Raw genomic sequence first — 57,495 nt, 5'->3', positions numbered from 1 at the left:
GGGAGAACGCCGACACGGTGGTCAGCCGCGCCGAACTCATCGGCGCCGCCCCGCTGGGCAAGGCCGGCAACGTCATCACCTACCGTTACCAAGGCTTACTGCACCACGTGCTCAAGCGCACGCCGGACGGCGCCTGGCGGGTGCAAGTGCAACGCTGGCGCAGCGAGGAGAGCCGTTAAACGATGCCGCCGTCCGCCGCCGGCATCCTGCTGCGCTGCACCGTGCAACACGGCCGCGTCGCCGCGGTGGAGTTGACGCCCCACCGGCCCTACCCGGTGGCCAAGCTGTTGCCCGGCCGCACGCCGGCGGAAGCGTTGCGGCTGTTCGCCCACCTATTCGCCCTGTGCCCGGAGGCGCACGGCTGCGCCGCCTCGGCAGCCATCGCGGACGCCCTGGGCATAGAGCCGCCGCCGGCCCTGCGGGCTTGGCAGGAATGCCGGCGCAGGCTGGAGATCGTCAAGGAAAACGGCCTGTATCTGCTGCGCCAGCAACCGCCGGCCGATCCCGCGCCGGCCCAGCGCCTGCTGGCCACCCACCATAAACTGGCGCAAGCGATGGGCGGCACGGCGCTGTACTGGCCGACGGACGGGGCGCCGGTCATCGACCGCGCCGCCATCGGCGCAGGGCTGGCGGAACTGGAACAGGGGCTGGCGGAGCTGTGCGGCGAATTCTGGCGCACGCCGAACGCCGACCTGGGGAGCATCCACCGCTGGCAAGCGGGCGGCGATTCGCCCGCCGCCCGCTTGCTGCACCGTTACGCCCAAGCCGGCTGGGCGGATTTCGGCCGCTGCGCGGTGCAGCGGCTGCCGGAATTGCCGAGCGACGCACTGCCCCGTCACCTGGCGTCGGCCGACGCCGAGGCATCGCCGCCGATTTGGCAGGGCCAACCCCGCGAAACCGGCAGTTACGCCCGCTGGGCGGATACGGCGCTGATCCGCGCCGCCCGCGACCGCCACAGCAACGGCCTCTACACCCGCGCCCTGGCCCGGCTGGCGGAGCTCAAGGCGCTGTTTCGCGGCTTGGCCGCCGCGCTGCCCAGCGAGCTTCCGGCGCTCCTGCCCCCGCCGCCGCGCGACGGCGGCGTCGGCGCGGCGCAAACCGAGGCCCCTCGCGGCCGCTTGATCCACCGGGTGGCGCTGGCCGAAGGCCGTATCCGCGACTATCGCATCCTGGCGCCGACGGAATGGAACTTCCATCCGCAAGGCCTGCTGCCCCAGGCGTTGCTGAACGCGCCGGCGGACGAACGGCTGGCGGCCCGCATCGACGCCCTGCTGCGCGCCGTCGATCCCTGCGTTGACTTTCGCCTGCGGCTGGAACACGCTTAGCTGCATGCACGAACTATCCCTCTGCCAAGGCATCCTCGACACCCTGGAAACCGAATCCCGCAAACAAAACTTCCATCGCGTACGCAGCGTGCAACTGGAAATCGGCGCTTTGAGCGGGGTGGATGAAGAAGCCCTGCGCTTCGGCTGGGAGGCGGTCAGTCCCGCCACGCTGGCGGCCGGATCGGTGCTGGACATTGTGCGGATTCCCGGCAGCGCCTGGTGTTTCGATTGCCAGGACACGGTGCAGGTGGAGCAATACTACGATCCCTGCCCCCGCTGCCAAGGCCACAAGCTGCAAGTGAACGGCGGCGAGCAACTGAAGATCAAGCAACTCGAGGTGGAATGACATGTGTACCGTATGCGGCTGCGGCGATTCCCAGGTTCACGGCGGCCATGGCCACGACAACCGTCTGGCGCCCCCCCAACGCAACGGCAAGGCCGTCGCGGGCCCGCTCCGGTTTACCCCCCTTGCGGAAGACCGGCACCCGCCTCACCACCACTACGGCCAAGGCCCGGCCGGCCTGCACGTGACCGGCATGAGCCAGGAGCGCATCGTGCAGCTGGAGCACGACATCCTAGCGCGCAACGACCAGGACGCCGCCCACAACCGCCGCCATTTCCAGCAACGAGGCATCCTCGCCCTCAATCTGGTGTCCAGCCCCGGCTCCGGCAAAACCACCCTGCTGGAGCGCAGCCTGCGCGACCTGCAGGGCCGCTACCCCCTGGCGGTGGTGGAAGGCGACCAGCAGACCCAGAACGACGCCGACCGCATCCGCGCCACCGGCGTGGCGGCGGTGCAGATCAACACCGGCAAGGGCTGCCACCTGGACGCCCACATGGTCGGCCGCGCCCTGCAAAGCCTGCCGGACATGCAGCGGGGCGTGCTGTTCATCGAAAACGTCGGCAACTTGGTGTGTCCGGCCCTGTTCGACCTGGGCGAAGCGGCCAAAGTGGCGATCCTCTCCGTCACCGAGGGCGAGGACAAGCCCATCAAATACCCCGACATGTTCCACCGCGCCGAGCTGGTGCTGATCAACAAAATCGACCTGCTGCCCTATCTGCGCTTCGATTTGCCGCGCTGCCTGGACTACGTCAAGCAAGTGAATCCCCGGGCGGAAATCCTGCAAGTCTCCGCCACCGGCGGCGAGGGCATGGAACAGTGGTACGGTTGGCTGGACGGCCGCCGCAAAGCCTTGCTGACCGAACAGGTCGCCAAACTGCAAGCGGAAATGGCCGCCTTGCAGGAAGCTTTGGCCAGCTGACCCGACCGCCCCTCAGTTCCAACCGATCCGCATCACCCATATGAACGAACAACCCGCTGGCGCATGCCGCTACTTCGTCACTTACACCGGCGTGAAACTGCCTTTCAAGCTGGTCAACCCGCTGGAACCGGGCGAGGTGGAAAACCGCAATACCTACTTCCGCGGCTATTTCGACGGGGACGGCCGGCTCACCGCCTTGCAGAGCGTCATCTACGGCGAAGTGGAGTTGGAGCACCGCTACCAGTACCACGGCGACGGTACGCTCCGGCAGGCGGAAATCACCGACGCCGACGGTGAAACCAATCTGCTGCGCTTCGACGACACCGGCACGCCGCTGGGCGCCTGATCCCATGGCGAAAACGGCGTTGTGCCTCGCCCTTGGCCTTTGGATGGCGGCTTCCGCCGCCCTGTCGGCCCCGTTGCCGCCCCTGCGGGACAACGGACACGGCACCCGCCGCATCATGTTGTTCGACGTGTACGAAATCACCCTGCGCACCACCCGCCCCTTGCACGACGCGGCGGACGTGCTGGCCGACAGCGCGCCCCAGGAAGTGCGGTTGCACATGCTGCGGGACGCGCCGGCCGAACGCTTTATCGCTGCCATCGCCCATGGCGTCAAAGAAAACCACGGCGACACGGCGGAAGCGCTTGCAGCGCTGGAGCGCTTCTACGCTGCCCTGCGTGCGGCCGGCGGCCCCCCTCAGGGCAGCACCGCGCGCATCCTCTGGGACGGCGCCGCCACCTCGGTGCTGCTCGACGAGCAGCCGCTGATTTCCGCTCCCGGCCCGGCCCTGCGCAACGCCCTGCTGCTGGTGTGGCTGGGCGACAATCCGGTGGACGCCGAACTCAAACACCAACTGTTGGGCCAACCGTAAACCTGTTGCCGGTGTCCACGTCCCCCATCCAACGCCAACGCCTGTCGCTGCGCGGCCAAGTGCAAGGCGTGGGCATGCGGCCTTTTGTGTGCCGCTTGGCGCAGGAGCTGGACCTTGCGGGCTGGGTGAGCAACACCCCGGAAGGCGTGGTGATCGAAGCCGAAGGCAACGAAGCTGCCCTCGCCCGCTTCGCCCGGCGGCTGACCGACGAAGCGCCGCCACCGGCGCGCATCGACGAATGTTCCGCCATGCCACTGGCTGCCACCGGCCAGGAGTCGGATTTCCGCGTTGTGCCCAGCCGCAACGACGGCGCGCCGGAACCCTGCGTACCGCCGGACCTGGCCCCCTGTGCCGATTGCCTGCGGGAACTGTCCGACCCCGCCGACCGCCGCTACCGCTACCCCTTTCTCAGCTGCACCGCCTGCGGGCCGCGCTACAGCATCGTCCGCAGCCTGCCGTTCGACCGGGAACGCACCGCCATGGCGGGCTTCGCCCTCTGCCCGGATTGCCGCCGGGAATACGAAAACCCGGCCGACCGCCGCTTCCACGCCCAAACCACCTGCTGCCCGGCCTGCGGACCGCAGCTCGCGCTGTGGGATAGCCAAGGGATTAGCTTGGCCGAAGGCGATGGGGCCTTGCGCTTGGCGGTGGAGCGGCTGCGGCAGGGCGCCATCGTCGCGTTGAAAGGGGTGGGCGGCTTCCAGCTATTGGCGGACGCCGGCAATTCGGCGGCGGTGGAGCAGCTGCGGACACGCAAGCACCGCCCCGCCAAGCCTTTCGCCCTGCTGGCGGATAGGACGATGGCCGAGCGGCTGTGCCGGGTCTCCGAAGAAGAGATAGCGCTGCTGCTGGAGCCGGCGGCGCCCATCGTGCTGCTGCGGCGGCGAAAAGAGGAAATTGTCGGCACAACCCATTCCGGTCCCCTCTCCCTGCGGGAGAGGGCTAGGGTGAGGGGTGCTCAACGCGGCACATTTATTTCGGCTCAGACCCATGATTTGGACCTCCCTCACCCCAACCCTCTCCCAGAGGGAGAGGGAGCCCGAAGGGAGATTGCGCCGCAAGTCGCCCCCGACCTCCCCTGGCTGGGCCTCATGCTGCCCGCCTCGCCCCTGCACCATTTGCTGCTGGCCGATTTCGGCGGCCCACTGGTCGCCACCAGCGGCAACCGCGGCGGCGAGCCCATTTGCGTGGACGAGAACGAAGCCTTGGCGCGGCTGGCCGGCATCGCCGACCTGTTCCTGGTGCACGACAGGTCGGTGCTGCGCCCCCTGGACGATTCCGTGCTGCGCATCGCGGCGGACCGGCCACTGACCTTGCGCCGGGCGCGCGGCTACGTCCCGGCGCCGGTGCCGCTGGCCGAGCCGCTGCCGCCGCTGCTGGCGGTCGGCGGCCATCTGAAAAACACCGTGGCCTTGGGGCTGGGGCGGCGGGCGTTGCTCAGCCAGCACTTGGGCGATCTGGACGACGTTCTCACCGAACAGCAGTGCGGCGCCGCACTGCAAGAGCTGCCCCGCTTGTTCGGCGGGAACCCCCGCCGCCTGGCGGTGGACGCCCACCCCGATTACGCCAGCCGCCGTTTGGCGGAAGCCATGGGCCTGCCGCTGCTGGCGGTGCCCCACCACCTCGCCCATGCCATGGCCTGCGCCGCCGAACACGGCCTTGAGCCGCCTTTTCTGGCGCTGGCCTGGGACGGCATCGGCCTGGGCGAAGACGGCGGCCTTTGGGGCGGCGAGTTCCTGCGCATCGACGAACAAGGCCACCGGCGCATCGCCAGCTTCGTGCCCCTGCGCCTGCCCGGCGGCGAAAAAGCCGTTAAGGAGCCGCGCCGAACGGCATTGGCGGCGGTGTACGATAGCGCGCGCTTACCGGGCGCGAATGCCGCCGAGGAAGGCCATCCCGGATTGCACGGCGTTCCAGCCGGGCTACGGGCGGCGTTTAGCGACACGGAGTTGGCGGCGCTGCTGGCCATGTTGGAGAAAAACCTCAATACACCGCCCTGCTCCAGCGTCGGCCGGCTGTTCGACGCCGTGTCCGCGCTACTGGGCTTGTGCCCGGTGAACCAATTCGAAGGCCAGGCCGCCATGCGGCTGGAAGCCGCGGCCGGCGCGTTCGTATGGAACACTGCGGCGGACTATCCGGCACCGTCCGCAACCATCCCCCTGGTCCGAGACGACACCGGCCTGCCCCGCTGCGACTGGCGGCCCTGGCTGCGCAATCTGCTGCGACACCCGGCGGTAGACGATGCCGACCGCGCCGCCTTGGCCTATTCTTTCCACGCCGCCCTGGCCGACGCTGCGCCGGCGGCGGCGCGCCTGGCGGCGCTTCCCACCGTGGTGCTGTGCGGCGGCTGTTTCCAGAACCGCCTGCTGCTGGAATTATGCGTGGAACGCTTGCGGCACGCCGGTTTCGACGTATATTGGCCGCAACGGATACCGCCCAACGACGGCGGCCTGGCCTTGGGCCAGCTATGGGCCGCCCGCCGGCAAGCGCCGGCCTGAACCTATCCCCCAGAGGAATTCGCTTTATGTGCCTAGCCTTACCCGGACAAATCCTCAGCATCGACTCGGCCGACGACCCTTTGCAGCGCAAAGGCCGCATCAGCTTCGACGGGGTGGTGAAGGAAGCCAACCTGGCCTATGTGCCGGAAGCCCAAGTCAACGACTATGTCATCGTCCACGCCGGTTTCGCCATCAGCCGTTTGGACGAAGACGAAGCGGCGGCCAGTTTGCGGGAATTCGCCGCGTTGGCGGCGATGCAGGCAAGCGCAGAACAGACATGAAATACGTCAGCGAATACCGCGACGCCGCCACCGTCCAAACCCTGGCGCAGCGCATCGCCGCCGCCGTCACCCGGCCCTGGGTGCTGATGGAAGTGTGCGGCGGCCAGACCCACGCCATCGTCAAGCACGGCCTGGATCGGCTGCTGCCGGCCAGCCTGGAGCTGATCCACGGCCCCGGCTGCCCGGTGTGCGTCACGCCCCAGGGCGTCATCGACCAGGCGTTGGAAATCGCCGCCGAAAAGGACGTGATTTTCTGCTCCTTCGGCGACATGCTGCGGGTGCCCGGCAGCCGCACCGACCTGTTGGCGGTGAAAGCCCAAGGCGGCGACGTGCGCATGGTGTACTCGCCCCTGGACGCCCTGGAACTGGCGCGAATCCACCCCCACCAGCAGGTGGTGTTTTTCTCGGTGGGCTTCGAAACCACCGCGCCCACCACCGCCATGGCGGTGCGCCAGGCGGAAGCGGAAGGCATCGACAACTTTTCCCTGCTGGTGTCCCACGTGCGGGTGCCGCCGGCCTTGGAAGCGCTGCTGGCGGCGCCCGACAACCGGGTGCAGGGCTTCCTCGCCGCCGGCCACGTCTGCGCCGTCATGGGTTATTGGGAATACGAGCCCATCACCGCCGCCCATAACGTCCCCATCGTCGTCACCGGCTTCGAGCCGGTGGACGTGCTGCGCGGCGTGCTGGGCTGCGTGGAGCAACTGGAACAGGGACGCGGCGAAGTGGAAAACTGCTACGGCCGCGCCGTGAAGCGCGACGGCAACGCCGTGGCCCAACAGCTGTTGGGGCAAATCTTCGAACCGGTGGACATGGCCTGGCGCGGCATGGGCGTGATTCCCGCCGGCGGCATGGCCCTGCGCGGCGACTACCGCCGTTTCGACGCCGCCGAGCGCTTCCGTCTGGGCGCAGCACCGGCGGACGAGGCCGGACAATGCCGCAGCGGCGACGTGCTGACCGGCCGCATCAAGCCCCACCAGTGCCCGGCTTTCGGCAAGGACTGCACGCCGGAGCATCCCCTGGGCGCCACCATGGTGTCCTCCGAAGGCGCTTGCGCCGCTTATTTCCGTTATCGCCGAGACGCCGCCTGACCATGAGCCAATCCGACAAAACCTTCTCCGCTGCCTGCCCGCTGCCCATCGGCCAATACCCCCACGCCGTAATGGCCCACGGCGGCGGCGGGCGCTTGATGCAGCAATTGCTGGAACTACTGGTGCGGCCGGCCCTGGACAACCCCTGGCTGGAACAGCGCCACGACAGCGCCGTGCTGGACTGCGGCGGCACCCGGCTGGCTTTCACCACCGACGCCTACGTGGTGAAGCCCTTGCAGTTTCCCGGCGGCGACATCGGCAAGCTGGCCGCCTGCGGCACGTTGAACGACCTGGCCATGAGCGGCGCCAAGCCCCTGTTCCTCAGCGCCGCCCTGGTGATCGAAGAAGGTTTTCCCTTCGACACCTTGCGCACGGTGCTGGACAGCCTCAACGCCGCCGTCAAGGCGGCCGGCGCCGCCGTGGTTACCGGCGACACCAAGGTGGTGGAAAACGGCAAGGGCGACGGCCTGTACATCACCACCAGCGGCATCGGCCTGGTCGAACACGGCTTGAGCATCGGCCCCGCCGCCATCCGTCCCGGCGATGCGGTGCTGGTGAGCGGCGACATCGGCCGCCACGGCGTCGCCATCCTGTCGGCGCGGGAGAGCTTGGGATTCGCCACCACCGTGGAAAGCGACTGCGCCGACTTGTCGGGCCTGGTGGGCGAGCTGATCGCCGCCGGCATCGAGATCCGCTGCCTGCGGGATCTTACCCGCGGCGGCCTGGCTTCCGCCGTGCTGGAGCTGGCCCGCGACGCCAAGCTGGACATGGAACTGATAGAGGGCGCGGTGCCGGTATGCGAGGAAGTGCGCGCCGCCTGCGAAATCCTCGGCTACGACCCCCTCTACGTCGCCAACGAAGGCCGCATGGTGCTGTTCGTGCCGCAGGAACAAGCCGAAGCGACCCTCGGCCTGCTGCGCGGCCATCCTTTGGGTAGGGACGCCGCCCGCATCGGCAGCGTGATCCAGGCCGGCGCCGGCCGGGTTTCCCTGCGCAACGCCTACGGCGGCCAGCGCATCCTCGACCTGCTCAGCGGCGAACAGCTGCCGCGCATTTGCTGACGCTCGCGGCCCCTGGCCAGGGGCCGGCATCAAGCAAGACCGACAGGGAGAAAAGCCGGGCCGGATGACGCCGTCCCCGGGCCTATGAGAAAATTCGCGCCATCATCGGCGTCGTCCGGAACGGTACCGACCTCGCCCCGCACCCACCCCAACGGAATCCATCCCCATGAAAATCAGCTATCCCATCGCCGCCGCCTTGGCCCTCGCCGGCTGCGCCGGCGCGCCGGGTTATACCAACCCTTACGCCAATCCCTACGGCGCCGCCGCCGGTTACGGCACCCAGGCGGCCACCGGCGCCATGGGGACGACCGCCCAGGGCACGATGAACGCCGTGCTGGGCGTGGCCGCCACCATGATCCTGCAAAGCATCGCGCAGAACGTGTGGAACGGCGCCATCGGCTCGCAGCTGGCCCCGCTGGATCAAACGTTCCGCCAACAGGCCCTGGTCAACCTGCTGCAAAGCGGCAACCTGCTGCAAGCCCAACAGTGGAGCAACCCGGCCACCGGCAACTCCATCGCCATGACGCCGCTGCGCCAGGTGGTCGATCAACAAACCCAGCAGAACTGCCAGGAACTGGAAGAAACCTATTACGTCGCCGGCCAGCCGATCAAAGAAACCCGCTTGGCCTGCCCCGATCCGGCCACCGGCAAGTGGACCCTGGTGCGCTAAAGCCATGAACAAGCTCCCCTACCTCCGTCCTACCCCCCTGTGGTTTTATCCGGTCGGCCTGGTGGCCGCCGGCGGCGTTGCCGGCGCCCTGCTGGTGGTGTGGTCCGTATTGCCGGTGCTGCTGCTGGCCTTCGCCGTCGGCTGGTTGAACGGCGCCTACCTGGCGTCCACCCGCAAAAATATCGCGGAAATGTTCGAGCGCCTGGCGAAAAAGCCGCCGACGGCCTGAACCTTTAGCGCCAGCCGGCCCGAACGTTCGCCATGCGACAGCCGGAGCGTTTCGTCTGCGTCGGCAGCCTCAACGTGGACATCACGTTCCCCGTCGAGCGGCTGCCCGAAGAACACGAAAAACTGCGTTGCGATGGTGCCCTCATCTCCCAGGGCGGTTCGGCCGCCAATACCGCCCATTGGCTGGCCCGGCTGGGCCACGCCACCGTGATGCTGGGCTGTGTGGGTGACGACGCTTTCGGTAGTGTAGCCGTCGCCGCCCTGGCGGCGGTGGGCGTGGACACCCGCCACATCCAGCGCACGACGCAAGCGGCTACCGGCCTTGCCGCCGTGTTCGCCGGGCCGGCCGGCAAGCGCATGGTCACCTCCGGCGGGGCAAACGCCTGCTTCGACCCCGGCCAGGCGCCGGCCGAGCTGTTCTCGCCCGGCACGCATCTTCACGTCGCCACGCCGTTGGCCGGCATCGCCCACCCGCTGCTGCGCCTCGCCAAAAGCCGCGGCGCCACCACCTCCTGCGACCTGGACCTCGGTCCGCCGACAGACTGGCTGCCCTGGCTGGACATCGGCTTCGTCAACCACACGGAACTGGCCCGCTGGCTGGGCACGGACGATCCGGAGCAGGCCTGGAATCGGCTACAAGCCCCGGCGAACTTCAGCCTGGTCGTCACCCTGGGAGCCCACGGCGCCGCCGCTTGGAACCGCGACGGCGGCACCGCAGTGCCGGCCGCCGCCGTGGACGTGGTCGACCGCACCGGCGGCGGCGACGCCTTCGACGCCGGCTATCTCCATGCCCTGGGCCGCAGCGAAGCCGAACGGCTGCGCTGCGGACTCGACCTTGCCGCCCAGGTCATCGCCCGGCGCGGCGCACGGCCCGAGGCGGTGGAGCCGGCCTGCCTCTGTCCCAGCGCACAACCCCACCGCCACGCGATGCCGGCGCCTTAGCGAAACGGCGCCGCCAACTGTCGGCGCCATCGGCTTTCTGCCACAATTGCCCCATCCATTTGCCCCGAGTCCCGACCATGACCGATCCCACCCAACTCAACGACGCCCACTGGCGCGAAAAACTCACCCCCGAGCAATACGCCATCTGCCGCAAGAAGGCCACCGAACGCCCCTTCACCGGCGAGTACTACCAGGAGACCAGGCCAGGCACCTACCGCTGCGTGTGCTGCGGCCAACCCTTGTTCCGCTCGGAAGCCAAATACCATTCCGGCTCCGGCTGGCCCAGCTTCTGGCAGCCCGTGGCGGACGATGCCATCGCCGAGCACCCCGACACCAGTCACGGCATGACGCGGGTGGAAATCACCTGCGCCGCCTGCGACGCCCATTTGGGCCATGTGTTTCCGGACGGGCCGCAGCCCACCGGATTGCGTTATTGCGTCAACTCCGCCTCCCTGACCCTGGAGGCGGACACGCCATGAGCGCCATCAGCGAACACGTGCGCCGCAACGCGCAAAACCTGCTGGATTTCATCGACGCCAGCCCCAGCCCCTGGCACGCCGCCGCCGCCGTCGAAGCGGCGTTGACGGCGGAGGGCTTCCAGCGCCTGGAGGAAGGCCGCCGCTGGGACTTGCAGCCGGGCGGGCGCTATTACGTGCTGCGCGACGACTCCACCGTGGCCGCTTTCGTGGTGGGCATGGAAGACCCGGCCGAGCACGGCTATCTCATGGTGGGCGCCCACACCGACTCCCCCGGTCTGCGGCTCAAGCCCCGCGCCGCCCACGCCGCCGAACCGCTCATGCGGCTGGGGGTGGAAGTGTACGGCGGGCCGATCCTTGCCACGTTCGCCGACCGCGACTTGAGCCTGGCCGGCCGCGTGGTGCTGAAGGACGGCGCGGCGCGGCGGGTGCGCTTCGAGCGATCCGTCGCGCGGCTACCCAACCTGGCCATCCACATGAATCGCCAGGTGAACGAGGAAGGCCTGAAATTCAACAAACAGAGCGAACTTCCTTTGCTGCTGGCCACGCTGGAGGGCGCCTTGCCGCCCCAGGAGCATTTCCTGCGAATGCTGGCCGACCGGTTGGACTGTGCGCCCAAGGACATCGCCGCCTGGGAGATGAACGTCTACGACACCCAGCCGGGCGCGTTCTGGGGCCTCGACGGGGAATTCATCGCCGACAGCCAGCTGGACAATCTGGCCTCTTGCCATGCCGCCCTGTCAGCCCTGCTGGCCACCTGCGGCAACGAGGTGGCGGCTACCCGCCTGTGCATTTTCTTCGACCACGAAGAAATCGGCAGCGAGAGCGCCAAGGGCGCCGACGGCAGCTTCCTAGCCGACGTGCTGGAGCGCATCGCCCTTGCCTTGGGTACCGACCGGCAAGGCTATTTGCAGGCACTGGCGAACAGCTTCTGCATCTCCAGCGACATGGCCCACGCCTACCAGCCCAACTTTCCGGCCGCCTACGAGCCGCAGCATCCCATCAAGGTGAACGGCGGACCGGTGATCAAGCTCAACGCCAACCAACGCTATGCCACGGAAAGCCTGTCGGAAGCGCGTTTCGCCGGCCTGTGCGAAGCGGCCGGCGTGCCCTGCCAGCGTTATGCCCACCGTACCGACCTGGCCTGCGGCAGCACCATCGGACCGATCACCGCCGCCGGCTTGGGAGTCCGCACCGTGGACGTGGGCAATCCCATGTGGGCCATGCACAGCATCCGCGAAAGCGCCGGGGTGCTGGACCATAGCTACATGATCCGGGTTTTGGAGCGATATTTCGGTTGAAGCGCCGCGCCGTCATTCGGCCATGGGCAAGACGCTGAGAGCGAACAAGACAATGCCGCCGATCAGCAGCCATCCCGCCACGACCATGCCCAGTACATAGCCGAACGCCGCGGCGGCGTGGGGCTTGGCGAAAATGATCGCGTGCTCGGCGTCCCGCGTTTGGGGCAGCCCCAATCCCCCGATGCGCAGCACATAGCGGCCCGGCCGGGGAATGAGGTACGTGAGCAACTGCAGGCGCGCCTTGGAAAACCCCGACGAGCGGAGGCGAAACCAGTTGGCGCGGCCGGCAACGGCGCCGCCGTCGCTGGACTCCAAGGCAAAATCGAGGCGGACGAAACGCCGGCTCAATGGCGGCCCTTCGATGCACAAGACGACGGGGCCCGCATCGGCGAAGACGACTTCCTGCCGTTCCACCAACGCCGCGCGCGACAGTTCGGAAGCCTTCAGCAGGCGAACCACTTTGACGATGCAGGTGGCGAGCAACAGCGCCCCCAGGGCGAACGCCAATCCGCCCAGCCAGGGACCCAGTCGCGTGATGTCGGAAAATTGGAACGCGGCGCGCCCTCCGCGGCTTCGGTTACGTCCTGCCGTAGCGCCTGCGCGTGGTCACAGCCAATCCATCCAGGCGGTATTGGCGCGCCGCAGCTGCTTGGCAAACAACACAAATTCCAGCCCCCACCGTTGCTGCAGCGCGAACGCTTTTTCGCGCAGCCCTTTCATGACGGCGTTGCTTGGCGTCCTATTGAACGCCAAGCCGATGACATTGCCCTTGCCCTGTACGTGCAATTGCAACACCGGCCTGGCGTAATGCTCTTCCAGCATGCGCAGGCTGCGGGCCAAGATGGGCGCGTCGTTGCCCCACAGATTGGTCGCCAGCACGCCGCCCGTCGTCAACAACAGCGAGCAGCGCTGATAGAAGGCGTGCTGGGCGATTTCCGCCGCCATGCCGTAACCGTGGTAGGCATCCACCAGGATCAAGTCGTAACTGTCCGGCGCGGCTTTGTCGACAAACGCCATGCCGTCGCCGACGTGGATGTCGAGACGCGGGTCTTCCGGCAGGCCGAACCAGCCGTGGGCGATTTTGACGACGTTGGCGCGCTTTTCCGCCACGTCGATCCGCGCCTCCGGTAGCTGTCGCAACAAATATTTCGCCAACGAACCGCCGCCCAAGCCCACCATCAAAATCCGCCGGGGACTGTCGTGAAACAGCAGGGCCGATAACATGGCACGGGTGTAGGACAACTCCAATTGTTCGGGATCGGCCAAGTTCATGGCGCTTTGCCGCGAGGAAGTGCCGAAATGCATGGCACGCACACCGTCCTCGTCCACCACCTCGATGGGGCCGTCTTCATCGCGGCTAACGTGCATCAACGTGCCGCCGTATCTTAGTAAAGCCATGGTTTGGCATAATACCCGTTGCACGGCGCTGCGCGAAAGGGCGCCGTCATCGCCGCCGATGCGGGGCCCCCGCCCCACCCCTCATTCAGCGGCGACGCGGCTAACGACCTGACCGCTTAGAACAACAATAAATTCCAGAGCCCCGCGCCGGGGCGAGAACCATATCTATGCAAGCTTTGACCAACGTCCGTTCGTTCATCATCGACATGGATGGTGTCCTTTGGCATGGCGACCGGCCGCTGCCGGGCCTGGTGGAATTTTTTCAAACGTTGAGGGATTTGCGTTTTCCCTTCGTCCTGGCGACCAACAACGCCAGCCAGACGGCTGACCAGTACGTCGCCAAATTGGCGCGCATGGGCGTCGCCGTGAAACGCGAGGAAGTCCTGACTTCGGCCATGGCGACGGCGTTGTATCTGGCCCAGCGGACCGACCCAAGGCAAACCCGCGTGTTCGTCATCGGCGAAGAAGGCCTGCGCAAGCCCTTGCTGGATCTGGGCTTTACCCTGACCGGGCCGTATGAGGGCGGCGATAGCCGCGCCGATTATGTGGTATGCGGCCTGGACCGCGGCATTACCTGGGACAAGCTGGCTAGCGCCACCCTGAACATCAGTGCCGGGGCGAAATTCATCGGCACCAACCCCGACACCACCCTGCCGACCGAACGCGGCGTTACCCAAGGCAACGGCGCCATCCTGGCGGCCATCGAAGCCGCTACCCAGGTTAAGCCGGTCATTATCGGCAAGCCGGAGCCCATCATGTACCAACAAGCCATGGCCCTGCTGGGCGTCGAAGCGAGCGAGACGGTGGCCATCGGCGATCGGCTGGGTACCGACATCTTGGGCGCGGTGCGCGCCGGCATACGCAGTCTGATGGTGCTGACGGGGATTTCCACGGAAGAGGAATTGAAAACGCTGGACTACGCGCCCGACTGGGTGATGGCGGATATACGCGAAGTGGCGCAAGCGCTACGTAAAGCCTGATCCCCCTGAAAAGCAAAAAGCCCCGGCCCTGCGCTTTCGCGTAGGGCCGGGGCCTCAAGCCGCCGCGGCTACAGAGAGCCGAGGACCTTAGCCTTCCAGGCCTGCCAAGCGGGCTGCCAGCAGCTCTTCCAAGGTAACCAGCGCCTTGGTGAAGCCGTCGATGCCTTCGGCCAGCTTTTCGGTAGCCATGCGGTCTTCGGCGTGCATGCGGTCGAAGGTGGCCTTGTCCATCGTGATCTTTTCGATGGAAGCGCTGGCAGCCTTGGCCGGATCCAGCTTGCGCGGCAATTCGCCTTCGGTGGCCTGCAATTCGCCCAACAAGGAAGGAGCGATGGTCAACAGGTCGCTGCCGGCCAACTCGGTGATTTCGCCCACGTTACGGAAGCTGGCGCCCATGACTTCCGTCTTGTAGCCGAACTTCTTGTAGTAGTTGTAGATCTTCGTCACCGACAGTACGCCCGGATCTTCCGCCGGCGGATAGGAATCGCGGCCGGTGTCTTTCTTGTACCAGTCCAGGATGCGGCCGACAAACGGCGAAATCAGGGTGATGCCGTTTTCTGCGCAGGCGATAGCCTGGTGCAAACCGAACAGCAGCGTCAGGTTGGTGTGGATGCCTTCTTTTTCCAGCACGGCAGCGGCCTGAATGCCTTCCCAGGTAGCGGCGATCTTGATCAGCACGCGCTCGCGGGACACGCCGGCGGCTTCGTATTGGGCGATCAAATCGCGCCCTTTGGCAACCGTAGCATCGGCATCGTAGGACAATCTGGCGTCCACCTCGGTGGAAACGCGGCCCGGAATGATTTCCAGAATTTTCAGGCCGAAGGACACGGCCAAACGATCAAACGCCAGAGACACCACTTGTGCGGCGGCAGCGCCGGCGCCCAGGTCGGCGCGCGCTTTCTTCAGGGTTTCATCGACGATGCCCTGGTACTGCGGCATTTGCGCGGCTGCGGTGATCAGCGACGGGTTGGTGGTGGCGTCGCGCGGCTTGTAGGTTTCGATGGCCTGGATGTCACCGGTATCGGCCACAACCACGGTCATTTCCCGGAGTTGTTCAAGTAAGTTCTTAGCCATAGTTTTGACCCTTTTAGGATTTCACAAAAAAACAATCCGCCCTGCCCGCTTCATGAAGATCTTGATACGAGGGACGGAACATAACCACGCTCGAAGGCATGGGCGACACGGCTATTTTAAAGCGTCTGCCCCAGCCGAAACGGAAAACAACCTGGGCCTCGGAACGCTATAGCGACGTCCGAGAGCGCCAGGTTGTTCTCGCCGCCGCTTAGCGCGCGGACGAGTCCCGGTTCTGGATGTATCTTGCGACGCCGGTCAGCGCAGCGGCGGCCTTCTGGGCGGAAGCGCCTTCGGCGGCGCGCAGATACTTGGCAACGCCGGTTTCAGCCGGAGCCTCGCCTGCTTGCTGGACCGGCTCAACCCGGACCACCGGAGCAGCATTGGAAGCAGACTTGCTGCCGCCGCTGCGGAAGATAATCACCAGCAACACGAGCACCACGATGCCCAGCCAGTAATTCTGCTCCAACAGGCTTCCCGCCTGGGCTTCCTCCGCCATCGCCGAGAAGCTGGCGAACAGCAGGCCGGAGAACAAACCTTTCATCGCATGATTATGTTTCATTGCGTATATCCTTCTATTTATTTGAGTTAAAGGATTTCCGAGACGGTTTTGACGACGTTGTCGACGGTGAAACCGAATTCCTTGAAGAGCACGCCAGCCGGTGCGGATTCGCCGAAGCGGTCCATGCCGACGATCTTGCCGTTGAGGCCGACGTACTTGTACCAGGCGTCGCTCACACCCGCCTCGACGACCACGCGCTTGGTGACGGCGCTCGGCAGTACCGATTCGCGGTAAGCGGCATCCTGAGCGTCGAACACGTTGGTGGACGGCATGGAAACCACGCGAATCTTCTTGCCCTTGCCGTTCAGTTCTTCGGCGGCCTTCATCGCCAGTTCCACTTCGGAACCGGTGGCGATGATGATGGCGTCCGGCGTACCGGCGCAGTCGCGCAGCACGTAGCCGCCGCGGCGGATGGCTTCGATCTGAGCCGGCGTACGCTCCACGTGGGGCAAGTTCTGGCGGGAGAACACCAGGGTGCTCGGACCGTCTTGACGTTCGATGGCGGCCTGCCAGCACACGGCGGATTCCACCGCGTCGCACGGGCGCCACACCTGCATGTTCGGAATCATGCGCAGGGTAGCGGTCTGCTCGATGGGCTGGTGGGTCGGGCCGTCTTCACCCAGACCGATGGAGTCGTGGGTGTAGACCTGGATAACCGGAATCTTCATCAGCGCCGACATACGCAGGGCGTTGCGGGCGTATTCGGAGAACATCAGGAAGGTAGCGCCGTACGGACGGAAACCACCGTGGACGGCAACGCCGTTCATGATGGCGGACATGCCGAACTCGCGCACGCCGTAGTACACGTAGTTGCCGTCATGGCCGGGGGCGTTGACGTCTTTGCAGCCGGACCACAGGGTCAGGTTGGAACCGGCCAAGTCGGCGGAACCGCCCAGGATTTCCGGCAGCAGCGGACCGAAGCCGTTGAGGGCGTTCTGCGAAGCCTTGCGGCTGGCGATGGTTTCAGCCTTTTCGTTGACCTTGGCAACGAAAGCGGCGGATTTTTCTTTCCAGTCGCTCGGCAGTTCGCCGGCCATGCGGCGCTTGAACTCTTTCGCCAGATCCGGGTGGGCCTTGGCATAGGCGTCGAAACGGGCGTTCCAGTCGGATTCAGCCTTGGCGCCCGACTCTTTCGCGCTCCAGCCCTTGTAGATTTCGTCCGGAACCACGAACGGAGCGTGCGGCCAGCCGATGGTTTCGCGCACCAGGGCCACTTCGTCGTTGCCCAGGGCGGCGCCGTGGCATTCTTCCTTGCCCTGCTTGTTGGGGGAACCCCAGCCGATGATGGTCTTGCAGCAGATCAAGCTCGGCTTGTCGGTTACCGCACGAGCCTGTTCAATGGCTTTCTTCACAGCGTCGGCGTCGTGGCCGTCCACGCCGCGGATCACGTGCCAGTGGTAGGCTTCGAAGCGAGCCGGGGTATCGTCCATGAACCAGCCCGGGGTGTCGCCGTGGCCGCGCACTTCGCCGTCGATGGAGATGTTGTTGTCGTCGTAGAAAGCGATCAGCTTGCCCAGCTTCATGGAGCCGGCCAGGGAGCAGGCTTCATGGGAGATGCCTTCCATCATGCAGCCGTCGCCCAGGAACACATAGGTGTAGTGGTCGACGATGTCGTGGCCGGGACGGTTGAACTGGCCGGCCAGGGTGCGTTCCGCCAGGGCCATGCCCACGGCGTTGGTGATGCCTTGGCCCAGGGGACCCGTGGTGGTTTCCACGCCCGGCGTGTAGCCGTATTCGGGGTGGCCCGGGGTCTTGGAGTGCAGTTGGCGGAACTTGGCCAGCTCTTCCACCGGCAGGTCGTAGCCGGTCAGGTGCAGCAGGGAATAAATCAGCATGGAGCCGTGGCCGTTGGACAACACGAAACGGTCGCGGTCCGGCCATTTCGGGTTAGCCGGGTTGTGGCGCATGTAGTCGTTCCACAGCACCTCGGCGATGTCCGCCATTCCCATCGGCGCACCGGGATGTCCTGAATTGGCTTTTTGCACGGCATCCATGCTCAAAGCACGTACGGCGTTCGCTAATTCGCGGCGCGAAGGCATATTACTCTCCTTACTAATGGTTAATGACTTAAATGACGAATTTAACAGCCCGATCGACTCAGCCGTTATCGGCCAAAACCAATAACAGGCCCAGTCAAAATAAGCTGTGCTCAGCTTTCATGTTGCGCCAACCCAACCCGCATCGGGCAGCACCGTCCCGTAACAACACGAAAGCTGAACACAGCCAGCAAAACACCGACCATTCCCACGAGCGCGCAGGCTCAGGGAGAAAGGAACGAGTGGATCGCTCCACTCGTTCCAGCCACGCTTACTCGAGGTTAGCGTGCCTCGTTCTCATTTCCTCTTCGGGAATGCCCTTTTCATGGATCATGTGGGATACCACGGACTCCAGGAAAATCAAGGTGGACAACTCGAAGGTCGTGCCCATGGGCATGCCGACCACCTTGCCGTACTGCTCCGGCGTACCGATCTGGAATACCAAATCGGACATGTCGCCGAGGGTGGAGCTGCTTTTAGTGGAGATCAAAGCCACTTCGGCGCCCAACTCTTTGGCACGCTTGGTGAACGCGATCATCGTCTCCGTCTCTCCGGAGCCGGAAATCACGATGAACAGGTCGCCTTTGCGGATACTCGGGGTGACGATTTCGCCGACGACGAAGACCTCGTAACCCCCGTGCATCAGTCTCATTGCAAAAAATCTTGCAATCAGACCGGAACGGCCGGCGCCAGTGATGAAGATGCGGGACGCTTTATCCAGCATCGCAGTCAACTTGGCGTCATAGCCTTCGTTGGTAGCGCCGAGAACGCCCGAAATCTTGTCGATGATCAGTTTCTGGTGCATGTGCGCCTCTTATGCCGCATCAACCAGCTGGCGAATTTCAGAAGCAGCGGCCGCAGGAGACGGAGCGCCGTAGATGGCTGCGCCAACCACAACGATGGTTGCGCCAGCGCGAACCACGTCTTGCACCGTGGACTGCTTGATGCCACCGGCAACGGACAGGCGCATCGGCAGGCCCAAACGGGCAACGGTCTGCATGTCGGCGAAGGGGGACTGGCCGGCTGCCTGAGCATCCAAGCCGGTGTGAACGCCGATGATCTGCGCGCCAGCCTGGGCGGATGCGCGTGCACAAGCGATCTTGTCGGGCACGTTGATCAGGTCAACCTGCACTTCGGCATTGTATTTCTTAGCCGCTTTGATCACGCCGCCGATGGTGGCCAGGCCGGACACGCCCAACACGGTGCAGATATCTGCGCCGGCCGCATAGAAAGGGGTAGCCTCATATTCACCGGCGTCCATGGTTTTCAGATCCACCAACAGGAGTTTGTTGGGGAATCTTCTTTTCATTTCTTTAACCAGGGCAATACCATTATGCTTGATGCAAGGCGTGCCGATTTCGAAAATATCGACATAAGGAGCCGCGGCGGCGGCAAGGCTCAGGGACGCGTTAACATCCAAGGAGTCAATTGCCAATTGAATTAGTGCTTTTGCCATGATACGTCCTCCGAGTGATTACAGACTAAATGATGCGGTCCTTAACTGTAAATGAGAAGAGGGACACATGTCAACGCTTGTCTAGCGGGGCCGCCCGGGGCTCGGGCGAACAGCTGAAACGGGGCGTCGCAAGCTTTTTTCAACGTGATCGAGACGCCATCGGAGCCGCACCGAAAAGCCATCAAGACGATACAGTCTTGCACCGAACAGACCGGACGGAAACCCGTAAACACCGCAATGAAAGGACAAAATTTCGGGACATCCGGCCGCTGGCGGCGCCGCTCCCGGCAAGTACGCGCCTCCATGACCGATCCGCGATAAAGCGGAAAGAGGAGGTAGTGGATTGGTGGGCGGTACTGGGATTGAACCAGTGACCCCTGCCGTGTGAAGGCAGTGCTCTCCCGCTGAGCTAACCGCCCGAAAGAGGAGCATCATGATGACAGCCGGCCGCCGTCCTGTCAATGGCGCATATTATCGACGCGATACCATAAAACCCGCTATCAGATACCTATCGCTATCGCCCACCCACGCGCAGGCGATACTTAAAATAATATTAAATAGCCACATCAAACAATACGGCACGGTTTAATTGCTCGGTATCCCGCTCGAGGTTCGTCGCGGACGCCAGAAAATTACGGCAATAAAAAAGCCGCCAGGCCAAAACCGGGCGGCTTTTTGCTTAAAACCTAAAGGTTGTTATTCCAACCCCTTCAGTTCCTTTTGCAGCACTTCCGCCGGCAGCGGAATATAGCCGTCCTTCACCACCACTTCCTGGCCCTGCTTGGACAGCACCAGCTTGACGAACTCCGCTTCCAGCGGCGCCAGCGGCTTGTTGGGGTGCTTGTTGACGTACACATACAGGTAACGCGCCAGGGGGTACTTGCCGCTGACGGCATTGGCTTCGGTGGCTTCCACGAATTCGCCGCCTTCCTTCGCCGCCAACGGCACGGTCTTGACGTTGGAGGTTTTGTAACCGATACCGCTATAGCCCAGAGCATTCAGCGAGGTACTCACGGATTGCACGACGGAGGCGGAGCCGGGCTGTTCGTTGACATTGGTCTTGAAGTCGCCCTTGCACAAGGCGTGCTCCTTGAAATAGCCGTAGGTGCCGGACACGGAATTGCGGCCGAACAGCTGGATGGGGCGCTCAGCCCATTCCCCCGTCAAACCCAACTGGCCCCACTTGGTCACGTCTTCCGGATGGTTGCATTTGCGGGTGCTGGAGAACACCGCGTCCACCTGAGCCATGGTCATGCCCTTGATGGGATTGTCCTTGTGGGCAAATACCGCCAGCGCGTCGATCGCCACCTTCACCGGCGTCGGCTTGTAGCCGTGTTTTTTCTCGAAAGCCTCGATTTCTTCGTCTTTCATCTTGCGGCTCATGGGCCCCAGGTTGGAAGTCCCTTCGGTCAACGCGGGCGGCGCGGTGGAAGAGCCAGCGGCCTGAATCTGGATATTAACGTTCGGATAAGCGCGCTTGAACTCTTCCGCCCAGAGGGTCATCAAGTTGGCCAACGTGTCAGAACCCACGCTGGACAGGTTGCCGGAAACACCGCTAGCTTTTTTGTAATCAGGCAGCTTAGACGCCGTAGCGGCCTGCGCGTCGACGACCAAAAGGCCGGCGGCCAACGCCAGCGCGGTTGCTAATTTGTTTTGTTTCATGAATACGCTCCCTAGCGGTTGTTCAATCTGGTTTTACCGGGCCTTATAACCCGGCCATGGCATTGCGCACTATATAAGGCGTTTGTGACAACTTGATGACCAAGCCCCTCGCGAGGGCGCCGAACCTGGCAGCGCAGCTGCGGGCCGGCTTTGCGCCGCTACGAATCGACGCCGCCGCGCCCCGCAGGGGCCGCCGTCCTTACCACCCGACGCGCGGGAAAGCAGCAGCTAAAGCAGCTGCCCTGCCCCACTTGGCTGACGATTTTGAGCTCGGCGTCGTGACGCAACAACACATGCTTAACGATCGCCAGCCCCAGCCCCACGCCAACCTTGCCCCGTGTGCCGGATTCGACGCGATAGAAACGCTCGGTAAGGCGCGGGATATGCTGTTCGGCGATGCCTTCGCCGGTATCGCGCACGTCCAACCGAACGCCCTCGCCGTCGTCGCGCCAAGTCACGTCCACCCGCCCCGTCACCGGCGTGTATTTAACGGCATTAACCACCAAATTGGAAAATGCGCTACGCAACTCCTGCTCGTCCCCCAGCACCTCGGCCGCCGACTCCAAATGCAAGGCGATGGGCGCGTGCTCGCTGCCCAAACGCTGGGCGTCGTCACAAATACCATGCAGCAGCGCGGCGACATCCACCGGCTTTTGCCGCTGGGAGTTTTGGACGGCGGACTCCAAGCGGGTCAGGGACAACAAATCGTCGATCAATCGTTGCATGCGCCCAGCCTGGTCTTCCATGCTATGAAAGGCCTTGCCGTAACGCTTCAAGGCTGGATCCTGGGCGTCCTCCAACGTTTCCAAATAGCCCTTGAGCACCGTCAGCGGGGTGCGCAACTCGTGGGACACGTTCGCGACGAAATCGCTACGCACCCGCTCCATGAACCGCAACTGGGTCACGTCCTGGGCCAATACCAAACGCATGTCCTTGGCATAGGGCACGAGCCGGATTTCCAACATCACGTTGGCGTCGCAGGGGGAAGTGATGGTGATAGTGCCGGAGCAATCTTTTTTATGCAGAAAATCGACGAATTTGGGACTGCGGACCAGGTTGCCGATGAACAACCCCATGTCGGTTTTTTTCAAGCCCAACAAATGCTCGGCGGCGGCGTTGAACCATTGAATTTCGTCGTGTTCGCTCAGGAACACGATGGCGTCGGGCAAAGCGGAAAAGGCGTTGCGGAATCGTTCCACCATTCGCACCAAGCGCTTTTTCCGGCGCTTGCCGCGTCGCCGCAGCTGGTAGAACTGGTAGTAGATTTCCTCCCATACGCCGCTGCCGTTGGAAGGATAATCGTTGCCGCCGCCGGATAACTGCTTTTGCAGCCGGTGCAAAGACACCAGGTGGCGCACCCAATACCCCGCCACGAACACGCCCAGCGCCGCCGTCACATGGCCGAGCAGCCACCCCAACGCCAAGGTGATCGTCAAATACGAGCCGACCCAAGCCAACTCCTGCCGCCAACCGTGCCACATGGCTAGGCCGACGCCGAAAAGCGGTAGCCGAATCCACGCACGGTCTGCACAAACTCCTCCCGGCCGTATTCCGCCAGCACGCGACGCAAGCGGCGGATATGCACGTCCACCGTGCGCTCCTCGATATAGGTGCTGCGGCCCCAAACCTGATCCAGCAGCTGGCTGCGGCTGAACACCTTATCCGGATGGGTCATAAAAAACTCCAGCAGCCGATATTCGGTGGGGCTGAGCACCAAGGGTTGATCGTCGATGCTGACGCGATGCTGCTCCATGTCCAGCAGTATGCCGCCCTGCGCCACCCGCGCCTCGCCGCCGGGCCGGCCGGCCCGGCGCAGCACGGCCTTGACCCGCGCGGCCAGCTCGCGCGGCGAAAACGGCTTGGTGATGTAATCGTCAGCCCCCGTTTCCAAACCGCGGATCTTGTCTTCTTCCTCGCCTCGCGCGGTCACCAAAATGATCGGGATTTCCCGATAACGTTCGTCCCGCCGCAAACGCTTCGCCCACTCCACCCCGCTCAATCCCGGCATCATCCAATCCAGGACGATCAAATCCGGCGGCAGCTCGTCCAACAAGGCCTGCGCCTGCTGAGCGTCCTCCGCGCCGCGCACGCAAAAGCCCGCCTGTTCCAAAGCCATGGCGAGCATATCGCGTATGGCTTCCTCGTCATCCACGACTAAAAGTTGAGCAATAGACATAGTGGTTCTGCGTGATATGCGGTATAGCGGCCCAGAAGGATAGAAGAGCCACATGACGGAATTGTGACAAATGCGCCACGCTTCCGTCCAATGGGATGGACGGAAGCGTCATCGCCGCCGCGACCGGGCCGCATCCCGAACGCGCGTGCGTTCGCCTCGTTATCCCTTGGCGAAGCCGAGCTCCTTCTCGCCCATATCCACCCGAATCGTGTCGCCCGGCGCGAACCGGCCCGACAGGATCTGCTGCGCCAGGGGGTTTTCCACCTGCTGCTGGATAGCCCGCTTCAGCGGCCTTGCGCCGTAGACCGGATCGAAACCGGCCTCTCCCAGCTTGTCCAGGGCGGCGTCGCTCACTTCCAAATGCATGTCGCGATCCGCCAAGCGCTGCTGCAAATGGCGCATCTGGATACGGGCAATGGCGCGGATTTGCTCCTTGAGCAACGGATGGAACACCACGGCTTCGTCGATGCGGTTGATGAACTCCGGGCGGAAATACTGCCCGACGATATCCATCACCTCCGCCTTCATGGCGGCATAATTTTCCTCGCCGGCCAGTTCCTGGATGCGGTCGGAGCCCAGGTTGGACGTCATCACCACCACCGCGTTGCGGAAGTCCACCGTGCGGCCGTGGCCGTCGGTGAGGCGGCCGTCGTCCAGCACCTGCAACAGCACGTTGAACACGTCCGGATGCGCTTTTTCCACCTCGTCCAGCAGGATCACCGAATAAGGCCGGCGCCGCACGGCTTCGGTCAAATAACCGCCTTCCTCGTAGCCCACATAGCCCGGCGGCGCACCGATGAGGCGCGCCACGGAATGCTTCTCCATGAATTCGGACATGTCGATGCGCACCATGGCCTCTTCCGTGTCGAACATGAATTCCGCCAGGGCCTTGCACAGCTCGGTCTTGCCCACGCCGGTGGGGCCGAGGAACAGGAAGGAGCCGATGGGGCGGTTGGGATCGGACAGGCCGGCGCGGGAGCGGCGAATGGCGTCGGAAACGGCCTTGATCGCCTCGGACTGGCCCACCACGCGCTGGCCCAGGTTTTCCTCCATGCGCAGCAGCTTGTCGCGCTCTCCCTCCAGCATTTTCGCCACCGGGATGCCGGTCCACTTGGACACCACCTCGGCGATTTCCTCGTCGGACACTTTGTTGCGCAGCAACTGCATCTCGTGCATTTCCGCCTGGGCGGCCAAGTCCAGTTCTTTTTCCAGCTTGGGAATCTCGCCGTATTGCAGCTCGGACATGCGCGTCAGGTCGCCGGCCCGGCGCGCGGTTTCCATGTCCAGCCGGGCGCGTTCCAGCTTTTCCTTGATGGTGGCCGTGCCTTGCAGGGCGGCTTTTTCCGCTTTCCAGATTTCCTCCAGATCGGCGTATTCGCGCTCCAGGTCGTCAATGGTGTCTTCCAGGGCGTCCAGGCGCTTGCGGGAAGCCTCGTCGGTTTCCTTTTTCAGCGCCTCGCGCTCGATCTTCAGCTGGATCAAGCGCCGCTCCAGCCGGTCCATGCTCTCCGGCTTGGAGTCGATTTCCATGCGGATGCGGCTGGCGGCTTCGTCCACCAGGTCGATGGCCTTGTCCGGCAACTGGCGGTCGGTGATGTAGCGGTGCGACAGCGTCGCCGCCGCGACGATGGCCGGATCGGTGATGGTAACGCCGTGGTGCACCTCGTATTTCTCTTTCAAGCCGCGCAGGATGGCGATGGTGTCCTCCACGGCGGGTTCTTCCACCAGCACTTTCTGGAAACGGCGCTCCAGGGCGGCGTCCTTTTCGATGTACTGGCGGTACTCGTTGAGGGTGGTGGCGCCGATGCAGTGCAGCGCGCCGCGGGCCAGGGCCGGCTTGAGCATATTGCCGGCGTCCATGGCGCCTTCCGCCTTGCCGGCGCCGACCATGGTGTGCAGTTCGTCGATGAACAGGATGATCTTGCCTTCCTGCTTGGCGATGTCGTTGAGCACCGCTTTCAGGCGCTCCTCGAAATCGCCGCGGAACTTGGCGCCGGCGATGAGGGCGGCCATGTCCAGGGCCAACAAGCGCTTTTCCTTCATGCCTTCCGGCACTTCGCCGTTGACGATGCGCTGGGCCAAGCCTTCGGCGATGGCGGTCTTGCCCACGCCCGGCTCGCCGATGAGCACCGGGTTGTTCTTGGTGCGGCGCTGCAAAATCTGCACGACGCGGCGAATTTCGTCGTCGCGGCCGATGACCGGATCGAGCTTGCCCTGCTCGGCGCGCTCGGTGAGATCCACCGTGTATTTGTCCAAGGCCTGGCGCTGTTCTTCCGCGTTGGGATCGTCCACCTTGGAACCGCCGCGCAGGTTTTCGATGGCTTTTTCCAGCACGCTGCGGGTAAGCCCGGCCTTGCGCAAGACTTCGCTCAGCGGGCCTTTGTCCTCCAACGCCGCCAACACGAACAGCTCGCTGGTGATGTACTGGTCGCCGCGTTTTTGCGCCAGCTTGTCGGACAGGTTGAGCAAGCGGCCTAGGTCGTTGGAAATTTGCACGTCGCCGCCGGTGCCTTCCACCCGCGGCAGGCGGTCCAGCATTTCCCCGACGGTGGAGCGCAACTGCGTGACGTTGACGCCGGCCTGGGTCAACAGGTGGCGCGTGGTGCCGCCCTGCTGATCCATGAGAGCCACCATGACGTGCACCGGCTCGATGAATTGATGGTCCCGTCCCAAAGCCAGGCTGGAGGCGTCCGACAAGGCGACCTGGAACTTGCTGGTGAGTTTGTCTAAGCGCATGGAGGTTCCCGATTGAGGATTGCTATGGCTTTGAAGATGGGTGCGTAAGCGGCGAAATTCAAGCCGACGGCGACGGACGGCGGCCTTGACACCCGAAGCGGGCTGGCGGGACTATCGCGCTACGACATCCGCACAAGGTAACCCGAATGAGAAGGATCGCTCTCGTTATTTTCGTCCTCGTCTGCGCATGGCAGGGAACACGCCCCAAGACCCTCGCCAAACTGCAAAACACGGTGGACATCACCCGGGAACTGGGCAGCGAACTGCGCTCCGCCCTGGTGGACGAACCCATCGCGCAAGCCAAAGCCGATTTCGTCAAAGGGGTGGAAAAACGCGCCCGCGAAGAAGCCGAAGCGCGCGCCAAGGCAATCGACGCGGCTCTCGAAAAAATGGAACGCGGCGAAACGCCCCCCAACTAACCCGCTGGCGCCCCGGGCCGCTCCCCGCGTTCGCCGCCCGCGCGAATTGTCTCCATTTAAGAAATAGTGACAACACCGATAAGCGGATTGTAAATATCCGCAACGCCTATATCATAGAATCCAAGATTGCAACAAACGATGCGGACACCTCCTCCATGACGATTTTGGAACTTGTACTGGCCAGCGTAATGATCGGCACCGTTGGCGGCACCGTCGCCTACTGCCGGGCGCATTACAAGCAAGCCAGACACACGCTTTCCTCCTCCTCTGTTTAGCGCGCACGACGGCTTAAACAGCTTCGCTTGCCAGGGACGGCGGGTTATTTCTTCCTCGGCAACTGGTCAACGGGAGCTTTCCTCCTCCCTGACTCATCTTGACGGCCTGCCTCCCGGCAGGCCTTTTTTTTGGCTAAATCGCCGCCGCCGACGGATCGGCCAGCAAACCGGCGGCGTGAATGCCGGCGATGGCGCAGGCTTCGTCCCGATCGGACAGGTCGCCGCTAACCCCCACCGCCCCCAGCAAACGCCCGCCATGAGCGCGGATCAATACCCCGCCGGGCACGGGCGCCATCTTGCCGTCGGCCAAGGCCACCAGGGAATTCATGAAAGCCGGCCGCTCGGCGGCGATAACGCCCAGGGCGCGGGACGGCATGCCCATGGCCACCGCTCCCCAAGCCTTGGCCTGGGCGATTTGCGGGCGCAGCAGGGTGGAGCCGTCTTCCCGCTGCATGGCGACCGGGCAACCCGCCGCATCCACCACCACCGCCAAGGGCGCCAGATCCAGTTGCCGCGCGTAAGACAAAGCGCTGTTGACGATGGTGTTGGCGGAAGCGAGCGTAAGTTGTTCCATGGTGCGATCCAGGTTGTAGGTATTGTGCCGCGCAACTTATACGGCGTCGGGCCGTCACGTCAACCGGAAGCCAAGCGGTGGGCGTGGCGGGTGGTTTCCGGTAAGCGGTAACGGCCGGTGCAACGCAGCACCCAGTCCAAAGCCGTGGACAAGCCGACGCGGTGACCGATCGAAACATAGAGAGGACTCACCCCGGCGCGGGAACGCAGCACCGCGCCGATGATTTCGCCCTTGTCCTCCAGCGGCACCCAAGCGCCCTTCTCCGCCGCCAACTCACCGTGACGCCCCACCAGCCGGCTCTTGCCCACACCGATGGTGGCGATGCCGGTCAACACCCCCAAATGGCAAGCGATGCCGAAACGGCGCGGATGGGCATAACCCTGGCCGTCGCACAGGATCAAATCGGGCAAGGTATCCAGTTGTTCCAGCGCCGCCAGCACGGCGGGAATTTCGCGGAAGGACAACAGCCCCGGCACGTAGGGAAAGGCCGTCGGCAACCGAGCGATGGCCTGGTCGATCAAAGCCAACCCCGGATAATCCAGCACCGCCACGGCGGCGCGGGTAATTTTGCCGCCGTCCTCGAACCCCACGTCCACGCCGGCTACGGTGGAAATATCGGGCGGCAGCTGGTCCTCGGCCAGCACATGGCCGCGTAACGCCTGCTGGATGGCGATAGCTTCGGCTGGCGTTACGTTCCAGGGATGGGGATGATGCAGAAGGATCGGCGGCACGGGTCAATAGCTCTGTTCGCGGCGTATTCTCGCTCCCTCCCGCTGAAACGAAACCGTCGGGGCGGGACTAAGAACGCTCCCGCGCCTTGGCCTGGTCCCACAGGGCGTCCAGTTCTTCCAGCGGCGTGCCCTCCAGCGCCTTGCCCTGTTCGGCCAGGCATTGCTCGATGTGCTGGAAGCGGCGGGAGAATTTGGCGTTGGCGGCGCGCAGGGCGGCTTCCGGGGAAACGCCCAGGTGGCGGGCCAGGTTGACGACGACGAACAGCAGGTCGCCGACTTCCTCTTCGATGTGGGCCTGATCGCCCTCGGCGTGGGCCTCGCGCAGTTCGTCCAACTCCTCGTGCACTTTGGCGAAGACCGGCTCCGCTTCCGGCCAGTCGAAACCGAAGCGGGCGGCGCGTCTTTGCAGTTTTTCCGCCCGCACCAGGGCCGGCAGGGCGGCGCCGATGCCGTCCAGCACGCTGGCGGCGGCCTTGCCGGCTTTGGCGTGGCGCTCGTCCAGCTTGGCCTGCTCCCAGGCACGCTTGAAGGCGGCTTCGTCATCAAATACGACGTCGCCGAACACGTGGGGATGGCGGCGGGTGAGCTTGTCGGCGATGCCTTGCGCCACCTGTTCGAAATCGAACAGGCCTTGCTCCTCGGCCACGCGGGACTGGAATACCACCTGGAACAACAGGTCGCCCAGCTCGTCGCGCAGGTCGTCGGTGTCGCCGCGCTCGATGGCGTCGGCCACTTCGAAGGCTTCTTCCAGGGTGTAGGGCAGCAGGCTACGAAAATCCTGCTTCAAGTCCCAGAGGCAGCCCGTTTGCGGGTCGCGCAAACGGGCCATGATTTCCAGCAGGCGGCGGGTGTGATCCATGGCACTATAATTCGCTTTCCTGAATGCCGGCCAGGTTCATGAAATGCTTGAGCAGTCCGATTTTCAAATCTTGTCCGCCGTGGATCGGCACCGAAATGCGCACCGTCATTCCGGCTTTCATGTAGACGTGATGGCTGCCGTTGACGCGCACGAGAACCCAGCCGCGCCGCTCCAGCAATTGAGCGAAGCGGCGGCCGGAAACGGATTTCAAACGGCGATCTCCATGATGTGGTCGTGCTCGGACAAAGCCGCCGCATCCACATCGACGGACATGCAGGCATCCACCGCCTGGTAGAGGTTTTGCAGCAGATCCTCGAACGTTTCGCCTTGCGTGGCGCAGCCGGGGATGGCGGGAACTTCCGCCCAATAGCCGCCTTCCTCGGCGGTATGGATGACGACTTTCAATTTCATGCCTTCGCTCCCCGCCGTGAAACGGCTTCCGGATCAGAAGTGGTAGCCGAAGTGTTCCTGGAACCTGGCCTTGAAGGCTTCCATGGTGAAAGAGTGGTTCTGCGTGCCGTGGTGTTCGATTTTGATGGCGCCCAGCAGCGAGGCGATGCGGCCGGTGGTTTTCCAGTCCAGCTCTTCCAGCAGGCCGTAGAGCAAGCCGGCGCGGTAGGCGTCACCGCAGCCGGTGGGGTCCAGCACCTGCTTGGCCTGGGCCACGGGGATGTGGTGGCATTCGCCGTCGGCGTAAATGTCGGAGCCTTCGCCGCCGCGGGTGACGATCAGCGCGTCCACCCGCTCGGCCAGCTGTTCCAGGCTCAGGCCGGTGCGTTCCTGCATCAGCTGGGCCTCGTAGTCGTTGAGGGATACCCAGGTCGCCAGTTCCACGCATTGCAGCAGCTCTTCGCCGTTGAACATGGGCATGCCCTGGCCGGGGTCGAAGATAAAGGGAATACCGGCTTCGCGGAATTCGCGGCAGTGCTGCGTCATGCCGTCCTTGCCGTCCGGGGCGACGATGCCGACGCGCACGCCGCCGTCCTTGGGGATGTGGTTCTCGTGGGAGAACGACATGGAGCCGGGGTGGAAGGCGGTGATCTGGTTGTCGTCCATGTCGGTGGTGATGTAGGCCTGGGCGGTGTAGCTGTCGGCCACCACGCGGATGTATTCCCGGCTGATGCCGCACTGATCCATCCACTTCGCATAGCTGTCGAAGTCCTTGCCGACGGTGGCCATGGTCAGTGGCTCTTGGCCCAGCAGCTTGAGGTTGTAGGCGATGTTGCCGGCACAACCGCCGTATTCGCGGCGCAGCTCCGGCACCAGGAAGGACACGTTGAGGATGTGGACCTTGTCCGGCAGGATGTGGTTCTTGAATTGATCCTGGAACACCATGATGGTGTCGTACGCCATGGAACCGCAGATGAGCGCGCTCATGAGAGTCTGTGTGCCTTTAAATTTACAGTTTTAAGAATCGGGTTCAGCCTTCGGACTCGGTCCGATAGGCGGCGGCGTCCAGCAGATTGTCCAGTTCGGCGATATCGTCCGCCTTAACCTGGAACAGCCAGCAGCCGTAAGGGTCTTCGTTGATTTTTTCCGGGGAGGCGGCGGCCTCGCTATTCACCGCAACGATTTCGCCCGAAACCGGGCTATTCAGGCCGGAAGCGGATTTGACCGATTCGATGGTGGCGCATTCCTCGCCCTGCTTGACCTTGCGGCCCAGCGCGGGCAGCTCCAGGAAAACCACGTCGCCCAATTGCTCCTGGGCGAAATCGGTAATGCCCACCTTGACCGCGGAACCTTCCAACAAGGCCCACTCATGGGTTTTGGCGTATTTCAGATGTTCCGGTAACAGGCTCATACAAACCCCCATGGCGTTGAATAGCACGTTGATAATGGCCGGAATATTATCACAAGCCAGCCCCCTCTCCGCCCGCATTTGACGGATGCCGACATCGCGTTCTAAAGTTAAGCTGCATACCAGTTATATGTTCATGCAACCGGCCGGCGGCATCGGCACGCGCCGTCCGTGGAAATCGAGATCCAACGATAAGGACAGCCATGTCAGCCGTAACCACCCTGGAGCGGGAACACGCCCTCATCCAACAGGCGTTGGATTTGCTCGCCGGCATCGCCGCCGGCCTGGAGCAAGACCACGCCGTGGAGCGTGAAAACATCGCGGCTTTATTGGCTTTCTTTCGCGATTTCGCCGACCGGCGCCATCACGCGAAGGAGGAAGAAACGCTGTTCCCGCTGTTGGAACAGCGCGGCATCGCCCGGGTCGGCGGCCCCATCGGCGTCATGCTGCACGAACACGAACAAGGCCGCACCATGGTCCGTATCATGGAAGGCCTGCTGCCGGAGTTGGCCGTGCCCGGCGACGGACGCCAGCAATTCACCCGCGTCGCCAACGCCTACGGCAACCTGCTGCGCAACCACATCGCCAAGGAAAACGACTGCCTGTTTCCCATGGCGCAAACGGTGCTGACGAACGAAGACCGGCAAACATTGGAAGCGGCTTTCGCGCAGCAGGACAGGAACGCGGATGACGACAACGGTTTCGCCCGCTACCAATCCATAATCGCCGCGCTGTCCGCCCAACTGGGGGCCACCGCGCCCACCCCGACGCCAGGGTGACCCTTTTGCTGGAACCCGCCGCACTGCCCGATTTTTTCACCGCGTTTTTCTCCGCCGCCATGGTCATATTGGCCGGCGCCGGCTATGCGCTGCTGTATGCCTGGGGCGAAATCAAAAGCGATCGCCGCTTCCGGATCGGGGCGGCACTCAGCTACGCCGTGCTGGCGGCCGCGACGGCGGCCCTGTCCAAGGCGCTGCACCTGCAAGGCCATTGGCTCTGGCTGGCGGCCCTGATGCTGGGCGGCTACTTGCTGGCCCCACTCGCCGTCTGGCGATTGTGCGTCGGCACCCACGCCCTGGAACACGTTACCCAGTCCAACCCAGAAGAAGAAGGAGAATCCCCATGAACAACACGCCCCCTTGGGCTACGGAAGCGCTATGGAAGAAGGTGGCCGTGTGGGTCACCGCCTTGTCATTCGTGCTGCTGGTGGTCCTGACCTTCGATTCCATGGCGAAAACCGCCGCCGGCGGCAGCCGGGTACCGGCCTACAGCGTCGTCAACAAGCAAATCGATTACCGCTACGACCAGGCCGCCCAACGCTACAAACCGGTGATCGGCGGCGAGCAGCCCCTGTTCGGCAAGGCGCTGGACGAAGCGACGGCGGAACAACAGGTCTCCCTGGGCAAAAAGACCGTGCAGGGCAAGAACTGCATCAATTGCCATACCATACTCGGCAACGGCGCCTATTACGCCCCGGACCTCACCAAAAGCTGGCTCGACCCCGCCTGGATCAGCGAAACCGAGCGGGAAAAACGCATGCTGGCCTTTTTGCTCGACCCGGAGAAAAACCATGTCGGCTACGGCAGCACCCGGCGCATGCCCAACCAGCACTTGACGGAAGCCGAGGCGCGCGGAGTCATCGCCTTCCTCAAATGGATGTCCTCCATCGACACCAACGGCTTCCCCCATAACTTCAAAACCATCACGGCGGAGCAATAAGCATGGCTAACGGAGCAATCGATACCGCCGCCCTCAACGGCGGCCAGAAGCTGGCGCTGCACTACTTCGCCGTAGCGCTGATCCTGTTCGCCGCGCAAATCCTCTTCGGCCTGCTGGCGGGCATCCAGTTCGTCAAACCGGACTTCCTGTTCGGCGTGCTGGATTTCAACGTCAACCGCATGGTGCACATCAACGCCATGGTGGTATGGCTGCTGTACGGTTTCATCGGCGCCATTTACTGGCTGCTGGAAGAAGAAAGCGGCATTGCCGTGGTCGGTCTGCAACTGGGCCGCATCGCCTTCTGGGTGCTGACGGCGGCGGTGACGGTGGTGGTGCTGGTCTACCTGCTGGTGCAATCGGGCGCCGGCAACGACACCACCATCTGGCTCATCAACGAAGGCCGCGAGTACATCGAAGCGCCGCGCTGGGCCGACATCGGGATCGTCGTTGTGATGCTGGTATTCTTCTACAACGTCGCCGGCACTTTCAGCAAAGGCCGCTGGTCGGGCATCGCCGGCGTGTTGACCCTGGACCTGGTGGCGCTGGCCGGCCTCTACCTCGCCGGCATGTTCTACGTCACCAACATCACCGTGGACCAGTACTGGTGGTGGTGGGTGATCCACCTGTGGGTGGAAGCCACCTGGGAAGTGCTGGTGGGCTGCATCATGGCCTGGAGCCTGATGAAGCTGCTGGGCGTGCGTCGCCAGATCGTGCAGACCTGGCTGTACATCGAAGTGGCCATGATGTTCGGTTCCGGCATCCTCGGCCTGGGCCACCACTACTTCTGGATCGGCACGCCGGAATACTGGCTGACCATCGGCGGCTTCTTCTCCGCCCTGGAGCCGGTGCCCCTGGTGGCCATGGTGGTGCACGCCGTCTACGACGCCGGGGTGCACAAGTTCAAGTCCGGCAACCACCCGGCCCTGGGCTGGGTCATCGCCCACGCTTTCGGCAACTTCCTCGGCGCCGGCGTATGGGGCTTCATGCACACCCTGCCGCAGATCAACCTGTACACCCACGGCACGCAATGGTCCGCCTCCCACGGCCACCTGGCGTTCTTCGGCGCCTACGCCACCCTCAACATCGCCGTGTTCTACATGGCGGCGCAAAAACTGCGCGGCAACGTATGGATGGGCGGCGGACTGGCCGGCAACGGCTGGAAGTGGAAATGGTCCATGGCCCTGCTGAACTTCGGGGTGCTGGGCATGACCGTGGCCCTGCTCATTGCCGGCTACGAACAGTCCTTCGTGGAACGCGCCGTGGAGGGCTCCACCTGGGGCGGCTATTTCGCCGCGCAAAACCATCCCTGGTTCCAGCAAGCCATGGTCTGGCGCTTGGCGCTGGGCGTGGTAACCGCCGGCGGCCTGGTGTTGCTGCTATGGGACTTGCTCACCATCGGCAAGGGCGAAAGCCGCTCCGCGCCGGAGCTGAGCCCGGAAGCCGACGCCGCTTGAGCGGCTAGCCGCTATAATGGCCGCACCGTGCAACCGTCACGGTGCGGCGCCGGGCGCCGCGCCGCCGCGCCTGGACCGACATGACACTAGCCCCGCTCCGCATCCTTCTCGCGCTCATCGCGCTCGTACCGCCGCCGTCATTCGGCCAAAACGACGACGATGACGACGACCGCCCCCGCACCTCGGCCCGGCCGGCTTCTCCCACCCCGGCGGCCGCCGCGGACCACCCGCATTCCCCAACGGCCACCAACGCGACGGCCGCCGCCCCATCCGCCGGCCATGTGCGCCTCAGCCCGGAACAGCAACGCGCCGCCGGCATCGCCGTGCAGGTGCTGACGGAAACCCGCCAACGGCCGGAGTTCTCCGCCTATGCCCGCGTGGCCGACATCCAGCCCCTGCTGAACCTCGCCACCCGCTTGCGCGCCTTGCAGGCCGAACGCACCGTGTCGCGCACCACGCTGGGAGCCTCGCAAAAAGCCCTGGAACGCACCGCCAAACTGCATAAGGAAGACGCCGCCTCGGCCCGCAGCCTGCAACAAGCCCAAGCCCAACAAGCCGGCGACGCCGCCCGCGCCGCCGCCGCCGAACAGCAACTGGCCATCCTGCGCACCGAGGCTTTGCAGCAATGGGGAGCGACCCTGGCCGGCTGGGCGTTCAGCCCGTCCCACCCGACCTTGGAACGACTGCTGCTGCGCCAGGACGTGCTGGTGGAGCTGGCCCTGCCGCCGGAGCGCACGATGCCGGCCGGCACGGAGCAAATCCGCTTGGCCCGCCAAGGCGACAAGCGCCACACCGTAGAAGGCCGCCTGGTATCCGCCGCGCCCCGCACCGGCGACATCACCCAAGGCGAAACCTGGTTCGCCGTCGCCCCCGCCGACGCCTTGCGCACCGGCATGCGGCTGGATGCCTGGGTGCCCACGGAAGCGGACGCCGTGGCCGGCGTCGAGTTTCCGGTGGAAGCGGTGTTGTGGCGCTCCGGCAAACCCTGGGTCTACCTGCAAATCGACGACGACCGCTTCGAACGCCGCCTGATCCCCGCCTATACCGATCACGGCGCGCGCTGGTTCGTCGGAACCGGCGTCGCCCCCGGCGACAGACTGGTGATAAACGGCGCGCAACTGCTGTTATCCGAGGAATTCCGCGGGCAAATTCCCGCGGAGGACGACGATTGAGTGGGGAGCCAGCGTCATAATGTGTTCTTATGATATAACCGGCACTTCAGCACAAACAGCACTAAGAAAGCTTGGATGCCCCCATAGAGTCTGATAGATTTAGCGGTTGTGGACCGCATAGTCATAACCGAACATAACCAAGAAGCGGCCGGAGAGAATACGCCATGTCACAAGCCGAAACCGAGGCCACAGAATCCACCCCGCTGGGCGCGGACGACGACATCGAGAAGCTGCTGGCCGAGCGCCAACGCCTGGAAGCCGCTTTCGAGGAGAAGTTCAAGCGCGCCATCTCGGTGATGTTCACCGACCTGAAAGGCTCCACGGCCATTACGGAAAAAGTCGGCGATTTGGCGGCCCGGGATTTGATGAAGCGCCATAACGACATTTTCTTCCCCATCGTGGAGAAGAACGGCGGCGTTGTGGTGAAAACCATGGGCGACGGCACCATGTCGTACTTCAACACCGCCCAGGAAGCGGCCCGCACCGCCGTGGCATTCCAGAAAGCCTTGGCCGAATACAACCTGGGCAAGCCGCAAATTCCCATCGAAGTCACCATCGGCATCCACACCGGCATCGGCATCGTGGAAAAAAACGACATTTACGGCGACGTGGTAAACGTGGCGGCCCGCTTCGAATCCCAGGCGCCGGCGGGAGGCATCGCGGTGTCGGAGGACACCTACAACGCGCTGGAGGACCGCACGGAAATCTATTGCCGCTTCGTCCGCATGGCGAGACTGAAAGGCAAATCCGACGAATTCAAGGTTTTCAAGATTTTTTGGGATCCCAAGGAAATCGAAGAAGACCGCCAAAACCCGACAGCCACCCTACCGTCGTCCGGCGCGCCGGCCGCCCAGCAAAAAAAGAGCAACATGCGGCTGTTCATCGCTTTGGGCGTCATGCTCGCCGCCGTTTTCGCCATCATGGCGGCCACCCAATGGATGGCTTCGGGCGACATGAAGTCCGAAAAACGCTCCGTGCACAATAAGGCTTAAAGCCCGCAATCAGATATCGAAGACAATAACCAATAAAAATAAACAATAGGTAAGCGCTAATCCTTCTCACTAGTATAAGGACGTAACCCACCATCCCTCCCAGGGAACCAAAAGCAGTGACAGCCTTAAGCCAAAGCCTTCGGGGAATGCCCGCGGTATCTTCCATCCTCCTCGCGCTTTCGCTGGGCGTTCTCACCATCGGTTTCGTCTACCTCGGCCAGGTTCGGCTGTCCCTGGACGAGCAACTCTTGCTAGGCTGGGGCTTGATCGGCGTCATGATGCTGCTCAACGCCATCAAGAGCATGAAAACCCCGCTGGGGCGCATCATCTTCCTCAGCCTCACGCTGTTCGTCTATTTGCGCTACATGAGCTGGCGCACCACCGATACGCTGTTTTTCCTCGGCCCCCTGGATTTCGCCGGAATGGCGTTGGTGTATGTGGCGGAACTGCAGGTGGGCGGCGTGTCCCTGCTCAACATGTTCGTCAACCTGTGGCCCCTCAACCGCCCCATCGCGCCGCTGCCGCCGGACGAATCGCTGTATCCCAGCATCGATATATTCATACCGACCTATAACGAACCGGAAGACATCGTCCGCGTCACGGCCACCGCCGCCACACAGATCGACTATCCCAAGGACAAGCTGAAAATCTACATCCTTGACGACGGCGGCACCGAACAACGCCGTTCCCACTTGGTGCACGGGGCCGCCGCCTGGCAACGATTCCGCAACCTGAACGCCCTGGCCGACAGCCTCGGCATCGGCTACCTGACGCGGGCGCGCAACGAGCACGCCAAGGCCGGCAACATCAACTCGGCGATGCGCCATACGAACAGCGAGCTGATCCTGATCCTCGATTGCGACCACGTCCCCACCGTGGACATCCTGCGCAACACCGTCGGGCTGTTCCTCAAAGACCCCAACCTGTTCCTGGTGCAAACCCCGCACTTCTTCGTCAACCCCGACCCCATCGAACGCAACCTCGGCAGCTTCGGCCGGGCGCCCAGCGAAAACGAAATGTTCTACCGGGGCGCCCACCCGGCCATGGACCTCTGGAACGCCAGCTTTTTCTGCGGCTCCGCCGCCCTCCTGAAGCGCAGCGCTTTGGAGGAAGTGGGCGGCGTGTGCGGCGAAACCATTACCGAAGACGCCGAGACCGCCCTGACGCTGCACAGCAAAGGCTACAACAGCGCCTTCATCGACCGGCCCATGGTCTGCGGCTTGTCGCCGGACACATTCGGCGACTTCATCGTGCAACGCAGCCGCTGGTGCCAAGGCATGCTGCAAATCTGTTTCCTGAAGAATCCGGTCAAAAACCGCGGGCTCAGCCTGCCGCAAAAGATTTGCTACACCAGCGTTTATTTCTTTTGGTTTTTCGGCTTTTCCCGCTTCATATTCTTCGTCGCGCCCACCATGTTCATCTTGTTCGGACTCCAGGTCTACAACGCCTCGTCCGACCAAGTGCTGGCCTACGCAGCGCCCAACCTCGTCGCCAGTTTTATCGCCAGCGACTACCTGTTCGGCCGTTTTCGCTGGCCCCTCTACTCGGAACTCTACGAAAGCGTCCAGGCCATTTTCCTGGTGCCGGCCATCGCCGGGGTGGTCAACGCGCCAAGACGCCCCACTTTCCTCGTCACCCCCAAGGGGCAGACCATGGACGAAGACTTCCTCAGCCCCATGGCCGGGCCGTTCTACGTCATGTTCGGCATCATGCTGGCCGCCTTGCCGGTATTCGTCTTCAAGTGGTTCGAATATCCCGCGTTTCGCGACGCCTTGACGGTCTGCCTATTCTGGCTGCTGCTCAACCTCTCCATCGCCCTGGCCTCCCTGGGGGCCTTTTGGGAAAAGCGCCAAATTCGCCGCCATTACCGGGCCTGGGCCAGGGGAACGATCAAACTTATCGACGAAACCCGCGGCATAGAGCTCTCCGCCGAATTGACCGATCTGTCCCTGTCGGGACTGGGCGCCAAGCTGCCCTGGAGCGACCGCCTCGCCAAAGGCGAGTGCATCACCGTCGAAGTCACCAACAGCCTGGGCAAGCGCTTCGTCCTCCCGACAAAGATCCTGCGCTATTTCAAGCAAGGCAACACCGCCTTGCTGGGGGTCTCGTTCCTGGAAGAAGAGGAGCGCTTCGCCGAGTTGGTGCAACTGGTTTACGGCGACAGCCAGCGCTGGGAGGATTTCTGGCAAATGCACGAAAAGCCGCCCTCCTCCCTCAAAATCGCCCTGCACTTCGTGCGCATGGGCATGACCGGCGCCAAGTTCGGTTTCCGCGGCTTTATCGACGCCCTCATCCGCTGGATGAAGCAGTTGCTGCAGTTCTTCTACTGGCTCCTCTCCAACGTCACTCTCGCCCTGGCCGCAATCGGCGCATTCTGGAGAAAAAACCAGGGACGCCGGCACTATCGCGCCTGGGCTCAGGGCAAGGTCAACCTGGTCGTGGACGAAATTCGCGGCATCACCCTGACCGCGGAGCTGACCGACCTTTCTCCTTCCGGCCTCGGCGTCAAAGTGCCGTGGACGCCCCACATCGGCAGAGGGGACACCATCGCCATCGAATTAACGGATCGATACGGCAAAAAGTCGGTGCTGCCCATCGAGATCCTGCGCTATTCCAGACAAGGCGATTTCGCCATAGTGGGCGCACGATTCGTGGAAAAAGAACTGCGACTCACCGAAATCGCCCGTTTGGTTTACGGCAGCAACTAACCGTCGATAGCGTATTAACGGCTTCCGCTCCCCATTAACAAAACCCCATTGAAACCTGTCCGGAAACGGATATGCGCGAAGCCGGAGAAACTTGTACCATGATGCACAAACCGGCGGAAAGCTTATCGCAAAAGCCATCGGCCCACCGACCCGCATTATCGATACGGCACGCCGGCGCGGGCCGCCCGCGCCAGAGAATCCATGGCGCCTACTTGCGGTTTCTCCATGCCATCGCGCCCGCCCTGTCGTTGATCGCCACCGGAACCCACTGTTTGTTAAAGAAAAATTAACTGAATTTAAACAACCCGAACGGACGCTATCTCATAAATAAAACTGAATGGAGGTTCGCGCAAGGAGGCGTATACTCCGAGAGAGACGTGATATAGATCACAAACCAACAAAAAACAAAAACAATGACCATCCGTATCCTGCTCGCATTGCTGGGGCTGCTCATCGGCCAAGCCGTCCACGCCGAAACCCTAAGCCTACCGCTTCACAAATTCACGGCGGCGAAGAACGTCGACTTCCGTTGTTACAGCACAACGCACGAATTGCAGCTGCCCATCCCCAAGCGCTGGAAAGTACGCAAGGCCACGCTGCGATTCAGCTACGTCAATTCTTCCGCCCTGATAAAAGCCAATTCGCAACTGTCGGTGCACGTGAACGGCTCGGCCATAACCCAGCTACCGCTGGACCCCCTGGCACCGGAAAGCGCGGTCAAAGTCGACCTGCCGCTGGAGCTCCTGCAAGCCGGCTACAACCGCCTGGGCTTCAGCATCGCCCAGCACTACACCCTGGGTTGCGAATTCCCCTGCGCCCCCGAATTGTGGACGCAAGTGAAACTGGGCGAGGCCATGCTCGACCTGGAATACGACTGGCAGCCCCTGCCGCTGGCCGTGTCCACCATCGCCGATCTGCTGTTCGACCCGGCCATCATTCCCAAAGGCCAAGTCCACATGATCACCGAGGGCGTCTCGGGCGCCGCCATGACGCCCGCCGGCATCGTCGCCTCCGGCGTAGGCTTGCGTTTTGAATACCGGCCGGTGGATTTTTCCGTATCCGACCAATTGCGCGCCGGCCGAGACAACATCCTCATCGGCGAAAAGCCTTTCGTGGAAGCCTTCCTGCGCCAACAGGGAATTACGCTGGACGTATCCGGCCCCGTATTGAAGATTTACCACATGCCGATATCGGCCGGCGCCCAGGGCCAGAACGCGGGCGGCCCCGACAAGACCCACGCGCTGGTCGTCGTCAGCGGCTTGAACAGCGAGCAATTGAAGCTGGCGGCGGAGTCCTTCGACGTACTGTCCACCCCCCTGCCCAACTCCGACGAGATGCAGGTCAGCGAATTCTCCATGCCTGAAATCCAGCAGTACACAGGCAAGGACACCCTGGTGCCCGGGGAAAAATACCCGTTCCATAAGCTGGGCTTCGACGACGTGACCATCGTCGGACTGAGTCCCCAGGAAAAAGGCTTCAGCTTCCGCCTGCCGTCGGACTTCGCCATTTCGCCCAACCAGCACGTGGACCTGGACCTCGACTTCGCCTATGCCGCCGGCATGGCGACCAATTCGACCTTGAATTTGTACCTCAACGGGGTCTTCATCAGCTCCCTGCTGCTGGACAATGTCCACGGCGCGCTCATCACGGGCTACAAAGTCAGCGTCCCCACCTACCTGTTCCGCGCCGGCACCAACAACTTGTCGTTCAAGACGGTGCTGACGCCGGTACACAACGACTTCTGCAGTTTCATACAGTCGGAAGGCTTGCTCGTCACGCTGTATAAATCCTCCTCGCTGCTGTTCCCGCAAATGCCGCACCGCATCGAGCTGCCCAGGATGGACCTGTTCTTCGTCAACGCCTTCCCCTTCACCCGCTGGCCGGACGGCTTCGAGACCACCTTCCTGCTCACCCAGCCGGAGTATGGCGTGGCGTCGACCATGATGAATCTGATCTCGCTCATGAGCCAGAAGAACGGCTACCCGCTGTTCGGCATCAAGGTCAGCACCGAGCCGGACGAACAAATCAGCGACGAACTGATCGTCATCGGACGCACCGACACCCTGCCCCCCGCGGTGCAGGAACACGCGCCCATTACCCTGGGTGAAAAGCTGAAAATACCCTACCCCGTGTTCAAAAGCGCCGACGAAGCCTCCGCACTCGCCTTCAGCACGCAGAAAAGCGGCATCGGCCAAGACAAGGGCCTCATCATGCAAATGCAGTCCCCCTACAAGGAAGGGCGGACGGCCATGGTGCTCACGTCGCCGTCCTACGCCGGCCTGGCGAGGCTTGGCGAAACCCTGTGGGACGGCGGCCTGCAAAGCGCCACGCGCGGCGACCTGCTGCTGGTCGACTTCGACTACGACGAACGCCGGCAACAGCGCTACGGCGACGGCTGGGAAGTCAAAGCCCACTCGATGGACACCGGCAACCACTTCACCACCGGCAAGAGCGGTGCCATTTCCACCGTCGACTTCTACCTGACTTCCTATCCCTGGCTTTATATCATCGCCTTGACGACGGTCACCCTGCTCTTGTCGCTGGTCATTTACCTGATGCTCAAGCGGCATCGCGCAAAACGGCTCGGCACCACGGAATAAGGAAACTAGCATGGCAAAGTCAAAAATCCTGCTCGGCCTCGGCTTGTGTCTCGCCATGCATAGCGCAACCGCCGACGACTCCGCCCCGGCCAAGGCGTGGGAACACTATAAGCAGCACTTCATCAGCCAGGACGGGCGGGTGATCGACATATACCAAAGCCGCGTCAGCCACTCGGAAGGCCAAGGCTACGGCATGTTGCTGGCCGAACGTTTCAACGACCGCCGTCTGTTCGACACGCTGTGGAACTGGACGCGCAATAATCTCCAGGCACGCAGGGACGGCCTGCTGGCCTGGAACTGGGGACAGCGCCCCAACGGCCAGTGGAACGTCATCGACTACAACACCGCCAGCGACGGCGACCTCCTGGTGGCCTTCGCCCTGGCCCGCGCCGGCCAACGCTGGCAAGCCCCCGCCTACACCGACGAAGCGCGGCGGCTCGCCAAGGCGCTCCGGGAAAACGTCGCGGCGGAGCAACAAGGGATCAGCTATTTGCTGACCGGCTACTACGGCTACGCCGACGAAAAAGGCGGCCTGGTGCTCAATCCCGCCTACCAGATACCCAGCGCCTACCGCGCCATGGGCGAGCTGGACGACAAAGCCTTCTGGGAAAAAGTCGAACAAGGCGGCGCGACGTTATGGCAAGCGGCCTGCGACAACCCGTCCGGCCTGCCGGCCGACTGGCTGGCGGTGCGCAAGGGCAAGGCCGGCACCGACGAAGGCCACCCGGCGCACTTCGGCTACGAAGCCATACGGGTATACCTGTATGCCGATTGGCTGGAGCCCTATCAATCCCCGTGCGGCGGCGAACAATTGCTGGAACGCTACCGCAAGGACAAGCGCTTGGCCCCCTGGTACGGCCTGGACGGCAAAACCGCCTCCAAGGACGAAGCGTCCGCCGGCTATTACGCTATCGCCAGCCGCTTAGCCGAACGCCTCGGCCGCGGGGAAGAGGCGAAAAAGCTGCGGGAAACCGCCGACAAGCAAATAGCCTGGGATCCGGACGGCTATTATGCCTATAGCCTTTACCTGCTCGCCGTAGCGCCGCGCTGATCCATGCTCGCAGGCCGCAGCACATCGCCAGCGTTGATCGGTGCCTGCCTGGCGCTTGCGACGGCGCAGGCCGCCGAACCGCCGCAAGCCTCGCAAATACCGCAAGTGCCGATAGTGCCCGTCGCGGTGCAAGCCGCGCTGCTGCCCACGCTGGAGGAAGCCCGCCGCGCCTTGCCCGGCTTGGCGCAGGTCACTTCGTTACCCCTGCTACTGGTGCGCAAAGGCAAAGAGACCGCCATCCAAACGGAAGCCATCGACGATTCGCGCGACATCGACCAACTGCTGGGCCAGCTGAAGGCGCGCGGCTACAACCGCGCCCTCGTCACGGCCGCGGCCGAGAAATCGGAAATATTGTTCCAGATCGGCCGAAACCCGGGCAGCGACGCGGCCCCCGCCGTATCCCATACCCCGGTCGAAACCGCCGCCCCCATTCGCGCCTCGGAAGCCGAGATGTTCCCGCCGCCGAAGGAATTGTCCCTGACCAGCGCGGACAGCGTGGAAAAAGCCTGGAAAGCGCTCAGACACCGCGACTTGGAACGCGCCGCCGCCCTATTTCAAGCCTTCGCCCAACAAAAGGGACCCCACGCGCGCGAAGCGCTCTGGGGCTTGGCCGTGGTCCATTACCGGCGGGGCGAGTACAGCGAAGCGTCCAATTTGCTGGAACAGCTGATCGACAAAGGCTACCGGCTCAGCGAGGTTCGCCCGCTATACGCCGACACCCTGTATCGCCAGGAAGTCCGCGCCAATCAGGAAAAAGAAAGCGACTGTCGCCGAGTGCTCGACGCCTGGCGGCTACCCGCATCGGCGTGCGGCCGTGCATGGTTGCAAAACGCGGTGGCCCGAGTGAGGCAGTAGAGCCCTGAGTTGCCGGATTTCCGGCCCATGATGCAAGCGCGCAACGGACCAATAAACAGCCTTTAGTTTTCGCAAAAATAGCGATGTCCCTAATGAAAAGCCGATCTTCTCTGCATATTGGCAACGGTTTTGCAAAAAATTCGCCCGGCGCCGGTTTTCCGTCCGTCCCGGCGGAAGGCGCCAAGGCCGGGTTCCCATGGTTCACGCCCATCCAGGCGCTATGGACCGGCAATCCCGACCTACACCCCCAGCCGATCGACCGACTCGGCGCCCTGTTGCCGCGCACCGCCGCGTCGCTGCGCCGCCCGATCAAAACCGCCCTGTTGCTGCCCTGCCTGTGGATGCTGGGCGGCCTGGCGCCCGCCTGGGGCGTACCGGCGCCGCAGCCCTCCGCGCCCCCCGCCAAAGCCGTAAAAGAGGAGCCCGCCGCCGGTACGGCCCAAGCCGCCCCCCAGGTGGAGGTGCGGAAGACCGAGTACGACTTCAAAAACCTGGGCTTCGCCGAGTCCATCCAATTGCAGGGCATGAACGCCAGCAGCAGCCTTTCCATCGGCATGCGCCGCGACGAAATGGTCACGCGCGCCCGCCTGCTGCTGCGCTACACCAGCTCCCCCGCGCTGCTGCCCGACGTATCCCACATAAAAGTCACCCTGAACGGCGAATTGGCCGCGACCATCCCCTTGAGCAAAAGCGAGGACGGTCAGGAGCAACACCGGGAAATCGTTCTGGACCCCTTGTATTTCAGCGACTTCAACCAGTTGAGCTTCCAACTGATCGGCCACTATTCCAAAGAGTGCGAAGACCCTCGCCACTCCAGCATCTGGGCCACGATCAGCAATCAAAGCCGACTGGAACTGTCGATGCGACCGTTGGGCGTATACAACGACCTGGCGCAATTGCCGGCGCCGTTTTTCGACCCGCGCGACAACCGGCCCATGACCGTGCCGTTCGTCTTCGCCGCCCGCCCCAGCACCGCCGTCCTGCGCACCGCCGGCGTGGTGGCCTCCTGGTTCGGCACCATGGCGGACTACCGCACCTTGCGCTTCCCGGTCACCCGCAACGCCCTGCCCGAACGCCACGCCCTGGTTTTCGCCACCAACAACGATCAAATTCCCGGCCTGGACCTGCCGCAGGTGGAAGCCCCGACGCTGACCATGGCGTCCCACCCCAATAACCCGTCGATCAAGTTGTTGCTGGTGCTCGGACGCGACGAAACCGACTTGAAAACCGCCGCCGACGCCCTGGTGCTCAGCCACGCCCTGTTCAGCGGCGAAAGCACCACCGTGCGTCAGGTGGAATACCCGCCGCGCCGCCGTCCCTACGATGCGCCCAATTGGCTGCCCACCGACCGGCCGGTGAAGTTCGGCGAATTGGTTGACGACGCGGCGAAACTGCAAGTGGAGGGCTACGCGCCGGCGCCCATCCAAATCAACCTGCGCATGCCCCCCGACCTTTGGGACGGACAAAGCCAAGGGGCGCGCCTCGACCTGAAATACCGCTATACTCCCCCCGCCCAGTTGGACGGTTCCACCCTGGACGTGAGCCTCAACAACCGTTTCGTCCACGCCTTCCGCCTCAAGCCGGACGGCGCCGAAATCGAAAACGGCCGTTTTGCGATCCCCTTGTGGGAACAGAGCGGCGGCACGCGGAAACAGGCGTCGCTCTCGCCAAAATTCCAAATGGGCGGCAAAAACCGGTTGCAATTCCGTTTCATCTTCGACGACAAGCAGAGCGGCGGCGACCATTGTTCCGGGCGGCCGCTGTCCAACGTGCACGGCGCGCTGGATGCGGACTCCACCATCGACCTGACCAACATGCCCCATTACACGGCCATGCCCAACCTGGGACTGTTCGTCAACAACGGCTTCCCGTTCACCAAGTACGCCGACTTGGCGGAAACCACCATCGCGCTGCCGGAACGGCCCACTTCCGTGGATATGGAAACCTTCCTGGCCCTGATGGGCCACATGGGCAAGTTCACCGGCATACCGGCCCTGGCGTTCAACCTGTTGACCACCGACAAAATCGCCGACGCCGGCGACAGCGACATCCTGGTGATCAACGCCTCGTCCAGCCAGGACTTGCTGACGCGCTGGGAAGACCACTTCCCCGCCGTGGTCGGGCCCAACCGGCGCAACATCCCCGTCGGCGCCATGTCGTCCATGCGCGCCCTGCTGGACCCGGACGCGGATCGCCAAGCGGAAAACGGCAGCGCCATCCTGGATGGCGAAGGCCCCATGGCGGCGCTGGTGTCCTTCCAGTCGCCCCTGGAATCGGGCCGCACCGTGGTCGCGCTGATGGGCACGGAATCGGACATGGCCGAAACCATCATCCAAGCCATGGAAGACGAAGGGCAAGCCAGCCGCATCAATAAGAACGTCGTCTTCATCCGCCAAGGCCTGGTAGAAGACTTCCGCGTCGGCGACGTCTACTACCTGGGCAATCTGCCGGGCAAAAACTGGCTGCGCTACCACGGCGCCCAACACCCGTTGCTCCTAGCCCTGGCCGGCATCGCCGGCAGCCTGCTGCTGGCCTTCCTGGCGTACTGGGCGCAACGACGGGTTTCCCGCTCAAAATCGCCGGAATAAGCCATGGCGAGATTGCGATGGCGACATTTAAGCGGATGGCTGCTGCTGAGCCTGAGCTTGGCCGGCCATGCCGCCCCGCCGGCGGAAGACCCCGCCGTTGCCGAGCTTCTGGCCAGCGCGCGCTTGTGGAACACCAAGCTGCGCGCCGACCTTGCGCGCAACGCCCTGGAAAAAGCCCTGCGCATCCAGCCGGACAATCCCCAGGTGCTGCTGGCCCTGGGCATGCTGGAATTGAACGGCAACGCCTTCAAGCAAGCCCAGGAATGGCTGCAGAAACTGCAAACCGCCCATCCCAATGACGCTGCCACCCGCCAGCTGGCCGACGCCTACCGTATCGCCACCACCGACCGCTTCCGCATGGGCGCGGTGCGGACCCTGCTATCGCGCCCCAATCAGCAGGACCGCGAAAAAGCCGTGGCCGAATTACGCAAGCTGTTCCCCAACGGCGCGCCGGAAGGCGAACTGGGCATCACTTACTACAGCATCATCGACAGCACGGCCAAAGGCCAGGCCGAAGCCCAGGCCGGCTTGGAACGCCTGGTCAAGCAAATGCCCGGCGACCCGCGTCCGCTGATGGCCCTGGCCGAGCATTACTTCGGCAGTCCGGCCACCCTGCCGCGAGGCATCCGCATGGCCGTCGACCTGGTCAAGCGCGAGGACGTCAGCCGCAAAGACGCGTTGGCGCTCTGGCGCAGCGGCCTGAGTTATCTGGCCACGGACCCGGACAGCATCCCGTTTTATAAAGAATTCCTGGCGCAGGACCCCAACGACGAAGAGGTGCTGAAGCTGCTGGCCCAAGCCAGCGATCCGCAAATCATGGCGCGGAAATCGGCTTGGCAGCGATACGACGCCGGCGACAAAACCGGCGCGGCGAACACCCTGGAAAACCTGGCCCGGGAACATCCGGAAAAGCCGGAGAACATCGGCAACCTGGGCATGCTGCGGCTGCGGCAAGGCCGTTACCAGGAGGCGGTCGAGCTGTTCCAGCAGGCGGCCCGCATGGATGCGGCCGGCGCCAAGGGCTGGCGCGACATGATCACCGACGCCCATGTGGCCCAATGGATCAAACAAGCCGACGATGCGATGCTGGCGGAGCGCGTCGACGAAGCGCAGGAGAAAGTCCGCGAAGCCTTGCGCTTGCGCCCCAACGATCCCGACGCCATGGCCACCCAGGCGGAGATTCACGCCGGACGCAACAACGCCGCCGCCGCCGCCGAACCTCTGTTCCGCGCCGTGCTCAAGGCCGATCCGGCCAATTACCGGGCGGTCAAAGGCTTGGCCACGCTGATGAGCAAAGCCGGCCAATCGCGGGAAGCGCGGCGCTTCGTCGAAGACGTCATCAAAGCCAACCCCAGCCAAGCGGACAGCCTGGCCGACGTGGCCGCCGGCGTCATCCGCGACGAATCGGACCGGTTGCTGGCGGAAAACCGCCCGGAAGCCGCCCTGTCGCTGCTGGAGGAAAGCCGTCGGCTTTATCCCAAGGCCAGCTGGCTGCGTTACGACCTGGCGCGTCTCTACGCCCGCCGCGGCGACGTGGAAGGCGGCCGGCGCCTGATGGCACAGGGCGGCGGCGATCCCACCGACGCCTATGCCCAAGCCCTGTTCCTGTCCGGCCTGGACGACGAAGCGGCCGCCTTGGAGGCGCTGTCGCGCATCCCGGAGGACAAGGAAGACGCGTCCACCCGCACCCTGGCGCGCCAGTTGACCATACGCCTGCGCGGCAAGCAGGCCCAGGCGCTGTTCGCCAAGGATAAGAAAGCCGCGCGGCAGATGCTGGAAGACGCGGAAGCCCTGGCGGAAAACAATGCCGATCTGCGCTGGGAAGCGGCGGCGGCCTGGCTGCGCATCGGCGAGGCGCAAAGAGGCCTGGAATTGGGCCGGCAATTGCTGGGCAAGGGACCGATTACGGCGGAGCAGCGCCTGGCCTACGCCAACCTGCTGGACACCGCCAAGCGCGACAGCGAGCTGACCGCTTGGCTGGAAAAAATCGACGACAGCGCCAAACTCAGCGCGGCGCAGAAATTATCCTTGCAGGGGCTGCACCGCTCCGTGCTGATGCGCCGGGTCGATACCTTGCGGCGGCAGCAGCGCAACGACGAAGCCCGCCAACTGCTGGAAGCGGCCATGAAGCAGCAAGCGCAAGACGCGCGTCTGCTTACCGCCGAGGGCGAGCTGCTGGCGGAGAGCGGCGACACCCAGGCCGCCAGCCGCCTGTTCAGCCAAGCCATCGAAATCCAGCCCGATTACCACGACGCGCGCATCGCCCAAACCAAGATCTGGTGGGAAAGCGGCGAGAAAGCCCTGGCCCTGCGGGAGCTGGAAAACCTGCGGCAAACCGTTCCCGCCGAAGACAAAGACACGCGTTTGTCCCTGGCGCGCCGCTATACCTCCCAGGAACAGTACGACGAGGCGCGGGGACTGCTGAAAGACCTCGGACAGCGCTTTCCCGGCGACGAGAACACGCTGCTGCAAATGGGCTACACCGAACGGGCCGCGGAGAATTACGACTCGGCCATGTCCCTGTTCGCCCAGGCCAAAGCGGTGGAAACGCCTGTCCCCGCCGCGGAAGCGGGCGGCGAGGAAGCGCCCCGCTCGTCCGCCAGCGAGGCCATGGACGACATACAGCTGCGCCGCTACGGCTACTTCAGCACGGGCTGGGACCAACGCACCCGTACCGGCGATCCGGGCATTTCCCAGATATCCAACACCGAAGTCCCCATGTATATACGCTTCGCCGACGGCTACCGCGGCCATTGGTTCGCCCACGTGGACCAATCGACGGTGGACGCCGGCCGCCTGCCCCTATACAACTACGACACCGCCGCCCTCTTCGGCAAGCTGCAAGCCTACGGCGCCAACAACCTGCAAGGCAAAGCCCACGAACTGGCCACGGGCACGGCCTTCGGCGCCGGCTACGAAAGCGACAACTGGCGCGTCGACCTGGGCTCTTCGCCGCAGGGCTTCCCCATCAGCTACTGGGTGGGCGGCATCAAGAACACCGGATCGATCGGCGATTTGTTCTGGTCGGCCGACTTTTCCCGCCGGCCGGTTTCCACCAGCCTCACGTCCTACGCCGGAGCCCGCGACCCGGTTACCGGCGCCGTTTGGGGCGGCGTGAAAAAAACCGGACCGGAAGTTTACGTCGGCTACGACTGGGGTCCGGTGACCCTATTCGCCCAGGGCGTCTACCACTATCTAAACGGCACCAACGTCAAAGCCAACCAAGAAGTGATGGTGCGCACCGGCGCCGAGCTGGCGCTGCTCACCCTGCCCAATATGCGGCTGTCCGCGGGCGTGGCGTTGATGCACTGGCGCTTCGAGGAAAACCAGCGCTATTACACCTACGGCCACGGCGGCTATTACAGCCCGCAGGATTACAAATCGGTGTCCTTGCCGGTGCAGGGCTCGGGCCGCGTGGGCAAATTCTCCTACCAGGTGCGCGGTGCGATCACCTGGGCCGCCTCCTATGAGGAAAACGCGGACTTCTACCCCACCAGCGACACCTTGCAGGCGCTGGCGGCCACGCAGGTATTGCCGAAGGGCTACACGAACCCGATTTACAAAGGCAGCTACGGCGCTTCCTTCGGCTATTCCGCATCCGCCGCCGTGGAATACCAAGCCACGCCGCAACTGTACCTAGGCGGGCATTGGCAAATGCAGCATTCGCCCTATTACACGCCGAACTATCTCGGCTTCTATTTCCGCTATGCTTGGGAACCGCGCGAGGAGCCCGTACTGTTCCCGCCCAAGCGCTTGAAACCCTATTACGATTTCTAAGCCGGTACGCCATGAGCCACCCCTATAAAATCCGCAAAGGCTTATTCCGCGTTTACGATGCGCTGGGATTCACCCTGGCGGGCCTGCGTTACGCGGTGGTCAGCGAGGAGGCCTTCCGTCTCGAAGTGCTGCTGGTGGCGCCGCTGTTGCCGCTGGCGCTATGGTTAACCGACGACGGCCTGCGGCGGGCCATGCTGATCGGCTCGTTATTGCTTATCCTGATCGTGGAGCTGCTCAATTCCGCCGTCGAGGCCACCGTGGACCGCGTGTCGCTGGAACGCCACCCCCTGGCGAAAGTCGCCAAGGACATGGGCAGCGCCGCGGTGGCGCTGGCCATGCTCAACGCCGCCGTCACCTGGGCTTTGCTGTTGCTGCCATGAATCACCCGTACGCATCACCCGGTTCGTCCCTGCGCCAGCGCTGGGCCGCGAGCCTGGGCGTGGAAAAACCGGATAGCCCGGCGCACTGGCTGCTGCGGCTGTTCTTCGTGCCGGCGGCCAGCGGGCCGGCCGCGTACGGCTGGGTAAACCGCTTGGCGCGACATTTGGGCGTATCCAATCCGCGGGACGAGCTGGAATGGCTGCTGCGGTTGCTGATCCTGCCTCCGCAGCAAGCGCAGCCCAAGCAGGCAGCGCATCCGACGTGGCGGTTGCCGGCTTGGCTGCGCCTGTCCTTGACCCTGGCGGACCGCTGGGAAGAATGGCTGGCCGGCCTGCCGTGGAACAAATCCGCGTCGGTGCTGGAACAGGTTGCCGCCGGCGCCACGGACCACGGCGGACTGCCGCGCGGCTTGTTCGCCGTGCTCGCGGCGATAGCGATGGCGCTGGGCGCGACCATCCCCTTGAGCAACCGCGACCAACTGACCTACGCCCTGCTGTTGTGGCTGGCGGCCTGGCTGATACGCCGCATGCCTGGCCGCTTGGCGACGACCGCCCTGGTGTCCCTCTCGGCCCTGGCCAGCCTGCGCTACGGCTGGTGGCGCATGGACGCCACCCTGGAGATGGGATTCGACGAAGCGGCGCTGGCCGGTTATATCCTGCTGGCCGCCGAGAGCTGTTTTTACCTGACCGTGGGACGGGAGTTCGCCGGGCACCTCACGGGAAGCGCATACGCCGGCCAGCCGGAATCGTCCGGCGTCGCCGCCGATTTCTGCCGGGGCTTTCCGCGCCTCGCTTTCCTCTGCACGCCCTTGGCTTATTTGTTTTTCGAGCTGCCGATCATCGCCGCCCCCGCCGCCACTTTCGTGTTGTACGCCGTGCCGCACCTACTGCTCGCCCTGGTGGCAAGCGCGCGCCTCCGGGGCGAAACGCGCCATCCCATCGGCACGACGCTGTACGGCATGATCCAAAGCCTGGCCGCTTCCGGCGCGTCGGCGCACAATGACAGCGCCGACGCCGGCCCGCGGCCGTCCCGGCTCTACCTGGCGCTGCTGGGCTTGAATCTGGGCGGCTGGGCCGTGGGCTTGGTGCGCTGGTATTTCCAGGACGGCGACGACGGCGGCGCTTTGTCGTTGTACCTGGCCTGGGCCGGCGTCAATCTGGCCATACTCGGCAGCAGCGTCGGCCTGGCCGCCGCCGGCCGGCGAAAACTGAAAACCGGGGCAGGCCCCGTCACCGACGCATAAGAGCGATCATGGGCATCTGGAATTACTACTTCATCGCCAAACTGGCCCTGTTTCTGGGCAAGTACATCGGCTTCCACCTCTGGGAAAACCTGGCCTTCGCCGCGCTGCTGCTGCTGCCGGCAAAAAACGCCTGGGCGCGCTGGCTGCGCCGGCTGACCGCCCTGCCGGCCGGCGTGGCGCTGCTGTACTACGATTCCTGGCTGCCGCCCATATCGCGGGTCATGTCCCAGGCGGCCAACCTGGAAAGCTTCAGCGGCGCCTATCTGCTGGAACTGCTGGGCCGCTTCGTCAATCTGCAGGTGCTGGCCGCCATCGCCGGCCTATGCCTGGCGGCCGCCCTGCTGGGCCGCCGCTTGCGCCTCAGCAGCTTCGTGGTGGTGGCAATCGTGGCGATGCCCACCCTCGGCAAACTGAACGACGCCTCCAGCACGGCGGCGGCGATGACGGCCGCCGCGCCGGCCCAATGCGACAAGCCGGACGCCGGGGCGGCGGCACAATCGCCCATGGCCAGCCATTTCGACGGCGGCGATCTCAGCGCCGGACTGCAAAGCTTCTACAACGACGAAAGCAAACGCCGCGTCGCCTTCGCCAAGCCGGCAGCCACCCCCAGCTTCGACGTCATCGTGCTGCACATCTGCTCCCTGGCGTGGGACGATCTGGCCTACCTGAACGACGACCCGAAGCTGCTGAAACGTTTCGACGTATTGTTCAAGAACTTCAACTCCGCCGCCAGCTACAGCGGCCCGGCCGCCATCCGCCTGCTGCGCGGCGCCTGCGGGCAACAGGCCCACAAGGGCCTCTACCAGCCGCCCCAGTCCCAATGCGGCTTGTTCCAAGGCCTGGCCGCGGCCGGCTTGGAGCCGTCGCTGCTGCTGAACCACGACGGCCACTTCGGCGACTTCCTCAAGGACGTGCAACAGAGCGGCGGCCTCAACATCGCCCCCCTGGGGCCCCTCGGCGCCGCCGTGCACCAACGCAGTTTCGACGATACCCCCATCTACGACGACTACGACCTGTTGAACCGCTGGTGGCAGAAGCGCCAAAGCCAGCCGGCAGCGCCGCAAGCGTTGTACTACAACACCATCTCCCTGCACGACGGCAACCGCTTGGCCGGCGGCAAAGCCGTCACCAACAGCCTGGAAACGTTCCGCCCGCGGGTGGACAAGCTGCTCGGCGACCTGGACCGTTTCGTCACCGAACTGGAGAAAAGCGGCCGCCAGGCCGTGGTGGTGTTCGTGCCGGAACACGGCGCCGCCATTCGCGGCGACGCCATCCAAATCTCCGGCATGCGCGAAATTCCCAGCCCGCAGATCACCCTGGTGCCGGTGGGCGTGAAATTCGTCGGCATGAAGCAGCCGCCCGCTTCGCCGCTGCAAATCACCCAGCCTTCCAGCTACCTGGCCCTGAGCGAGCTGCTGTCGCGTTCCGTGAACCAGGACCCTTACGCCCTGCCGTCGGTGGATCTAGCCGGTTACGTCAAGGACTTGCCGATCACCGAGTTCGTCGCGGAAAACGAGGAAACAGCTATCGTGCGCACCCGCGCCGGCTACTCCATGCGGACGCCGGACGGTGCCTGGATGGACTTCGTCCAGGGCAAGTGACCGCCGCGCGCGCCTGACGGCCAAAGCGTGCCCAACCGCCGGAACGCAGGTTCCGGCGACGAAAGCGCGCTTACCGGCGATAATGGTGTCCCCAGCCGCCATGCCGAACCGTCGCCCACGATGTCCTTTCTTCGCCGCCCGTCTTCCCCCTCTTTCTCCGCCCGGCCCGGCACAGCCGGACTAAGCGCGACCAGGCTGGGCTGATGCTGTCGGCCATCGTCCGTTTCGCCGTGCGCTTTCGCGGCGTGGTCGTCGCCCTATCGGCGCTGCTGCTGGCCTACGGCGCCCTGCGCCTGAACGGCGCCGGCCTGGACATCTTCCCCGAGTTCGCCCCAAAACAGGTGATCGTGCAGACCGAGGCGCCGGGCCTCTCCGCCGAGCAGGTGGAAATCCTCGTTACCCAGCAGATCGAAATGACCCTGTCGGGCTTGGTGGGACTGCAACTGATCCGTTCCGAATCGATCCAGGGCCTGTCCATCGTCACCGTAATTTTCGACGACGGCAGCGACGTCTACCTGGACCGGCAAATGGTCACCGAACGCCTGTCGCGCCTGCTGGCCGGCGCCCTGCCCGACGGCACAGGGCCGCCGGTGCTGGTGCCCTTGGCCTCGTCCTCCGCCACGGTGCTGACCCTGGGCCTGACCTCGTCCAGCCGCAGCCTGATGGAGCTGCGCACCCTGGCGGACTGGACCCTGGTGCCGCGCCTGCTGGCCGTGCCCGGCGTGGCCGACGTCAACGTGTTCGGCGGCGACGTGCGGCAACTGCAAGTGCAGGTTCAGCCGGACAAGCTGCGCCGCTACGGGCTGGACTTGGAAACGGTGATCCTGGCCGCGAAACAGGCCACCGGCGTGCAAGGCGCGGGATTCGTCGAAAACGCCAATCAACGGTTCACCCTGCAAGTGTCGGGACAACCGGCCGACCCCACAGCCCTGGCCCAGGTGGTGGTGGCGCGCGAGAACGGCGTCAACGTCACCCTGGGCGATGTGGCGACGGTGGCCGAAGGCGCCGTGCCGCCCATCAGCGCCGCCGCCATCAAAGGCAAAACCGGCATCGTCATGATGGTGATCGGCCAATACGGCGCCAACACGCTCACCGTGTCCCGCGCCGTGGAAGCGGCGCTGGCGGACATGGAAACGCTGTTCGCCAAGCAAGACATCGACTTCCACCCCCATCTGTTCCGCCCGGCCGACTACATCGAAACCGCCATCCGCAACCTGGGCGGCCACCTCCTGGCCGGCGGCCTGTTCGTGGTGGCGGTGCTGTACGGCTTTCTGTTCAACTTCCGCACCGCCTTCATTTCGGCCCTGGCGATCCCGCTGTCCCTCCTGGCCGCCGTAATCGTCCTGCTGGAGCTGGGCATCAACCTCAACATCATGGTGCTGGGCGGACTCGCCATCGCCTTGGGGGAAGTGGTGGACGACGCCATCATCGACACCGAGAACATTTTCCGCCGGCTGCGGGAGAACCGCCGCGCCGCCGCAACCCCCTCCGCTGTCCGGCCCTCTCTCCCCCCGGGAGAGGGTTGGGGTGAGGGGGAGCCCGAACCAGGCCATGGCCATTTCCCCCCCCTCACTCTACCCCAGCCCTCGCTTCGCTCTCCCAAAGAGAGAGGGGAACCTGTCCGCTCCACCGCCGAGGTGGTGTTCTCCGCCTCCATGGAAGTGCGCGGCTCGGTGGTCTACGCCAGCTTCATCGTCGCCCTGGTGTTCGCGCCGCTGCTGATGCTCACCGGCGTGGCCGGCCGGCTGTTCGCGCCGCTGGGCTTTTCCTACATCCTGGCGATCCTCATGTCCCTGGGGGTCGCCCTCACCGTCACGCCGGCCCTGTGCTACCTGCTGCTGGAACGCTTCGAAACCGCCCACGGCGAACCACCTCTGATCCGCTGGCTGCAGCCGCGCTATCGCCGCCTGCTGGAAACCGTCGCCGGCCGGCCGCGCGCCGCCGTCACCGCCAGCCTGGCGGTATGCGGCCTGGGACTGGCGGCCTTGCCCTTCCTCGGCGGCGAGTTCCTGCCGCAGCTGCGCGAAGGCCATTACATCGTCCACACCAGCGGCCTGTCCGGCACGTCCCTGGAAGAATCCCTGCGCTCCGGCGGCCGGCTGGTGGAAGAATTTCTGAAAATCCCCGGCGTGCAGTCCGCCTCCCAATGGGCCGGCCGCGCCGAGCGGGGCGCCGACACCTACGGCAGCCATTACAGCGAATACGAAGTGCGGCTGGAGCCGGCCTCGGGCGAAGCGCAGCAGACCATCCTCGACGCCCTGCGCGCCACTCTCAAGCGTTTTCCCGGCCTGCTGTTCGAGGCCAACACCTTCCTCACCGAACGGGTGGACGAAACCATTTCCGGCTACACCGCGCCGGTGGTGGTGAATGTCTACGGCAGCGACCTGGACGAACTGGACGCCAAGGCCCAGCAAGTGGCCGACCTGATGCGCGCCATCCCCGGCGCCACCGACGTGCAGCTGCGCTCGCCTCCCGGCACCGCCACGGTGGATATCCGCCTGCGCTTGGATAGCCTCGCGTCCTACGGCCTCAAGCCAGCGCAAGTGCTGGACGCGGTCCAGGCCGCCTACGAAGGGAAAATCGTCGGCAAGCGCTACGAAGGCAACCGCATCTTCGACGTGGCGGTGATCCTGCCGCGCGACTGGCGGCAAGACCCGGACGACCTGGAACAGCTGCCCTTGCGCTCGGCGGAAGGGGAAATCGTCGCCTTGAGCCAAGTGGCCGACATCCGCGCGGGGGAAGGCCGCTACAACGTGCTGCACCGCGGGTCGCGCCGGGTCCAAAGCATCACCGGCAACGTGGCGGGGCGCGACTTGGTGTCGTTCGTGACCGAATTGAAAAGCAAGCTGCTGGCCGACATCGCTTTTCCCGCGGACATGTACCCCGAAGTGACGGGCGCCGCCATCGAACAGGCCAAAGCCCGCAACGAGCTGATCCTGCACGCCCTGCTGGCCCTGGCCGGCGTGCTGATCCTGGTCTACATCGCCATCGGCGACCTGCGCCACACCCTGCTGACCTTGGCCAACCTGCCGTTCTCCCTGGTGGGCGGCGTGATCGCCGCCTTGTTGACCGGCGGCATCATTTCCGTGGGCTCCATGGTGGGCTTCGTCACGCTGTTCGGCATCACCGTGCGCAACGCCATCATGCTTATCTCCCATTACCGCCAATTGGTGGAAGCGGAGGGCAAGCCCTGGAACCTCGACACCGCCATCCAGGGCGCCCAGGAACGCTTGCCGTCAATCCTGATGACGGCCCTGGTGACGGCCCTGGCCATGCTGCCCATCGCCGTCAACAGCGACAATCCGGGCCGGGAGATCATGGGCCCCATGGCCGCCATCATCGTCGGCGGATTATTTTCCTCCACGACACTGAATTTGCTACTTTTACCGGCAATGTTGCTGCGCTTCGGACGGTTTGACGCCGCGAAAACGCCGTAGCCCCGCCCCGCTGCCGCAGCGCGGACGCCGCGAAACCCGATTTACGGCCATCCCGGCGATTTGACCCCGCCATGACGTCTGTATGAAAATAAACTAATACGAACACGGCAAGCTTATACTCATGAGAACTCCAAAAACGCTAACGGAAGGAAGTTTTTTAGCCCATACCGTGCATTTTTGCGGCGAAGACGATAACAACGACCCGGACACGGTCGCGCTCATCGACGAAATCCGATTAACCAATTTCCATCAAGGCGACGACGGCACGCAAATGCCGAAGTCCGTCAGTATCCGCATCATTAACGAAACCACCGATTTATTCATCGCAAACTTATACAAGGCCTTATCTGCCAGCTATAAAAACTGCGAAATCACATTCAACGCGGATACTCGCAGAATACTTATATCGCCCCTCGCCGGCACAATTACCCACACCGTCATGGTTCGGCTTTTCGGCGTTCTTTACAAAATGCAAGCCATCATATTCAACGACGTCGTCATCGCCTCCGATAAACTCGGCGTGACGCCGCCTCCTAGATCGCTGGACACGGTCAAGCGCGACCTTGCGAAGATCTGGACGAATCCCAAAGCGCTGGCCATGGAAAACTACACTTTCCAGGCGCCTTACTTCAAATTCAATCCCAATGTGCGCCTGGCGCGAGGCCCGCTGCTGGTTAATACGGTGGAACTCAATCTCGAAAGAGGCACCCGCCAGTGTCCTTACGTCACCCTGCACGTGTCTCATAGGGCGACGGAGATTTTCATCTCCACGCTGCAAACCACGCTGGAAAAGAAAGTGGGCGGCAGGCTGACCTATAACCCGAGCATACGCTGCCTCACCGTCATGCCGCCGGGCGATAACGTATCCAAACAGCAATTGGGAAAGATTTTGGAAGCGTTGTACGAATCCAAAGCCATCGCCTATAACGACCAAATTGACGCCTGCGAAGGCTTGAAACTTAACGCGCCGCCGGAAGATCCGCTCAAAAGCAAGGAAAAACGCGATTTGACGGAGTTGTACAAGCCGCCTCACGGCGGCCGCTAAACCTCGCAAGCCTGGCGCCGGCTCCCCGGCTCAGCCCGGCTTTTCCCGCCGATTGCGGAAAAAAACCCGGCGTCCCAATTAGAACCGGATCATCACGTCCAGGCCTACGCTAGACTGGCTTCCCTTGGTGCC

At 63.9% G+C, this 57,495-nt stretch carries 54 protein-coding genes and 1 tRNA gene (2 of these 55 only partly in view); 34 read left to right on the top strand and 21 right to left on the bottom strand.

The window, feature by feature from the left end:
* The 15 genes from K5607_RS04000 to K5607_RS03930 form a co-directional block, all read left to right on the top strand.
* Window positions 1-179, top strand: partial view of a YybH family protein gene (locus K5607_RS04000; protein ID WP_054775056.1) — the 3' portion only. The gene continues 292 nt to the left of window position 1, outside the view; only the last 179 of its 471 coding nucleotides appear in the window; its start codon lies off the left edge, out of view; it ends in the stop codon at window positions 177-179.
* Window positions 180-182: 3 nt separating this feature from the next.
* Entirely contained in the window at window positions 183-1,325 is a 1,143-nt protein-coding gene (locus tag K5607_RS03995) for a nickel-dependent hydrogenase large subunit (protein ID WP_221048273.1), read from the top strand.
* 4 nt (window positions 1,326-1,329) lie between these two features.
* Window positions 1,330-1,671, top strand: a complete 342-nt coding sequence (hypA, locus tag K5607_RS03990) for a hydrogenase maturation nickel metallochaperone HypA (protein ID WP_221048272.1) — start codon at window positions 1,330-1,332, stop codon at window positions 1,669-1,671.
* A gap of 1 nt (window position 1,672) precedes the next feature.
* The gene (gene hypB, locus K5607_RS03985) at window positions 1,673-2,587 is read left to right on the top strand and encodes a hydrogenase nickel incorporation protein HypB (RefSeq protein ID WP_221048271.1); all 915 of its coding nucleotides are present in this window, start codon (window positions 1,673-1,675) and stop codon (window positions 2,585-2,587) included.
* Window positions 2,588-2,627: 40 nt separating this feature from the next.
* Window positions 2,628-2,933: a DUF6156 family protein gene (locus K5607_RS03980; RefSeq protein WP_054774763.1), complete on the top strand. Its 306-nt coding sequence runs from the start codon at window positions 2,628-2,630 to the stop codon at window positions 2,931-2,933.
* A 4-nt stretch (window positions 2,934-2,937) separates the two neighbouring features.
* Window positions 2,938-3,462, top strand: a complete 525-nt coding sequence (locus tag K5607_RS03975; protein ID WP_221048270.1) for a chalcone isomerase family protein — start codon at window positions 2,938-2,940, stop codon at window positions 3,460-3,462.
* Window positions 3,463-3,473: 11 nt separating this feature from the next.
* Entirely contained in the window at window positions 3,474-5,960 is a 2,487-nt protein-coding gene (locus tag K5607_RS03970; protein WP_221048269.1) for a carbamoyltransferase HypF, read from the top strand.
* Between the two features lie 26 nt (window positions 5,961-5,986).
* Entirely contained in the window at window positions 5,987-6,241 is a 255-nt protein-coding gene (locus K5607_RS03965; RefSeq protein ID WP_054774959.1) for a HypC/HybG/HupF family hydrogenase formation chaperone, read from the top strand.
* Entirely contained in the window at window positions 6,238-7,329 is a 1,092-nt protein-coding gene (gene hypD, locus K5607_RS03960) for a hydrogenase formation protein HypD (RefSeq protein WP_221048268.1), read from the top strand. Before K5607_RS03965 ends, hypD begins: the two co-directional genes overlap by 4 nt.
* Window positions 7,330-7,331: 2 nt before the next feature.
* A complete protein-coding gene (hypE, locus tag K5607_RS03955; protein ID WP_221048267.1) occupies window positions 7,332-8,390 on the top strand; it encodes a hydrogenase expression/formation protein HypE in 1,059 nt (352 codons plus the stop codon).
* Window positions 8,391-8,556: 166 nt separating this feature from the next.
* On the top strand, window positions 8,557-9,060 hold the full coding sequence (locus K5607_RS03950) for a hypothetical protein (protein ID WP_054774876.1): 504 nt from the start codon (window positions 8,557-8,559) through the stop codon (window positions 9,058-9,060).
* Between the two features lie 4 nt (window positions 9,061-9,064).
* Window positions 9,065-9,289 (top strand): hypothetical protein, encoded by a 225-nt coding sequence (locus K5607_RS03945; protein ID WP_054774877.1) that lies wholly within the window; start codon window positions 9,065-9,067, stop codon window positions 9,287-9,289.
* A gap of 32 nt (window positions 9,290-9,321) precedes the next feature.
* Window positions 9,322-10,230: a carbohydrate kinase family protein gene (locus K5607_RS03940; protein ID WP_221048266.1), complete on the top strand. Its 909-nt coding sequence runs from the start codon at window positions 9,322-9,324 to the stop codon at window positions 10,228-10,230.
* A 77-nt stretch (window positions 10,231-10,307) separates the two neighbouring features.
* Window positions 10,308-10,709: a peptide-methionine (R)-S-oxide reductase MsrB gene (gene msrB / locus K5607_RS03935; protein WP_221048265.1), complete on the top strand. Its 402-nt coding sequence runs from the start codon at window positions 10,308-10,310 to the stop codon at window positions 10,707-10,709.
* On the top strand, window positions 10,706-12,007 hold the full coding sequence (locus K5607_RS03930) for a M18 family aminopeptidase (RefSeq protein ID WP_221048264.1): 1,302 nt from the start codon (window positions 10,706-10,708) through the stop codon (window positions 12,005-12,007). Before msrB ends, K5607_RS03930 begins: the two co-directional genes overlap by 4 nt.
* 12 nt (window positions 12,008-12,019) lie before the next feature.
* On the opposite strand, the gene K5607_RS03925 is transcribed toward K5607_RS03930, so the two are convergent.
* Together K5607_RS03925 and K5607_RS03920 are read right to left on the bottom strand one after the other, a co-directional pair.
* Window positions 12,020-12,514: a hypothetical protein gene (locus tag K5607_RS03925; protein WP_221048263.1), complete on the bottom strand. Its 495-nt coding sequence runs from the start codon at window positions 12,512-12,514 to the stop codon at window positions 12,020-12,022.
* 99 nt (window positions 12,515-12,613) lie between these two features.
* The gene (locus K5607_RS03920) at window positions 12,614-13,405 is read right to left on the bottom strand and encodes a spermine/spermidine synthase domain-containing protein (protein ID WP_221048261.1); all 792 of its coding nucleotides are present in this window, start codon (window positions 13,403-13,405) and stop codon (window positions 12,614-12,616) included.
* 167 nt (window positions 13,406-13,572) lie between these two features.
* Here K5607_RS03920 and K5607_RS03915 point away from each other — a divergent pair, with 167 nt between their 5' ends.
* Window positions 13,573-14,385 (top strand): HAD-IIA family hydrolase, encoded by an 813-nt coding sequence (locus tag K5607_RS03915; protein WP_054773360.1) that lies wholly within the window; start codon window positions 13,573-13,575, stop codon window positions 14,383-14,385.
* 87 nt (window positions 14,386-14,472) lie between these two features.
* On the opposite strand, the gene K5607_RS03910 is transcribed toward K5607_RS03915, so the two are convergent.
* The 10 genes from K5607_RS03910 to clpB all read right to left on the bottom strand — a co-directional run bounded on the left by K5607_RS03910 (window position 14,473) and on the right by clpB (window position 26,084).
* A complete protein-coding gene (locus K5607_RS03910; protein ID WP_221048260.1) occupies window positions 14,473-15,459 on the bottom strand; it encodes a transaldolase in 987 nt (328 codons plus the stop codon).
* Between the two features lie 208 nt (window positions 15,460-15,667).
* A complete protein-coding gene (locus tag K5607_RS03905) occupies window positions 15,668-16,018 on the bottom strand; it encodes a hypothetical protein (RefSeq protein WP_221048259.1) in 351 nt (116 codons plus the stop codon).
* Window positions 16,019-16,044: 26 nt separating this feature from the next.
* Complete coding sequence (tkt, locus tag K5607_RS03900; protein ID WP_221048258.1) at window positions 16,045-18,057, bottom strand: transketolase; 2,013 nt, start codon at window positions 18,055-18,057, stop codon at window positions 16,045-16,047.
* A gap of 268 nt (window positions 18,058-18,325) precedes the next feature.
* Window positions 18,326-18,859, bottom strand: a complete 534-nt coding sequence (gene hxlB / locus K5607_RS03895; RefSeq protein WP_054773358.1) for a 6-phospho-3-hexuloisomerase — start codon at window positions 18,857-18,859, stop codon at window positions 18,326-18,328.
* 9 nt (window positions 18,860-18,868) lie between these two features.
* Window positions 18,869-19,510: a 3-hexulose-6-phosphate synthase gene (hxlA, locus tag K5607_RS03890; RefSeq protein ID WP_054773357.1), complete on the bottom strand. Its 642-nt coding sequence runs from the start codon at window positions 19,508-19,510 to the stop codon at window positions 18,869-18,871.
* 344 nt (window positions 19,511-19,854) lie between these two features.
* Window positions 19,855-19,929: transfer RNA gene (locus tag K5607_RS03885), tRNA-Val, on the bottom strand.
* 277 nt (window positions 19,930-20,206) lie between these two features.
* The gene (locus K5607_RS03880; RefSeq protein WP_221048257.1) at window positions 20,207-21,172 is read right to left on the bottom strand and encodes a PstS family phosphate ABC transporter substrate-binding protein; all 966 of its coding nucleotides are present in this window, start codon (window positions 21,170-21,172) and stop codon (window positions 20,207-20,209) included.
* Window positions 21,173-21,330: 158 nt separating this feature from the next.
* Window positions 21,331-22,653, bottom strand: a complete 1,323-nt coding sequence (gene phoR / locus K5607_RS03875; RefSeq protein WP_221048256.1) for a phosphate regulon sensor histidine kinase PhoR — start codon at window positions 22,651-22,653, stop codon at window positions 21,331-21,333.
* Window positions 22,654-22,655: 2 nt separating this feature from the next.
* Window positions 22,656-23,348 (bottom strand): phosphate regulon transcriptional regulator PhoB, encoded by a 693-nt coding sequence (gene phoB / locus K5607_RS03870; protein WP_221048255.1) that lies wholly within the window; start codon window positions 23,346-23,348, stop codon window positions 22,656-22,658.
* A gap of 159 nt (window positions 23,349-23,507) precedes the next feature.
* Window positions 23,508-26,084, bottom strand: a complete 2,577-nt coding sequence (gene clpB, locus K5607_RS03865) for an ATP-dependent chaperone ClpB (protein WP_221048254.1) — start codon at window positions 26,082-26,084, stop codon at window positions 23,508-23,510.
* Window positions 26,085-26,230: 146 nt separating this feature from the next.
* Between clpB and K5607_RS03860 the strand changes: the two genes are divergently transcribed.
* The gene (locus tag K5607_RS03860) at window positions 26,231-26,503 is read left to right on the top strand and encodes a hypothetical protein (protein ID WP_221048253.1); all 273 of its coding nucleotides are present in this window, start codon (window positions 26,231-26,233) and stop codon (window positions 26,501-26,503) included.
* 56 nt (window positions 26,504-26,559) lie between these two features.
* On the opposite strand, the gene K5607_RS03855 is transcribed toward K5607_RS03860, so the two are convergent.
* The 8 genes from K5607_RS03855 to gcvH all read right to left on the bottom strand — a co-directional run bounded on the left by K5607_RS03855 (window position 26,560) and on the right by gcvH (window position 30,743).
* Entirely contained in the window at window positions 26,560-26,754 is a 195-nt protein-coding gene (locus K5607_RS03855) for a hypothetical protein (RefSeq protein WP_217995025.1), read from the bottom strand.
* 157 nt (window positions 26,755-26,911) lie between these two features.
* The gene (locus K5607_RS03850) at window positions 26,912-27,352 is read right to left on the bottom strand and encodes a GlcG/HbpS family heme-binding protein (protein WP_221048252.1); all 441 of its coding nucleotides are present in this window, start codon (window positions 27,350-27,352) and stop codon (window positions 26,912-26,914) included.
* Between the two features lie 59 nt (window positions 27,353-27,411).
* Window positions 27,412-28,083: a deoxyribonuclease V gene (gene nfi / locus K5607_RS03845; protein ID WP_246598946.1), complete on the bottom strand. Its 672-nt coding sequence runs from the start codon at window positions 28,081-28,083 to the stop codon at window positions 27,412-27,414.
* A 67-nt stretch (window positions 28,084-28,150) separates the two neighbouring features.
* Window positions 28,151-28,942 (bottom strand): nucleoside triphosphate pyrophosphohydrolase, encoded by a 792-nt coding sequence (mazG, locus tag K5607_RS03840; RefSeq protein ID WP_221048251.1) that lies wholly within the window; start codon window positions 28,940-28,942, stop codon window positions 28,151-28,153.
* 4 nt (window positions 28,943-28,946) lie between these two features.
* A complete protein-coding gene (locus K5607_RS03835; RefSeq protein ID WP_054774036.1) occupies window positions 28,947-29,153 on the bottom strand; it encodes a type II toxin-antitoxin system HicA family toxin in 207 nt (68 codons plus the stop codon).
* Window positions 29,150-29,353, bottom strand: coding sequence for a type II toxin-antitoxin system HicB family antitoxin (locus K5607_RS03830; protein ID WP_221048250.1), 204 nt, complete (start codon window positions 29,351-29,353; stop codon window positions 29,150-29,152). Before K5607_RS03830 ends, K5607_RS03835 begins: the two co-directional genes overlap by 4 nt.
* Before the next feature lie 33 nt (window positions 29,354-29,386).
* Entirely contained in the window at window positions 29,387-30,319 is a 933-nt protein-coding gene (locus K5607_RS03825; protein ID WP_054774035.1) for a carbohydrate kinase family protein, read from the bottom strand.
* Window positions 30,320-30,362: 43 nt separating this feature from the next.
* A complete protein-coding gene (gcvH, locus tag K5607_RS03820; RefSeq protein ID WP_054774038.1) occupies window positions 30,363-30,743 on the bottom strand; it encodes a glycine cleavage system protein GcvH in 381 nt (126 codons plus the stop codon).
* A gap of 200 nt (window positions 30,744-30,943) precedes the next feature.
* Between gcvH and K5607_RS03815 the strand changes: the two genes are divergently transcribed.
* The 17 genes from K5607_RS03815 to K5607_RS03735 all read left to right on the top strand — a co-directional run bounded on the left by K5607_RS03815 (window position 30,944) and on the right by K5607_RS03735 (window position 57,363).
* Entirely contained in the window at window positions 30,944-31,519 is a 576-nt protein-coding gene (locus K5607_RS03815) for a hemerythrin domain-containing protein (protein WP_054774034.1), read from the top strand.
* 5 nt (window positions 31,520-31,524) lie between these two features.
* The gene (locus K5607_RS03810; protein WP_054774037.1) at window positions 31,525-31,866 is read left to right on the top strand and encodes a hypothetical protein; all 342 of its coding nucleotides are present in this window, start codon (window positions 31,525-31,527) and stop codon (window positions 31,864-31,866) included.
* Window positions 31,863-32,459, top strand: coding sequence for a cytochrome c (locus K5607_RS03805; protein ID WP_221048249.1), 597 nt, complete (start codon window positions 31,863-31,865; stop codon window positions 32,457-32,459). The genes K5607_RS03810 and K5607_RS03805 overlap by 4 nt, the downstream gene beginning before the upstream one ends.
* 2 nt (window positions 32,460-32,461) lie before the next feature.
* On the top strand, window positions 32,462-33,913 hold the full coding sequence (locus K5607_RS03800; RefSeq protein ID WP_054774033.1) for a cbb3-type cytochrome c oxidase subunit I: 1,452 nt from the start codon (window positions 32,462-32,464) through the stop codon (window positions 33,911-33,913).
* Window positions 33,914-33,993: 80 nt separating this feature from the next.
* A complete protein-coding gene (locus tag K5607_RS03795; RefSeq protein ID WP_221048248.1) occupies window positions 33,994-35,085 on the top strand; it encodes an efflux RND transporter periplasmic adaptor subunit in 1,092 nt (363 codons plus the stop codon).
* A 164-nt stretch (window positions 35,086-35,249) separates the two neighbouring features.
* On the top strand, window positions 35,250-36,077 hold the full coding sequence (locus tag K5607_RS03790) for an adenylate/guanylate cyclase domain-containing protein (protein WP_221048247.1): 828 nt from the start codon (window positions 35,250-35,252) through the stop codon (window positions 36,075-36,077).
* Window positions 36,078-36,223: 146 nt separating this feature from the next.
* Window positions 36,224-38,785, top strand: coding sequence for a UDP-forming cellulose synthase catalytic subunit (bcsA, locus tag K5607_RS03785; protein ID WP_221048246.1), 2,562 nt, complete (start codon window positions 36,224-36,226; stop codon window positions 38,783-38,785).
* Window positions 38,786-39,198: 413 nt separating this feature from the next.
* On the top strand, window positions 39,199-41,385 hold the full coding sequence (locus K5607_RS03780; RefSeq protein ID WP_221048245.1) for a cellulose biosynthesis cyclic di-GMP-binding regulatory protein BcsB: 2,187 nt from the start codon (window positions 39,199-39,201) through the stop codon (window positions 41,383-41,385).
* 10 nt (window positions 41,386-41,395) lie between these two features.
* On the top strand, window positions 41,396-42,436 hold the full coding sequence (locus K5607_RS03775; RefSeq protein WP_221048243.1) for a family 8 glycosyl hydrolase: 1,041 nt from the start codon (window positions 41,396-41,398) through the stop codon (window positions 42,434-42,436).
* Window positions 42,437-42,439: 3 nt separating this feature from the next.
* A complete protein-coding gene (locus K5607_RS03770; protein ID WP_156302963.1) occupies window positions 42,440-43,291 on the top strand; it encodes a tetratricopeptide repeat protein in 852 nt (283 codons plus the stop codon).
* Between the two features lie 92 nt (window positions 43,292-43,383).
* Complete coding sequence (gene bcsB / locus K5607_RS03765) at window positions 43,384-45,879, top strand: cellulose biosynthesis cyclic di-GMP-binding regulatory protein BcsB (RefSeq protein ID WP_221048242.1); 2,496 nt, start codon at window positions 43,384-43,386, stop codon at window positions 45,877-45,879.
* A 3-nt stretch (window positions 45,880-45,882) separates the two neighbouring features.
* Window positions 45,883-49,656, top strand: a complete 3,774-nt coding sequence (locus K5607_RS03760) for a cellulose synthase subunit BcsC-related outer membrane protein (protein ID WP_221048240.1) — start codon at window positions 45,883-45,885, stop codon at window positions 49,654-49,656.
* Window positions 49,657-49,667: 11 nt separating this feature from the next.
* The gene (locus K5607_RS03755; protein WP_054773719.1) at window positions 49,668-50,036 is read left to right on the top strand and encodes a diacylglycerol kinase; all 369 of its coding nucleotides are present in this window, start codon (window positions 49,668-49,670) and stop codon (window positions 50,034-50,036) included.
* A complete protein-coding gene (locus K5607_RS03750) occupies window positions 50,033-51,280 on the top strand; it encodes a hypothetical protein (RefSeq protein ID WP_221048238.1) in 1,248 nt (415 codons plus the stop codon). The genes K5607_RS03755 and K5607_RS03750 overlap by 4 nt, the downstream gene beginning before the upstream one ends.
* An 8-nt stretch (window positions 51,281-51,288) precedes the next feature.
* A complete protein-coding gene (gene bcsG / locus K5607_RS03745) occupies window positions 51,289-52,881 on the top strand; it encodes a cellulose biosynthesis protein BcsG (protein WP_221048236.1) in 1,593 nt (530 codons plus the stop codon).
* Between the two features lie 203 nt (window positions 52,882-53,084).
* Window positions 53,085-56,318, top strand: coding sequence for an efflux RND transporter permease subunit (locus K5607_RS03740; RefSeq protein WP_221048235.1), 3,234 nt, complete (start codon window positions 53,085-53,087; stop codon window positions 56,316-56,318).
* A gap of 121 nt (window positions 56,319-56,439) precedes the next feature.
* The gene (locus tag K5607_RS03735) at window positions 56,440-57,363 is read left to right on the top strand and encodes a hypothetical protein (protein ID WP_221048234.1); all 924 of its coding nucleotides are present in this window, start codon (window positions 56,440-56,442) and stop codon (window positions 57,361-57,363) included.
* A gap of 78 nt (window positions 57,364-57,441) precedes the next feature.
* Here K5607_RS03735 and K5607_RS03730 read toward each other — a convergent pair whose 3' ends face one another.
* Window positions 57,442-57,495 carry the end of an outer membrane beta-barrel protein gene (locus K5607_RS03730; RefSeq protein ID WP_221048233.1) on the bottom strand. 1,467 nt of this gene lie beyond the right edge of the window, so the window shows 54 of its 1,521 coding nt (coding positions 1,468-1,521); its start codon lies beyond the right edge, outside the window; it ends in the stop codon at window positions 57,442-57,444.

The organism is Methylogaea oryzae (assembly GCF_019669985.1).
GTDB classification, from domain to species: Bacteria; Pseudomonadota; Gammaproteobacteria; order Methylococcales; family Methylococcaceae; genus Methylogaea; species Methylogaea oryzae.
The sequence above is the reverse complement of the archived record's forward strand: the minus strand, read 5'-3'. Positions and strand labels throughout refer to the sequence as shown.

Excerpts from the sequence above, each read along its gene's own strand:
- K5607_RS03950 (WP_054774876.1), top strand. The coding sequence starts at position 8,557 with ATGAAAATCAGCTATCCCATCGCCGCCGCCTTGGCCCTCGCCGGCTGC.
- K5607_RS03760 (WP_221048240.1), top strand. The coding sequence starts at position 45,883 with ATGGCGAGATTGCGATGGCGACATTTAAGCGGATGGCTGCTGCTGAGC.
- hypA (WP_221048272.1), top strand. The coding sequence starts at position 1,330 with ATGCACGAACTATCCCTCTGCCAAGGCATCCTCGACACCCTGGAAACC.
- K5607_RS03915 (WP_054773360.1), top strand. The coding sequence starts at position 13,573 with ATGCAAGCTTTGACCAACGTCCGTTCGTTCATCATCGACATGGATGGT.
- K5607_RS03770 (WP_156302963.1), top strand. The coding sequence starts at position 42,440 with ATGCTCGCAGGCCGCAGCACATCGCCAGCGTTGATCGGTGCCTGCCTG.
- bcsA (WP_221048246.1), top strand. The coding sequence starts at position 36,224 with ATGCCCGCGGTATCTTCCATCCTCCTCGCGCTTTCGCTGGGCGTTCTC.
- K5607_RS03735 (WP_221048234.1), top strand. The coding sequence starts at position 56,440 with ATGAGAACTCCAAAAACGCTAACGGAAGGAAGTTTTTTAGCCCATACC.
- bcsG (WP_221048236.1), top strand. The coding sequence starts at position 51,289 with ATGGGCATCTGGAATTACTACTTCATCGCCAAACTGGCCCTGTTTCTG.
- K5607_RS03965 (WP_054774959.1), top strand. The coding sequence starts at position 5,987 with ATGTGCCTAGCCTTACCCGGACAAATCCTCAGCATCGACTCGGCCGAC.
- tkt (WP_221048258.1), bottom strand. The coding sequence starts at position 18,057 with ATGCCTTCGCGCCGCGAATTAGCGAACGCCGTACGTGCTTTGAGCATG.
- K5607_RS03910 (WP_221048260.1), bottom strand. The coding sequence starts at position 15,459 with ATGGCTAAGAACTTACTTGAACAACTCCGGGAAATGACCGTGGTTGTG.
- K5607_RS03755 (WP_054773719.1), top strand. The coding sequence starts at position 49,668 with ATGAGCCACCCCTATAAAATCCGCAAAGGCTTATTCCGCGTTTACGAT.
- K5607_RS03860 (WP_221048253.1), top strand. The coding sequence starts at position 26,231 with ATGAGAAGGATCGCTCTCGTTATTTTCGTCCTCGTCTGCGCATGGCAG.
- mazG (WP_221048251.1), bottom strand. The coding sequence starts at position 28,942 with ATGGATCACACCCGCCGCCTGCTGGAAATCATGGCCCGTTTGCGCGAC.
- K5607_RS03980 (WP_054774763.1), top strand. The coding sequence starts at position 2,628 with ATGAACGAACAACCCGCTGGCGCATGCCGCTACTTCGTCACTTACACC.
- hypB (WP_221048271.1), top strand. The coding sequence starts at position 1,673 with ATGTGTACCGTATGCGGCTGCGGCGATTCCCAGGTTCACGGCGGCCAT.
- K5607_RS03795 (WP_221048248.1), top strand. The coding sequence starts at position 33,994 with ATGACACTAGCCCCGCTCCGCATCCTTCTCGCGCTCATCGCGCTCGTA.
- clpB (WP_221048254.1), bottom strand. The coding sequence starts at position 26,084 with ATGCGCTTAGACAAACTCACCAGCAAGTTCCAGGTCGCCTTGTCGGAC.
- bcsB (WP_221048242.1), top strand. The coding sequence starts at position 43,384 with ATGAAAAGCCGATCTTCTCTGCATATTGGCAACGGTTTTGCAAAAAAT.
- K5607_RS03945 (WP_054774877.1), top strand. The coding sequence starts at position 9,065 with ATGAACAAGCTCCCCTACCTCCGTCCTACCCCCCTGTGGTTTTATCCG.
- K5607_RS03740 (WP_221048235.1), top strand. The coding sequence starts at position 53,085 with ATGCTGTCGGCCATCGTCCGTTTCGCCGTGCGCTTTCGCGGCGTGGTC.
- K5607_RS03815 (WP_054774034.1), top strand. The coding sequence starts at position 30,944 with ATGTCAGCCGTAACCACCCTGGAGCGGGAACACGCCCTCATCCAACAG.
- K5607_RS03830 (WP_221048250.1), bottom strand. The coding sequence starts at position 29,353 with ATGAAATTGAAAGTCGTCATCCATACCGCCGAGGAAGGCGGCTATTGG.
- msrB (WP_221048265.1), top strand. The coding sequence starts at position 10,308 with ATGACCGATCCCACCCAACTCAACGACGCCCACTGGCGCGAAAAACTC.
- K5607_RS03825 (WP_054774035.1), bottom strand. The coding sequence starts at position 30,319 with ATGAGCGCGCTCATCTGCGGTTCCATGGCGTACGACACCATCATGGTG.
- K5607_RS03750 (WP_221048238.1), top strand. The coding sequence starts at position 50,033 with ATGAATCACCCGTACGCATCACCCGGTTCGTCCCTGCGCCAGCGCTGG.
- K5607_RS03880 (WP_221048257.1), bottom strand. The coding sequence starts at position 21,172 with ATGAAACAAAACAAATTAGCAACCGCGCTGGCGTTGGCCGCCGGCCTT.
- K5607_RS03800 (WP_054774033.1), top strand. The coding sequence starts at position 32,462 with ATGGCTAACGGAGCAATCGATACCGCCGCCCTCAACGGCGGCCAGAAG.
- phoR (WP_221048256.1), bottom strand. The coding sequence starts at position 22,653 with ATGTGGCACGGTTGGCGGCAGGAGTTGGCTTGGGTCGGCTCGTATTTG.
- K5607_RS03995 (WP_221048273.1), top strand. The coding sequence starts at position 183 with ATGCCGCCGTCCGCCGCCGGCATCCTGCTGCGCTGCACCGTGCAACAC.
- K5607_RS03805 (WP_221048249.1), top strand. The coding sequence starts at position 31,863 with ATGAACAACACGCCCCCTTGGGCTACGGAAGCGCTATGGAAGAAGGTG.
- hxlA (WP_054773357.1), bottom strand. The coding sequence starts at position 19,510 with ATGGCAAAAGCACTAATTCAATTGGCAATTGACTCCTTGGATGTTAAC.
- K5607_RS03940 (WP_221048266.1), top strand. The coding sequence starts at position 9,322 with ATGCGACAGCCGGAGCGTTTCGTCTGCGTCGGCAGCCTCAACGTGGAC.
- K5607_RS03850 (WP_221048252.1), bottom strand. The coding sequence starts at position 27,352 with ATGGAACAACTTACGCTCGCTTCCGCCAACACCATCGTCAACAGCGCT.
- phoB (WP_221048255.1), bottom strand. The coding sequence starts at position 23,348 with ATGTCTATTGCTCAACTTTTAGTCGTGGATGACGAGGAAGCCATACGC.
- hxlB (WP_054773358.1), bottom strand. The coding sequence starts at position 18,859 with ATGCACCAGAAACTGATCATCGACAAGATTTCGGGCGTTCTCGGCGCT.
- K5607_RS03930 (WP_221048264.1), top strand. The coding sequence starts at position 10,706 with ATGAGCGCCATCAGCGAACACGTGCGCCGCAACGCGCAAAACCTGCTG.
- hypD (WP_221048268.1), top strand. The coding sequence starts at position 6,238 with ATGAAATACGTCAGCGAATACCGCGACGCCGCCACCGTCCAAACCCTG.
- K5607_RS03775 (WP_221048243.1), top strand. The coding sequence starts at position 41,396 with ATGGCAAAGTCAAAAATCCTGCTCGGCCTCGGCTTGTGTCTCGCCATG.
- K5607_RS03780 (WP_221048245.1), top strand. The coding sequence starts at position 39,199 with ATGACCATCCGTATCCTGCTCGCATTGCTGGGGCTGCTCATCGGCCAA.
- hypE (WP_221048267.1), top strand. The coding sequence starts at position 7,332 with ATGAGCCAATCCGACAAAACCTTCTCCGCTGCCTGCCCGCTGCCCATC.
- K5607_RS03920 (WP_221048261.1), bottom strand. The coding sequence starts at position 13,405 with ATGGCTTTACTAAGATACGGCGGCACGTTGATGCACGTTAGCCGCGAT.
- gcvH (WP_054774038.1), bottom strand. The coding sequence starts at position 30,743 with ATGAGCCTGTTACCGGAACATCTGAAATACGCCAAAACCCATGAGTGG.
- K5607_RS03975 (WP_221048270.1), top strand. The coding sequence starts at position 2,938 with ATGGCGAAAACGGCGTTGTGCCTCGCCCTTGGCCTTTGGATGGCGGCT.
- K5607_RS03905 (WP_221048259.1), bottom strand. The coding sequence starts at position 16,018 with ATGAAACATAATCATGCGATGAAAGGTTTGTTCTCCGGCCTGCTGTTC.
- K5607_RS03790 (WP_221048247.1), top strand. The coding sequence starts at position 35,250 with ATGTCACAAGCCGAAACCGAGGCCACAGAATCCACCCCGCTGGGCGCG.